The sequence below is a fragment of the Actinomadura sp. 21ATH genome (assembly GCF_041951345.1).
GTDB lineage: Bacteria > Actinomycetota > Actinomycetes > Streptosporangiales > Streptosporangiaceae > Spirillospora.
The window spans coordinates 1-55,375 of record NZ_JBGNUR010000007.1 but is presented as its reverse complement, the minus strand read 5'-3'; the positions used below and the strand labels follow the sequence as shown (position 1 = coordinate 55,375).

Here is a 55,375-nt window from a genome sequence, read left to right as displayed (position 1 = left end):
CCGTACGGCGTCCCGCTGGCCGCCGAGGCGAAGGCGACCGGGGCCGAGGGCCGCAAGTCCTGGTGCGAGGGCCGCGTCCTCGACCCCGAGGGCAGGACGACCGTCGAGGCCACCGCCATGTTCGTGATGCCCCGCTTCTGACCGGCCGGGCCGCGGTCAGGCGTACGACTCCTCCTTGGTGATGTCCGCGCGGGAGCGGTCGGGCAGCAGCGCCAGCGCGGTCAGCGTCAGCAGCGAGCTGACGATCATCGCGATGGCGATCGCCTCCCAGCCGAAGTCGTGCAGCAGCCAGGTGGCCAGCAGCGGCGCCGGCCCGCCGGCGATCACCGAGGCCAGCTGGTAGCCGATCCCGGCGCCGCCGTACCGGAGCCGGGTCGGGAAGCTCTCGGCGATCAGCGCGGCCTGCGGGCCGTACTGGACGGCGTGTGGGATCTGGGCCAGCACCACCGCGCCGAACACGAGCGCGGCCGTCCCGGTGTTGAGCAGCCCGAAGTACGGGAACGCGATCACCGCGATCAGCAGCGACCCGGTGGCGTACACCCGTTTCCGGCCGATCCGGTCGGCCAGGTGCCCCGCCGCCGGGATCGTGAACAGCTCCAGCACCGCCGCCGCCGTGACCGCGCCCAGCGCGAGGCCCTGCGCCAGGCCGAGGTCCTCATGGATGTAGGTGAGGGCGAACGAGGTGAAGATGTAGAACGGCATCTGCTCCGAGCACCGCAGCAGCGCGCTGAGCACGATCTCCTTCGGATGCCGCCGGATCACCTCGGCGACCGGGACCTTCGCGACCTCGGCCTTCTCGACCACCTCGGCGAACAGCGGGGTCTCCAGCACCTGGAGCCGCACCCACAGCCCGATCGCGACCAGCACCAGGCTGAGCAGGAACGGGATCCGCCACGCCCAGGCGGTGAACGCGTCCTCGGCCGACAGCGCGATCGCCGTCATCGCGCCGGTGCCGAGGATGAGCCCGATCGGCACCCCGATCTGCGGCAGGCTCGCCATGAGCCCGCGCCTGCGCTGGTCGCCCCACTCCATCGACAGCAGCACCGAGCCGCTCCACTCGCCGCCGACCGCGATGCCCTGGAGGATCCGCAGCAGGACGAGCAGGACGGGCGCCGCGACCCCGATCGACTCGGTGCCGGGCAGCACGCCGATCAGCGCGCTGGACACGCCCATCAGCAGCAGCGTGATGATCAGCGTGGCCTTGCGGCCGAGCCGGTCGCCCCAGTGCCCGAAGATCGCCGCGCCCACCGGGCGGGCCGCGAACCCCACCGCGTACGTGGCGAACGCCGACAGCGTCCCCGCGTAGTCCGACGACTCGGGGAAGAAGACGTCCTTGAAGACGATCGCGGCCGCGGTGTTGTAGAGGAAGAAGTCGTACCACTCGATGGAGGTGCCGACGACGCTGGCGAGCGCCGCCTTGCGCACCTGCTCTCTGCGTCCGGCCGCGTCGAGTTCGCGGGCCCGGCCCGCCTCACCGGGATCGAGGACCATGGGGAGCCGTCCTTCCCGACCGCCCCCGCCGATCAAGCCGAATACCTGCTGGACCCGATACCCACCCGGTGTCGCCCGGAACCCCCCGAAGACAGATACCCCCGGTTGGTAAAACATGCGCGTTTTGCGCATGAAGTGTGTTTACATGCGCAAAACGCGCAGTAGCATGACCTCACTCGGGGGAAACGAGGGAGGCGGGCCGCGCCGCGGGCGCGGCCGACGGGTACGGAGAGTGCGATGCAGATCCCCATCAAAGCGACCGTGGAGCGGGTCCCCGGCGGCATGATGATCGTTCCGCTGCTGCTGGGCGCCGTGGTGTACACGCTGTTCCCCGGCGCGGGCGAGTACTTCGGCTCGTTCACCGGGGCGCTGTTCAGCGGCTCGTTGACGATCCTCGCGGTCTTCTACGTGTGCATGGGCGCGAGCATCGACATCCGCTCGACGCCGTACATCCTGAAGAAGGGCGGCGCCCTCTTCGGCGCGAAGGTCGTCGCGTCCATCGTGGTCGGGCTGGTCCTCGGCCGGCTGCTCGGCGAGGCGCCGGTCGGGTCGGGCTTCTTCGCGGGGCTGTCCACGCTTGCCGTGGTCGCGGCCATGAACGACACCAACGGCGGCCTCTACATGGCGCTGATGGGACAGTTCGGCAAGCCCAAGGACGTCGCCGCGTACTCCATCCTGACGATCGAGTCCGGGCCGTTCCTCACCATGGTCACGCTGGGCATCGCCGGGCTGTCGGCGTTCCCCTGGCAGACCCTGGTGGGCGCGCTGCTGCCGCTGCTGGTCGGCGCGATCCTCGGCAACCTGGACCACGACCTGCGCAGGTGGCTGGGCGGCGCCACGCCGGTGCTCATCCCGTTCTTCGCGTTCGCGCTCGGCTGCAGCATCGACCTCAAGAGCGTGTGGACGGCCGGGCTGCTCGGCCTGGGCCTCGGCCTGGCGGTGGTCGCGTTCAGCGGGACGCTGCTGTTCACCGCCGACCGGCTCACCGGCGGTACGGGCGTCGCGGGCCTCGCGGCGGCCTCGACCGCGGGCAACGCGGCGGCGGTTCCGGCGATCGTGGCCGGCGCGAACCCGGCGTACAAGGAGGCGGCCGCGCACGCCACCGTGCTGGTCGCGGCGTCGGTCGTGGTGACCGCGATCGTCGTCCCGATCATCACCGCCTGGTGGGCCGACCGCGTCAAGCGCCGCGAGGAGGCCAGGGGCGAGCCGGCGGAGGCCGCGTCATGAGCGACCGGACCGAGTTCGTGATCGTGGCGGACGACCTCACGGGGGCGGCCGACAGCGCGGTGCCGTTCGCGGCGCGGATGAGCACGGCCGTCGCGCTGGAGAGCGCGTGGCCGCGGGCGCGGGCCGTGGCGGTCGACACCGACAGCCGCTACTCGCCCGAGGACGTCGCCGCCGAACGCGTCGCCGAGGCCGTGACCAGGGGGATCACGGCCGGCGCCCGGATCGTGAAGAAGATCGACTCGACCCTGCGCGGCAACGCCGGCGCCGAGATCGCGGCGGCGGTGGCCGCCGCGGGCGGGCCGCTCGCGGTGGTCGCGCCGGCCTTCCCGGCGACCGGCCGGACGGTGGCCGGCGGTGTCGTCCGGGTCGGCGGCGAGCCGCTGCCCGGGCGCCGGCACGGGGGCGACGTCGTCGCGCTGCTCGCCGGCGCGGGCCTGACCGCGCGGCGCCTCGACCTGGCCGCGGTACGGGGCGGCGACCTGAATGCGCGTTTCGCGCAAGCGCGCGCGGACGGGCTGGCGGCCGTCGTCTGCGACGGCGAGACCATGGCCGACCTGGAGGCGGTCTGCGCCGCCGCCGGGGAGGGGACGCTGCTGGTCGGGTCCGGCGGCGTCACGGCCGCGCTGGCGCGCACGGCCGGCCCGGCGGGACCGGCCGCCGTACGGGCGCCGGCCGGCCCGGCCCTCGCCGTCATCGGCAGCTACTCCGGCCTCGCCCGCGCCCAGCGGGCGACGCTGGTCGCCGAGGGCTGGACGCCGGTGACCGTCGCGCCCGCCACCGGCGGCGCCGGCGGCGCCGCGGCGGCCGCAGAGGCCGTACGGGACGGGCTCAAGGCCGGCGACGTGGTCCTGTCGGTGGACCCGGACGCCCCGGTCGACCGGGACCGCGCGTACGCGACGGCCCGCTCGCTGGCCGCCGCCGCGGTGGCCGCGGCGGACGGTGCCGGGATCCTGCTGGCGACCGGCGGCGAGACCGCGCGGGCCGTGCTGCTGGGACTGGGCGCCACCGAACTGTGGCCGGCCGGCGAGCCGGAGCCCGGGGTCGTGGCGGGGCGCGTCCAGGGGACCGGCGCGCTGTTCATCACCAAGGCGGGGGCGTTCGGCGACCCCGCCACGGCGGCGCGCGTGGTGCGCGCCGTACGCACGGCGGCCTGACGAGACTTGACGAGACCTGACGAGAACTGAGGAGAGCACGGATGGAACGCCCGATCGTCGGGATCACCATGGGGGACGCGGCGGGCGTCGGTCCCGAGATCATCGTGCGGGCGCTGGCCGCGCCGGAGGTCCGCCGGATCGCCCGGCCGCTGGTCATCGGGGACGCGGCGCGGCTGCGCCGGGCCGCCGGGATCGTCGGCGAGCCGGTCGCGATCGAGACCGTGGCCGGCCCCGAGGACGCCACGTACGCCGAGGGCGTCGTCGAGGTCGTCGACCTCGACTGCGTGCCGGCCGACCTGCCGTTCGGGGAGCTGAGCCCGGTGGCGGGGGAGGGCGCGTACCGGTTCGTCGAGCGCGCCGTCGAGCTCGCCACGGCCGGGCGCATCGACGCGATCTGCACCGCGCCGCTCAACAAGGAGGCGCTGCACGCGGCCGGGCACAGGTACCCGGGGCACACCGAGCTGCTCGCCGAGCTCACCGGCACCGAGGAGGTGTCGATGATGCTGAGCGCGCCCAAGCTGCGCGTCATCCACGTGACCACGCACATCGGGCTGGTCGACGCCGTGCGGAGGATCGAGCCGGGCCTCGTCGAGCGCACCGTGCGGCGCGGCCACGCCACCCTCGTCAAGGCCGGGATCGCCGAGCCGCGCATCGCGGTGTGCGGCATCAACCCGCACGCGGGCGAGAACGGCCTGTTCGGGCAGGGCGAGGAGGAGGAGAAGGTCGTCCCGGCGATCGAGCGGCTGCGCGCCGGCGGCGTCGACGCGCGGGGGCCGCTGCCCGCCGACACGGTGTTCTTCCGCGCCGTGCGGGGCGACTTCGACCTGGTCGTCGCGATGTACCACGACCAGGGCCACGGCCCGGTGAAGGTGATGGGCCTGGAGGCCGGCGTGAACATCACCGTCGGGCTGCCCGTGATCCGCACCAGCGTCGACCACGGCACCGCGTTCGACATCGCCGGCACCGGCCGCGCCGACCACGAGAGCATGCTGGAGGCGCTGCGCCAGGCCGTCGACCTCGCACCCGCGCGGGCGGAGGACAATGGGGGCCGTGAGAGCTGAAGAGCGCCGCGCCCGGATCGCGCGGATCCTCCGGGAGCAGCCCGTCCGGGTGGAGGAACTGGCCGAGACCTTCGCGGTGTCCCTGTCCACCATCCGGCGCGACCTGCAACTCCTCAGCGACGAGGGCGCGATCGTCCGCACGTACGGCGGCGCGCTCTCGGCCGCGCCCGGCGAGCAGTCCCTGCACGAGCGCGAGAAGCTCGCGCTCGCGCAGAAGGCCGCGATCGCCGCGGCGGCCGAGAAGCACGTGCGGCCCGGCGGCGTGCTGCTGCTGGACGCGGGCACGACGGTCGGCGCGCTCGCGTCCCGGCTGGCGTCCTGGACCGGCATCACGGTCGTCACCAACGGCCTCACGACGCTGGACGCGCTCGCCGAGAGCGCCGGCGTCGAACTCGTCGCGCTCGGCGGCGCCGTACGGCACATCAGCCTCGGCATGATCGGGCCCATCGCGGAGAGCGCGCTGCGCGGCATCACCGCCGACACGGTCTTCCTCGGCGCGGACGGCGTCGTCGCGGGCCGCGGCGTGTGCGAGGGGACGGCCGAGCAGGCGGCCCTCAAGCGCCTCATGGTCGAGCAGGCGAGCGAGGTGTGCGTGCTCGCCGACGCGAGCAAGCTCGGCCGCGCCGAGAGCCACTGGTGGACGCCGCTCGACCGGCCGTGGACGCTCATCACCGACTCCGGCGCGGACGCCGGACGGCTGGCCGCGTTCGAGGCGCGGCCCGAGGTGACGGTGACGGTCGCCGCGGGCTGACTACGCCCGGGAGCCGTACTCGTACACCTCGACGGTCGGCCGGTGGCCGTAGAAGCTCGCGATGACGGACGACGTCCGCCGGCCGGCGATGAAGTCGACCCGCAGCCAGCCCTCGTTCTCGGTCACGCGGGTCTCGTACCCGGCGTTCGGCGTGGCCGACACCAGCTGCGCCCGCCGCTCGGAGATCGCCAGCGCCGCCCGGCCGCCGCGCGTCGAGTAGCTGTGCACGTTCCCGTGCCGCCCGCTGGGGGACGGGGACGGCCTGGCGGTGCCCGAAGCGGTCTCCTGCTCCGCCGGGCTCTCCGCCGGGCTCGGCCGCGCCGCCGCGGTGCCGACGCTGCCCGGCGGCGTCGGGCTGCCGTGGATGACCGGTCCGGTGACGGGCGGCGGCGACGAGCGGTCGGAGATCGCGCCCCGCACGACATCGCGTACGCCCAGCCACGACAGCGCCACGGCCAGCGCCGTGACCATCGCCCAGGGCGCAACGTACGACATTGCGCGACGCATGGCACATGGTGGCATACGGTTCGGGCATGGCGAGTGTGCTCGTGGTGGAGGACGACGCTAACGTCCGGACGGCCCTCATCCGGGAGCTGAGTCAGCGGTCGCACGTCGTGCGCAGCGTGGGGACGGCGATGGACGCCCTGCGCGAGGTGACCCAGGCACCCCCCGACGTGGTCATACTCGACCTCGGGCTGCCCGACCTCGACGGCGCCGAAGTGCTGAAGATGCTGCGCGGCATCTCCGACGTCCCGGTCATCATCGCGACCGCGCGCGAGGACGAACCCGAGATCGTACGGCTGCTGAACGCCGGCGCCGACGACTACCTCATCAAACCGTTCTCCGCGGAGCACCTCAACGCGCGCCTCTCCGCCGTACTGCGCCGCGCCGCCCGCTCCGGCCCCACCGCCGAGATCCGCGTCGGCGGCCTCCACATCGACCTCGACCGGCGCGAGGCCGCCCTCGACGGCAACGCCCTCGAACTCACCCGCCGCGAGTTCGACCTGCTCGCCTACCTCGCCGCCCGCCCCGGCCGCGTCGTCGCCCGCCGCGAACTCCTCGCCGAGGTCTGGCGGCAGGCGTACGGCGACGACCAGACCATCGACGTGCACCTGTCCTGGCTGCGCCGGAAACTCGGCGAGACCGCCGCGAAACCGCGCTACCTGCACACCGTCCGCGGTGTCGGCGTCCGGCTGGCCGATCCCGGAAAGCCATGAGGCGCACGCTCGTCCTGGTGTCCCTCGCGGTCACCTCCATGGTCGCCCTCGCGTTCCTCATCCCGCTCGCGCTGACCGTCCGGGAGATCGCCCGCGACCGCGCCCTCACGGCCGCCGAACGCCAGGCCAGCGCGCTCGGCCCCGTCCTCGTCGTCACCGAGGACCCCGGCGCCCTCGAACGCGCCGTCGCCAGCTCGCAGGCCGGCGCCGCCCGCCGGATGGCCGTCCACATGCCCGACAACACCGTCGTCCCGCAGGCGTCCGGCGACGGCAACCGGGCCCGGCTCGACCAGGTCACCGAGGCCGCGCGCCGCGGCCGCTCGTACACCGCGCGCGTCGACGGCGGCCACGCCCTCCTTCAGCCCGTCTCCCTGGACGCCGGCCGTACCGCGGTCGTCGAGGTCTACATCCCCGACTCCGACCTCACCCGCGGCGTCTGGAACGCCTGGCTCGTCATGACCGCCGTCGCCGCCGCCCTCGTCGCCGGCTCGGTCGCCGTCGCCGACCGGCTCGGCGCCCGCATGATCCGTTCCACCCGGCGGCTGGCCGAGGCCGCGGGCGCGTTCGGCGACGGCGACCTCGGCGTCCGCATCGAGCCCGACGGCCCGCCCGAGCTCGTCGAGGCCGGCCTGGCCTTCAACGCGATGGCCGACCACGTCGTCCAGCTCCTCGCCGCCGAGCGCGAGATGGCCGCCGACCTCTCGCACCGCCTCCGCACCCCGCTCGCCGCCCTCCGCCTCAACGCCGAGGCGTTAGGCAACGGCGCCGTCGCCGACCAGACCCGCGACGCCGTCGGCCGGCTGGAGCACGAGATCGACCAGATCATCCGCACCGTCCGCCGCCCCACCGCCCGCGGCTCCTGCGACGCCGCCAAGGTCCTGCGCGAGCGCGTCGCGTTCTGGTCCGTGCTCGCCGAGGACGAGGGCCGCTCCTGCGAGCTCATCGGCGCCGACCGCCCGGCCGCCCTCCCCGTCCCCGCCACCGAACTCGCCGCCGCCGTCGACGCCCTCCTCGGCAACGTCTTCCGCCACACCACCGAAGGCACCGACTTCGCCGTCACCCTCCACGTCGGCAAGGGCCTCACCGGCATCCTCGTCGCCGACGCCGGCCCCGGCATCGCCGACCCCGACACCGCACTCCAGCGCGGCCGCAGCGGCGGCGGCTCCACCGGCCTCGGCCTCGACATCGCCCGCCGCGCCGCCGAGGCCACCGGCGGCCACCTCCGCATCCACCGCTCCGTCCTCGGCGGCGCCCAGATCCAGATGTGGTTCCGCACCAAGTGGCTCCCGCCGGCCCGCCGCTCCCGCCGCCTGGTCCGCCGCCGCCACTCGCGCTGACCTACGACGGCCCGCCGCGGGCGTGCTCGTCCAGCTCCAGCTCGATGAACGCGCCCACCATCGCCCGCCAGACGGCCTCCGCGACCGCGGGCTCCAGCCCCGCCTCCCGAGCCCGCCCCCTGGCCAGCGCCACGACCTGCTCGACCCGGCCGGGCGCCCGCACGGCCCCCTCGTCCTTCTTGAACGCCGCCGCGGCCTTCACCGCCCCCTGCCGCTCCGCCAGCAGCCGCACCAGCTCCCCATCGATCGCATCGATCCGCGCCCGCACTTCCTCGAGATCCCGCATCCCAAGATCGTCCCACCCCGGGGAAGGCCGTGCACCTCAGGCGGGCGGTCGATCGCCGCCTTCGCGCGCCCCTGCCCGGCCATGACCTGCGGAGACCTGGCAACGGCGGCGGCATCCGGAGGCCCGGCCGCCGCTTCACGGTAGCGGCGGAGCCGCAGAGCCCGCTGGACCGTTGTGCGACGTCCTCGTAGGGTTGGCCGCACCCAGCCGCCTACGCGCCGCCCTCACGACAACGCACCCATGTACATCGAGTCCGCTACAGAGGTAAGAGCCGTCCCGACTCATGGCCGAGGTGCTGATGCTCAAGCGAATGATTCCTCCGCTGATCCTCGTCCTCGGCGTGGGCGCGGCGGTCTTCTACTTCAATCAGGACACCCGGCACGATGTGATGATGCGCCATGAGGCCGAGTTCGCCACCATCCGGCAGCAGCTCGCGCGGCTCGCCTCCGTGGTGCGGCCGCCGCCTCCTCCACCCCGGACGATTCCCTCCACCGGATGCAACGGCGTACCGCCGGGCGCGCGGCCGTTCAAGTTCGACAGGGGCGACGCCGCCGGGACCAACACGGGCCTGGTGACACAGGCCCAGCTGAGAGACCCGGCCGGCCCCGCAGGGGAATGGTCGGTGATCGAGCCGGACCTCGCGAGGTACGTCGCCGCCACCGCGCCCGGCTACCGGCCGACCGAAGCCGACGAAGAGCGGGCGAGCGAGGAATTCGGCCGCTGGGTCCAGGCGATGGCGAACGTGCGCTACGTGGTCGTGGTCTGGACGGACCGTTCCGAGGGCTTCGCGCAGAACGGGCCCTGGGACGACACCCTGGGCGTGGAGGCCCATATAGCCGACCTGCGTACGGGCAAGAGCCTCTGCTTCGTCCACGCGGCCGGCGGACTGGGCGACCGCGGCCGCATCCTCTACGCCTACCCCGGGAACGGCGGCCCGGGGGCCAGGGAAGAGAGCGCGAGCGAAGCGGTGGACAGCATCCTCCGCAGCGCCGGAAAGACCGAGCTCGAGAAGAAACTGAACGGCCTGGGCCGCGGCCACTTCGACCTCGACACCGAATAGGCCTCCGCGGGCAGGGAGCCGATCGAGGGAGCCAACGCAAGCCGGCTTGCGGTGATCGCGCGAACTACACCCGGGCACCGTGTCCGGTTCTCCCCTGTTTATGCAGGTGAGCGGGTCTACGGGCGGTGCGGCGCGCGGAGGCTGAATAAGGCTGGCTCAGCGGTTCCCTAAGTGAGGCTTAAGGGTGTTCCGGTGGGGGGTGGGGGGATCTAGCGTTCCTGGTGTCACATCCAAGACACGGCGGAGGTGCACAGGCGGAGAGCAGAGCGAACGTCGGCTGAGGTTCCGACTGAGGTTCCTGATTGAGACAGGTTTTTGGCTCGTACGGCCCTGTAACCCCGCTCTTGGGCCGTGCGGGCCAAAGCCGTTTCAGGGGCGGGGCAGGGCGCCGTGGAGGAGGAGGCGGATGGCGTCGGCGGTGCCGGCGGCGGAGGTGTCGCCGGTGGCGAGGCGGCGGACGGCGAGGCCGTAGAGCATGGCGACGACGGCGGGGGCGTGGCGGTCCGGGTCGGGGATGCCCAGGGCGGTGAGCAGGGTGGTGGCGAGGCGGTCGTACGCCTCGACGGAACGGGCGGACGCGGCGGCGACGGCGGGGTCGCGGGCGGCGTGCAGGTGGAGTTCGAGGTTGGCGATCTGCTCGGGGCCGTACGCGAACGCGAGGACGGCCTTCTCCACCTCGTCGGCGGCCTGGTCGGGGCCGGTGTCGCGGAGGCCGGCGGCGTGCTCGGTGACGCGGGCGATCTCACGGTCGACGAACGAGGCCAGGGCCTCGCGGAGCAGGTCCGACTGGCTCGGGAAGTGGTAGGTGAGGGAGCCGAGCGAGACGCCGGCGGCCTTCGCCACGGCGCGGTTGGTCACGGCGCCGACGCCCTGCTCGCCGATGAGGCGGAGGGTGGCCTGCAGGATCCGGTCACGAGTCACGGGGGCAGTCTTTCGCGTTCGGGGAGTCCAGCGTATCGTTCGTTCGAACGAACGAGAGGGGTGGGCGTTGCTTCTGACCGAGCAGGTGGAGGCTCTGGGGCGGGGAGACGTCTCGTCGGAGGAACTGGTCGGGGCCTCGTTGGACGCCATCGAGCGCTCGGAGCTGGGGGCCTTCCGGGTCGTGCGGGAGGAGGCGCCGAGGGAGGCGCGGGAGGCCGACAAGCGGCTGGGGGAGGGGGAGCGGCTCCCGCTGCTGGGGGTCCCGGTCGCGATCAAGGACGATACGGATCTGGCGGGGGAGACCACTCCTTTCGCCGTCAAGGGGCGGCATCCGGTCGCCGTGCGGGACGCCGAGGTCGTGCGGAGGCTGCGGGCGGCGGGAGCCGTGGTGGTCGGGAAGACCACCACGTGCGAGATCGGGTTGTGGCCGTTCAGCGAGTCGGCGACCGGGTGCGCGCGCAACCCGTGGAACCCCGAGTACACCCCCGGCGGGTCGTCGGGCGGGAGCGCGGCGGCCGTCGCGGGGGGCATGGTCGCGGCGGCGGTGGGGTCGGATGGGGCGGGGTCCATCCGGATCCCGGCCGCGTGGACGGGCCTGGTGGGGATCAAGCCGCAGCGGGGGAGGGTGTCGGGGTTCCCGCACACCGATCCGTTCTACGGGCTGACGGTGTGGGGGCCGCTCGCGCGGAGCGTCCGGGACGCGGCGCTGATGCTGGACGTGCTGAGCGGCAGCCATCCGGATGATCTCTACCGGCTGGACGCGCCGGTTTCGAGTTTCGTGGAGGCGGCGTCCAGGGAGCCCCGGCGGTTGCGGATCGCGGTGTCGTTCCGGATGGCGCTCGGGGCCAAGGGGCCGCTGGATCCGGAGATCCGGGGCGCGGTGGAGCGGATCGCCAGGAGGCTGACCGAGCTGGGGCACAAGGTGTTCCCCGCCGATCCCGACTACGGGCTCGTCGGGCTGGGACTGGTGCCGAGGGGGACGGCGGGGGTCGCCGACTGGGTCGACGCGATGGAGGGCGGCGAGCCGGAGCCCCGGACGCTGGCCGAGGCGCGGCTGGGGCGCGTGGTGGGGCGGCGGCTGCTGCCGCTGGCGCGGAGGATGGACCCGGCGCTGCGGCGGCGGGTCGGAAGGATCTTCCGGTACGCCGACGTCGTGCTCACGCCTACGACGGCGCAGCAGGCATTGAAAGTGGGGCGGTACGAGGGCGTGGGATGGCGCAAGACGCAGTCGGGCGTCGCCGCCGCCTGCCCCTACGCGTGGCCGTGGAACGTCCTGGGATGGCCGGGCGTGAACGTGCCGGCGGGCCTGAGTAAGGAAGGTCTGCCCATTGGGGCGCAGCTGCTGGGGCATGATTCGGACGAGGCCACGCTGATAGCGCTGGCCGCGCAGCTCGAGGCCGTCGAGGGGTGGACGGAGCGGCGGCCCGGATGAACTTGCGGCGAGCCGCCGGTGCGGGGGTCCACTCGAACCGGCGGCTCGTCGCAGGCACTCTCAGAAGCCGGAGATCAGGCCGCCGTCCACGAGCATCTCGCTGGCGGTGCAGTACGAGGAGTCGTCCGAGGCCAGGAACACGACCAGGCCGGTGACCTCCTTGGTGTTGCCGAGGCGGCGCAGCGGCAGGTTCTCCATGATCTGGACGGCGCGGTCGGCGGTGGCCTCGACGACGTCGTCCTGCATCGACATCGCGGTGACGATGCCGCCGGGGTGGATGGAGTTGACGCGGATGCCGTCCTTGCCCAGCTCGCGGGCGGCGGACTTGGTGAGGCCGCGGACGCCGTGCTTGCTGGCGCTGTAGGCGGCCAGGCCGGCGGTGCCGATGAAGCCGTCGGTGGACGAGACGTTGACGATGGAGCCGCCGCCCGCCTCGCGCAGCGCGGGGATCACCGACTTGACGCCGAGCCACTGCCCGATCAGGTTGACGTCGATGATGCGGCGGCACTCCTCCAGCGTCATGTCCTCGATCGTGGTGTGCCGGATGATCCCGGCGTTGTTGACCAGGACGTTCAGCCCGCCGTACGTGTCGACCGCGGTGCGGACGGCCGCGGCCCAGTCGCCGGGTTCGGTGACGTCGAGGTGGACGAACGTGGCGCCGTCCAGGTCGGCGGCGAGCTTGGCCCCCTCCTCGTCGAGCACGTCCCCGAAGACGACCTTGGCGCCCTCCTCGACGAAGCGCCGGACGTGGGCCTTGCCCATGCCGCGCGCGCCTCCGGTGATCAGGGCGACCTTGCCGTCGAGCTGTCCCATGTACGCTCCTCTTTCTCTTGCCTACTGCCGGCTCGCGCAGAGGACGAGCGGGTTCCCGGCGGGGTCGCGCAGCACGGCGCGGACCCCGTCCGGTCCCTCCTCCGGCCCGCGGACGAGCAGCGCCCCGGCTGCGGTGAGCCGGGCGGTCATCGCGGCGACGTCGTCGACCTTGAAGGACACCGCGGGCTCGCCCCCGGTGAGGTCCTCCTCGGGCCCGGCGATGGCGAACGTGGTGCCGCCGCCGTCCAGCGTCGCGAACCGGGCGCCGTCCCGGGAGGTGACCGCCAGCCCCAGGACGTCCCGGTAGAAGCGGACCGCCTCGTCCACGTTCCTGGCCCCGTAGAGGACGTTGCCGATTCGGGTCATGGGGCAAGCCTCCGGTGGGGAACGGGCGGTCCGACGTGCGCCAACCTAGCGCACGCTTGGTAGCCGGACAATACCCCGGTCAGGAGGGGAGCGCGGCGAGCGCGTCGCGCGACAGCCGGTCCGCGCGCCGGGTCGTCTCGGGCAGCCGGAACTCCGGGCTCAGCGCCAGCGCGAGCCCGCACGCCGCGTCCAGGCCGATCGCGTTCCCGACGGAGACGAAGACCGGCCTGACCCCCGCGCGGGTCCGCAGCACCCGGCCGACGGTCTCGCCGCCGTCGCGCAGCGGCCCGGACGCGCCGCGCTCCTCGCCGACCGGCTCGTACGTCCCCACGAACGGCGTCTTCGCGATCCCGAACGACGGCAGCCCGGTCAGCACCCCCAGATGGCAGGCCAGCCCGAAGCGGCGCGGGTGGGCCACCCCGTACCCGTCGCACACCAGCACGTCCGGCACGGTCGCCAGCCCCCGCAGCGCCTCCACCAGCGCCGGCAGCTCCCGGAACGCGAACAGCCCCGGCACGTACGGGAACGCGGCCGTCCCCGTGACGACCGACTCCTCGACGACCTCCAGCGTCCGCGCGTCCAGGACGACGGCGGCGGCGGCCAGGCGCGCGGCCGCGTCCCCGCCGTCGCCCGCGTACGACACGTCCAGCCCGGCCACCGTCCGGGGCGAGTCCGGCCCGGGGGAGGCCAGGTCGAGCAGCGGCCGCAGCCGGTCCTGGAGCGCCCCGGCCTCCTCGGGGGTGGCGGGCCACGGATGCAGGTCGCGTACCTCCATGGCCCGAGAACCTACCCTCCGGCGGCTACATGGCCGCGTACGCCGCCTTCACCAGGTTGTACGCGCGCAGGTCGCCGGAGAGGTGCTGGCCCATCAGGTTGGGCAGGTACGCGACGGCGAGGCCCGCGTCCGGGTCGCCCAGGCCGATCGAGCCGCCGGCGCCGGTGTGCCCGAACGCCGACTCCTGCGCCGCGGCGGGGGTGAAGAACGTCATCGACGGCCGCATGTAGCCGAGGCCGAACGAGCTGTCCACGAGCAGCGTCCGGTCGGGGCCGCTGACGCGCGGCTTCATGGCCTCGCGCAGGGTCTCCGGCCGGAGCACGCGCCCCGCGATCAGGTCCCGGTAGAACCCGGCGAGGCCGGGCGCCGTGGTGAGCATCCCGGCCGCCGGCCAGCCCGCCCGCAGCACCACGGGGTTGTTGTAGCCGCCCTTGCCCGGGTGCGGGTTGTTGAGCGCGCGGTTGAGGCGGCTGCCGGGGTCGGTGTACGCGTCCGCGAGGAGGGTGAGCATGTCCTCGCCGCGGCCGGCGGGCGGTTCCGTGCCGCCGCTCTTGGGCGCCTCGTCCCCGCCGCCGGGGCGGCGCGCGGTCAGCTTGGCGGCCCGCGCGATGACGTCGTCCGGAGCGCCGATCCACAGGTCGAGATCGCCGCCGAACTCCGCCCGCACGAACTCGCCGACCGTGCGGCCCGAGAGCCGCCGCACGATCTCGCCGGCCAGCCAGCCGTACGTCAGCGCGTGGTAGCCGTGCCCGTCGCCGGGCGTCCACTCCGGCTCCTGCGCCGCCAGCTCCGCCGCCCGCGCGGGCGCGTCCGCCGCCTCCTCCGCCGACACCGGCCGGGCGAACGCGGGCAGTCCCGCCTGGTGCGACAGGAAGTGCGCGGCGGTCGTGCCGTCCTTGCCGTGCGTCCCGTACTCCGGCCACCAGTCCGTGACCGGCCCGTCCACCTCGTACGCGCCGCGCTCGGCCAGCAGCAGCGCGGCGGTCGCGGTCAGCGCCTTGGTGCAGGAGAAGCCGAACGCGGGGGTGTCCGCCGCCCACTCCCGCCCGGTGCGGTGGTCGGCGACGCCGCCCCACAGGTCGACGACCTTCCGGCCGCCCGCGTACACCGCCACGGCCGCGCCCAGCTCGCGCCCTTCGGCGAAGTTGCGCTCGAACGCGTCCCGCACGCCGGAGAAGGCCGGATCGCAGGTCCCCTGCACAGTGCTCATCGCCACGCTCCTCGCTCGAAGGGCTCACCCGTACGAAACCGAATGATGCTCGATATGGGCCCCGGACCGCGAGCCCCCTGCGCGGCGATCTAAGGTCGGAGGCGATGGAGAAGGCCAGGAAGAGCAAGCGGCTGCTGATCGTCCACCACACGCCGTCGCCGTCGCTGCAGGCGATGTACGAGGCGGTGCGGGCCGGCGCGACCACCGACGAGATCGAGGGCGTCGAGGTCGTGAGCCGTCCCGCGCTGACGGCGTCGCCGGTGGACGTGCTGGAGGCCGACGGCTACCTGCTGGGCACGCCCGTCAACCTCGGCTACCTGTCCGGCGCGCTCAAGCACTTCTTCGACCAGATCTACTACCCGTGCCTGGAGGAGACCGTGCGGCGGCCGTACGGGGCGTACCTGCACGGCAACAACGACGCGACGGGGGCGCTGCGGGCGCTGGAGTCGATCACCACCGGGCTGAGGTGGCGGGCGGCGCGGCCGCCGGCGGTCGTCACCGGCGAGCCGGGCCGGGCCGATCTGGAGGGCTGCTGGGAGCTGGGCGCGACCGTGGCCGCCGAGCTCGGGACGGTCTGAACGGGGGTCCGCTACCGTGACCCCATGAGCGGATTCCGGCACGTGGTGATGTTCGGGTGGGCCGAGGGGACCACCACCATGCAGCAGGAGGAGGTCGCGGCGAAGCTGCGCGAGCTGACCGCCGTGATCCCCGAGATCGGCACGCTGAGCGTGGGCCTGGACGCCGGGGTCAACCCGGGCAACTTCGACTTCGTCGTGGTGGGCGACTTCGCCGACCGGGACGCGTACGTGGCGTACCGCGACCATCCGGCGCACCGGGCCGTCGTCGACGAGTACATCAAGCCGATCGTGGACCGGCGCGCCGCCGTCCAGTACGAGCTGTAGCCCGGCAGCGGGCGCGGTTCAGCGGGCGCCGGCGGCCCTGAGGAGGCCCGCGATCTCGCGCTGCCCGCGGTCGAGGGCGTGCCGGAGCGGCGGGACGCCGGCGCGGTCCGCCCGGTTCACGTCGGCGCCGGCCCCGATGAGCAGCTCGACGATCTCGCGGTACGGGCGGGAGCCGTCCCCGGCCGTGACGGCCTCCAGCAGGCCGGTCATGCCGGCGCGGTTGGCGTGGTCGACCTCGACGCCGGTCTCCAGGAGCGCGCGCACGTAGCCGGCGTGGCCGCGCTCGCAGGCGGGGATGAGCGCGACGTCGCCGTCCCGGTTGGCCTGCGCCGGGTCGGGGCGGGCCGGGAGAAGCGCCCGCAGCATCGCCACGCCGCCCGTCATCCCGGTGACCAGGAACGGGCTGTCGCCGCGGTGGTCGCGCGCGTCGGGGTCGGCGCCGGCCTTCACGAGGACCTCGGCGGTCTCGACGTGGTCGGCCGCGGCCGCGAGCAGCAGGGCGGTGCGGCCGCGCCCGTCGCGGGCCTCCAGCGACGCCCCGGCCTGGAGGGCGTCCCGTACCGCGGCGGCGTCGCCCTTGGCCGCCGCCGTCAGCAGTTCCTCGTCGTTCACCGGGCCCCTTTCCCGCGCCTGCGCCAGAACGATCATCATTTCCGGTCCGGGCCGGGCGCGTCACCAAGATCGACGATCTTTGTCGGGCGAATACCGAGCAAGCGCTTGTGTCATCTGGTCGCCGGGGGTTAGGTTCGGCTGCGTAGGCACCGCCGGCGATCCCGCCCCCCGGGTTCGCCGGCCGCCCCGAGAGCGCCCCTCACCGGGGACGGATCGCGCCCCGTCCCCGGTGAGGGGCACGGGTCGCGGGGCAGCCCGAAGGGACCGGCAGGGCCGGAGAACAGAATTCGAGACGCGCCGGACGGGCCAAGGCCGATCCGGCGGGTTCATCCCAGCGAGCGTGCCCGCAGGATCAGATCGCGGATGTCCTGGGGCGTCGGGGCCTCCAGGAGCCGGGGGCCGTCGCGCATCGGCACCAGCGCCCACCAGGAACCGGTCGCCTCGCCGAACCAGACGCGCACGCCGGGGAACTGGCCCTGAAGATTCCGGGCCGTGGCCGCCCGCAGCTCCGCCGGCGTGGGCTCCTCGTGCCCGGCGGTGCCCCGTTGCCCCGTCATGTCGCCTCCCTCCCCCATCACACCGGTATCAGCGTCCGCGTGACGTAAAACATCACCCGGATTTGTTGAATTGTGACTAAAGACACCCGTGTCCCCCCTAAGGGGATGAGCGCGTCTTCATCAGGACGTACGGGCAGCGCGGTGATCCGGCTCGCCGGAACGGCGGGGGCGCGCTGGAGGGAGGGGCGGGGCGGTCAGCCGTGGACGTTGATCCCGTCGAACATGACCTTGAGGTAGTGCTCGCCCAGCTCGGTGGCGTCGAGCCGGCCGCCCGGCCGGAACCACCGGACCGCCACCCAGATCGTGTCGCGGATCATCCGGTACGTGAGCTTGGCGTCGATGTCGGAGCGGAACACGCCGTCGGCCTGGCCGGCCTTGATGGTGTCCACCCACATCTTCTCGACCTCGTCCTCGGACCTGGTGAGGTAGGCGAACCGGTCCATGTTCTTGAGGTAGTTCCAGTCGTTCTGCATCACCGTGATGGCGGCCCGGTGCGGCTCCAGGGTCGCGAAGGCGATGCGGACCAGCCCCGCGATGGTCTGCCGGGCGTCCTTCCCCTCGTCGATGACCTCCCGGTACGCCGCCATGATGTCGCGGAAGAACCCGGAGAGGATCTCGTCGACGATCGACTCCTTGGAGTCGAAGTGGTGGTACAGGCTGCCGGACAGGATCCCGGCCTGGTCGGCGATGTTGCGGACCGTGGTGGCCTGGAAGCCCTTCTCGGCGAAGAGTTCGGCCGCGAGCTTGACCAGGTGCTCCCGCCGCTCGGAGGCGAGCGCGGGGGAGCCCTTGCCGCGGCGGCGGGCGCCGCTCTCCCCGCCGGCCCGGGGCCGTCCTGAATTCGTGCTCGTGGTCGTCACCCCTTCATTATGCCGGGCGCGCCCCGCGGCCCAGGCCCCATCGCCCGCTCGCGCGGGGCTCGGCACCAGCGTACGCGACGTAGCAAGCGCTTGGTGTTCAGTCCTCGCTGGGCGGCAGCGCCGCGCCGCCGGCCTCGGCCGCCTCGGTGAGCCGGTCCCGCAGCCGGCGGACCAACTCGTCGCTCTGCTCGGTGAGCCGCTCGATCGCCGGCAGCGCGAGATCGTCCCGGACGGAGTCGGCGAGCAGGTCGTCGTACTCGTGCGCGCGGGCCGCCAGGGCGTCGAGATGGCGCTGCGCGCGGTACGCCTCGTCGGCCGCCCGGGTCCGCTCGGCGTACCGCTCCAGCGCCTCCACCCGGCGGACGACGGCGGCCACCGCCAGGTCCAGCTTCTCCTGGTACGGGCGCAGCGCGGCCTTCACCTCGGGGACGACCGACTCGTCGGCCGCCGCCCACACCCGGTGCTCCTTGCGCAGGTTCGACTGCCGGGCCAGCACCTGCGCGATCTCCCACTCCTGACGCGGCAGCGTCACGGCGTTGTCGACGTCGTCGAGCAGGCCCGCCCGGTTGACCTCCGAGTCCCGGACGGTGTCGGTCGCCGCCTGGACCCGGCCGAGCAGGTCGCGGGCCTCGCCGTCGAGGTCCTCGGGGGTGAGGTAGCGGTCGCGGCGGCGGGCCAGCTCGCGGGCGCGCTGGAGGTCGAGGGAGACGGCGGGGGAGCCGAGCGCGACCAGGACGGCCATCATCGCCAGCCCGAGCAGCCACAGCGAGCCCAGCACCGGGGCGCCCAGCACGCCCATGCCGAGGACGGTGAGCGGGGCCAGCCACACCAGCGGGCGGCGCCTGGCCACGATCGTGTCGAGTTCCGCCTTCAGTCCCGGGTCGGCCACCGGGCGCGGCTCCGGCGGGGCGCCGTCCTCCTGGCGCGGCGGCGCGATGCGCTGCCAGTACGTCCCGACGTGCGTCTCGAACGCGAAGTCGGTCGGCGAGATCTCGATCTCGGTCGGCCCGGCCGGCAGCGGCCAGGACCCGACCGGGTCGCCGCCGCCCGGCCCGGTGAAGCGGACCCACCAGCCGCCCTTGCCCTCCTCGCACCGGTAGCGGCCGGGCGCCACGTCGATCCCGACGAAGTACGTCCCCACACCGGGGATGGAGTTGCTCCAGGTACCACTGGTCACCGGCGACCTCCGACCCGACCTCTCCCGCCGTGTCCGTCCCCTCGGCCTCCCGATCGTTCCGCACCACGTCGAACGATCGGGAGCCGTCACTAGTTGCCCGTACCCACCGGGCCGCCGTGCCAACAGCGCCGGGCGGCCCGGCCTGGAGCGAAATGGAATACTCCTGCCGTGAGCACACCCGGTGATCCCTTCGACGACCCTCCGTGGGCGATGCAGCTGGTGGCGCGGGCCGAGAAGGCGGCGCCGCCCGCGCACTCCGCCGTGTGCGCGGCCGCCGCGACGGCCGTGGTGCGGCTGCTGACCGACCCGCGGGCGACCGATCCGGACGGCGAGTGGTTCCCGTTCGTGAGCCGCTGGGAGGCGGGGCGGATCCGCAAGGTGACGCGGCGGGCGCGCGGCGTGCGCTGGCCCGAGGTGCAGGAGCTGCCCGGCGTGACCGTCGAGCAGGACGGCGCGCAGGTGCGGGCGTTCGTGCCGGGCCCCGTCACCGAGGTGCCGCCGGAGCTGGCGAAGCTCCAGGTCGCGGGGCTCGACCTGGCCGACGTGCCCGAGGACGCGGTGCCGGAGCCGCCGAAGCCGCCGTACGCGGCGATCGCCCTCAACCCGGACGTGCCGATGACGACCGGCAAGGCGGCGGCGCAGTCGGGGCACGCCGCCCAGCTGCTCCTGCGCCAGGCGGGCGCGGCGGAGGTGGCGGCGTGGACCGAGGGCGGGCTGCGGGTGCACATCGCGCGGGGCATCCCGTGGCGGCGCTGCGTGGGGCGCGCGACGGTCGCGGTGCGCGACGCCGGGTTCACCGAGGTCCCGCCCGGGACGATGACCGCCATCGGGTGGATCGTCACCGACTGAATGGCGGCGGCGGGCCGGTCCTCCCTCCCGGAGGGCCGGCCCGCCGCCGCACCGCCTACGGCAGGGTCACCGCGATGGGGGTGATCCCGGACCTGCGGATCTCGGCCGCCAGCCGCCCCGCGAACGGGTGCCGGTCGGCCGGCAACCCGCGCGGGTTGTCGATGACGTAGTGCACGGCGTCCCCGCCGCGCCGCTCGGCCCACCTCGCGCCGACCGACCGCATCAGCGCGGCCGTGCGGGCGGCGTCGGCGGCCTTCACCGAGACCCGGATGGGCGACTCGGCCTGAGGCAGCGCCGCGGCCTTCGCGGCGGCCGCGCCGGACGGCGCCGGAGCGGCGAGCGCGGCCGCGCCCGGCCTCGGGTCCGGGCCGAGGATCGCGTTCGCCAGGAGCTTGGCCGTCCCGTCGGTGAACGCCCGGAAGTTGGGCTCGCCGCCGAACAGCACCGTGCGCCCCTCACCGACCGGCTCGTCGACGACCGCGGCCGTGCCGCCGAGCTCGGCCGCGCCGCGCTCGAACCCGGACACGAACCAGTCGGGCGAGTCCGCCGCCGGGTACCGCACCGCGACCTTCGCCGGGTCGGGCTGCCGCATCACCAGGTCGTACGAGTAGAACTGCCAGGCGGTCGCGCCCACGCCGCCGGCGAGCGGGCTCTCGCGGTCCACGTTCACGCGGAACAGCGTGCCCGGGACGTCCGAGGTGGGCTCGCTGAGCTGCGCGGTGGTCAGCCCGAGCCGCGCCGCCAGCTCGGTGCCGCCCTGCCAGCCGACGTAGCGGCCGCCGTCCCGCGTCCACTCCCGCAGCGCCGCCTGGCCGGCCGCGCCGAGCTGCCCGTACGCGGTGGCCGCCGGGCCGTTCGGCACGAGCAGCACCTCGACGCCCGCCAGCTTCCCGGCCGCGACGTCGGCGGGCTTCAGCAGGCTGAACGGAAGCCGCCACTCGCGGTCGAGCCTGTGCCGCAGCCATCCGGCCGACTGCCGCGCGGCCGACGAGGTGTCCGACAGCTGGAGCACGCCGATCTTCGGCTTCCCGCCGTGCCGGGCCACGGCGGCGCTCTCCTCGCGCAGCGCCGGCACGGACGAGGCGCGCGGCCGCAGCTCGGCGCCGGACGAGCCGCCCGACACGTTCCCCAGCAGCGGCAGGCTCCAGGCCGTCACGTCGTAGAAGTACGGGAACGGCGTGTAGGAGTCCTCGTTCAGCATCGCCTGCACCCAGTGCTTCTGCACCTGCGCCATGGGGATCCAGTAGGTGCCCGCGGGAAGCGTCGTCCGTGCCTCGGCGCGCCCGTACGCCTTGTAGTCGGGAACGGTCAGCGGCCTCGACAGCAGCTCCACGCGCACGCCCATGCGCTGGAGCCGCCGCACGATGGTGCGCACCTCGGCGCGCTTGGAGCGGTCGTCGGCGCGCAGGAAGTAGTGCCGCACCGCGCGGTCGGGGACGGGCCGGTCGACCTGGTTCGGCGGGTTGTAGATCCGGTTGGGCTCCAGCTTCCCGGCCCTGCCCTGCCGGTAGGCGTCGACGGCCATCTTGCGCCACTGGGTGAGGATCCTCTGCCGGTTGGCGGCGGCCTGCGACAGCGTCACCCACTGCGTCAGGTACTGCTCGCGGAACCGGTCCGGGTACGGGCTGTCGCCGCCCTTCTCGAACGTCATCCCGGCCGCGTGGAACGCGGTGGTCGGGACCGTGTCGCCGTACCCCTGGTAGAAGAGGTCGTAGACGTCGCGGTTGAAGAAGTCGATGCCCTGCCGGGTGAACTCCGCGGCCATCGCCGCGCCGTACAGGTCGTTGATCCACCCGACCGCCTCCTCGGGCGTCTCGTGGTAGATCGGGTCCGCGTTGGGCGGGAAGAAGTAGGAGTCGCCGCCCATCTCGTGCGCGTCGATGTAGAGCTGCGGCGGGTACTGGTTGAGCATCGCCAGCTTGCCGTCGGTCTCGGGCTGGGTGCGCGCGAACCAGTCCCGGTTCATGTCGAACCCGTACGCGTTCTGCCGGGTGTTCGCCTCGCGGCCGTCCGGGTTCTGCGTCGGCAGCACGATGACGAGCGCGTTCTCCAGCACGTTCGCCGCGGCGCAGTCGGTGCGGTCGCCGAGGTCGCGCAGCACCTGGAGGGCGGCGTCGGTGCCGCTGGGCTCGTCGCCGTGCACGTTGCCGCTCACCCACAGGATCGGCACGCCGCGCTCGGCGATCCTCCTGGCGAGGGCGTCGGGGGTGCGCGGGTCGCGCAGCCGGGCCGCGTCGGAGCGGACCTTCGCCAGCCCGGCCTTCGACAGCAGCCCGGGCTCGCCGACGATGGCGTACTTGAGGGGGCGTCCCTGCGCGCTCCTGGCCAGCGTCCCGGAGACGACGCGCTCGCTCCTGGCGGCGACGGTCTCCAGGTAGCGGTCGGACTCGGCGGCGGTGACCTGCCGCTCGCCGAGCTCGATGCCGAGGACCTGCTCGGGAGAGGGGACCTTGCCGCGGTACTCCGGCTCGGTCCGCGTCGGGTCACAGGCCGGGGCCTTGACCGGTGCGGCGGGCTGCGCCGCGGCGGAGGCCGCGAACGCCGCCGGGGCCGCCAGTGACGTGGCCATCACCACCGACCACGCGAGTTTTCGGGCTCTCATGTGCCACAAAGCTGACAGCGGCCGAATCGTCCACCAACGGCAACTGTTGACGAGATCGTTCCGGCCGGTCGGGCGGCGTCCCCCTTGACGCGGCGCCGTTCGCGGCCTCCGGAACGGCGAATGTGCCAGCGATCGGTGGCAAGGGGGTGCCGCCGCGGCCCCGGACGTGATTCGGTGCGGGAGGAAGGTTCCGCCACCCCGCCGGGAGGCCCGCATGCGCGCCGTGCTGACCAAGGACAGGACGATGGTCGTCACCGAGGTGCCCGACCCGGAGCCGCAGGAGGGCCAGCTCCTGGTCAGGACGCTGGCGTGCGGCATCTGCGGCTCCGACCTGCACGCGCTCCGGGACCCCGACGCGTTCATGGCGACCACCCGGCGGTCCGGCGGCACCCCGTACGACCCGCGCGACGGGCTGGTCTTCGGGCACGAGTTCGCCGCCGAGATCGTCGAGCACGGGCCCGGCACGCGGCGGGCGCTCCCGGCGGGCACCGCGGTGTGCGGGCCGCCGATCGCGTTCGGGCCGCAGGGCGCCGGGATCGTCGGGTACGCGCCGATGTACCCCGGCGGCTACGGCGAGTACATGGTCCTGAACGAGGGCCTGGTGTTCCCGGTCCCGCCCGGCCTGGACCCGGAGATCGCCGCGCTCACCGAGCCGTTCGCGGTCGCGACCCGCGCGGTCGACCGCAGCGGCATCGCGGCGGGGGACGTCGCGGTCGTGCTCGGCCTGGGGCCGATCGGGCTCGGCGTCGTGGCGGCGCTCAAGGCGCGCGGGATCGGGCCCGTCCTCGCCGCGGACTTCTCGCCCAAGCGACGCGCGCTGGCCGAGGGGCTGGGCGCCGACGAGCTGTTCGACCCGGCCGTGTCCACGCCGTACGGCCGCTGGGCCGACCTCGGCGTCCCCACCGGCGTGGGGGAGCGGATCGCCGCCGGGCTGCTGGGCACCACCGTCCGGGAGGCGGTGGTCTTCGAGTGCGTGGGCGTCCCCGGCGTGCTCGGGCAGGTCATCGAGAACGCGCCGGCCGGCTCCACGGTCATGCTCGTCGGGGTCTGCATGCGGGCCGACACGCTCGAACCCGGCCTGGCGGTGAACAAGGAGCTGACCCTGCGGGGGACGTTCGGCGCCCACCCCGCCGAGTACGGCGCCACGCTGGAGGCCATCGCGGACGGCCGGATCGACGCGGGCTCCATCGTCACCGGGACGGTCGGGCTGGACGGCGTCGCGCAGGCGTTCACCGATCTGGCCGCCCCGGACGCGCACGCGAAGATCGTGGTCGTTCCCTGAGCGGCGGCCGGGCGCGCTACTTCTCCGGCTCGTCCGGCAGCTCCATCGGCCGGGTGGCGTTCGCGGGCACGTCCCCGGAGTCGCGCGGCTCGCGCGGCTCCGGCGGCTCGAACGCCTGCGTCGCCTCGGAGTCCCGCGGGGAGCCGGTGTCCGCGACGGTCGCGGCGTCGTCCTCGGACACCGTGTCCTCGTCGGCGTCCGGAGCCGTCGCCGGCTCGGCGTGCCCGGGCGGCGCGGGCGGCTTGGGCAGGGGGAGCCCCTCGGCTCGCGTCACCTCGGACCCCGACGCCGGCGGGGCGGCGGGAGCGGGGCCGGGCGCCGGGGCGGGAGTGGGCGCGGCGGCGGGCTCGGGCGAGGGCGTGGCGGGCGCGGGGCGCTGGCCGTGCTGCCACGGCAGCGCGTTGCCGCCGGTGGCCGACTTGGCCGCCTCCTGCCAGCGGTTGAGCGTGGCGAGCGCGAACTCCTGCGTACGGGTCAGCGGCTTGCCGGGAGCGGCGGCCGGGGCCGGGGCCGGGGCGGGTGCGGCCGCGGGGGCCGGGGCCTCGCCGCCGGCGGGGACGGGCTGCGGCACCTGCGCCTGCTGCTGGGGCTTGGCCGCCCGGCCCACCCGCGCCTTCACGCTCAGCCCGTACGAGACGAACAGCAGCAGCGCGAAGACCGCCAGGTAGACGGCGTGCTCCAGCAGGCCGCCCCACTTGCCCTTGACGACGTCCAGGACGGCGAAGGCGGCGAACCCCGCGAACCAGCCGGCCAGCGCGGGCAGGAACCAGATGTCGCGTCGTCGCACGACTCCGGCGAGCGCGAGCGCCACCAGCGCCAGCTCGACCATCTTGACCGCCGCCAGGACGGGCGTGGCCGGGCCCGAGCCGATGTACCCGGCCAGCTCCTCGCGCCGGTCGCCCCAGCCGATCAGCGCGGTGGCGAACCCGGTCACCCCGTACGCGACGAGGAAGATCCCGATCGGGTAGTGGTACCGGTGCCAGTTCCGGCCGCCGCCCGCGCTCGGCGGCGCGGCGGGCGCGGGCCCGGCCGCCGGGGGCTCGGGCGGGCGGGGCAGCGGCGGGGGCGCCGGGGCGGTGCCGGGCGCCTCGGGGAGCGGCAGATCGGGCCGGGTCAGATCCCGGGGTGTCTCCGGGCTCGGTCCCGCGTGCGCCGTCATGCAAAGCCCCCATCTGGACGACCGTCTGGTACGCGCAAGATATCCCGGATCGCGGTAGCGCATTCACGGGTCCGCGCGCCTCCCTCCGAGGTTTTCCGCGCGCACCCGCTCTGACCTGGCCGAAGTGCTTGCGGACGGGGCGGGGAGGGAGGAGGCTGATTCCGCGCCGGGCCGCCCGGCCAGACGACGTCCCGATGGAGCGACGATGACGCCAGGGGAGACGGGCACGGGAACGGCCGCCGCGTCGGAGCGGACGCGCGTCCGCCTGCTGGAGGAGCTCGGCGACGAGCTGGTGCCGCTGGGGTTCACGGTGCGGCTGTCCCGCCCGCGCGGCCAGTCGCCGTACCTGCACGTGGTCAACCCGGACGCGGCCGCGCTCGCGGAGAACGTCCTGGCCGAGGAGTCCGCCGACGGCTGGTGGTACCGCTGGTCGTGGTCGGAGCGCATCGCGCCCGCCGCCGACGTCGCCGCGGTCGCGGCCCGGATCGCGCGGGTGCTCGCCGCCCGCTGACCTCTCCCCGCCGGGAATGTTGAGGCGCCGAACATTCGCGCCCGTTCCGGCGTGCCCGCGCGGCCGCCCGTCCAAGATCACATATCCGCACGTTGATCGCGTGTTACTTGATTGTTACGGCGGACAACAAATCGGGGGTCGACTTATCGGGCGACCGGGACATAAGTTGCGAGGCACAACATTCGTCCGTGTGACCACCGTCACCGGCGGATCCCACCCCCCAGAAAGGACCCGGGCCCATGCGCAAGGGGATCCTCAGCCTCACCGCCGTGTCGGCGGCCGCGGTGCTCACGCTCGCGGCCTGCGGGGACGGCGAAGAGGGCGGCGGCGAGAGCCGGCAGGGCAAGATCGGCGTGATCCTGCCCGACACCAAGTCCTCCGTCCGGTACGAGAGCTTCGACCGCCCCTTCCTGGAGCAGTCGTTCAAGGCGGCGGGCGTCCAGTACGACATCCAGAACGCCGAGGGTTCGACGCAGCGCTTCCAGACCATCGCCGACCAGATGATCACCAGTGGCGTCACCGTGCTGGTGGTGGACGGCATCGACTCCAACTCGGCCGCGGCCGTGCAGCGCAAGGCGCAGCAGCAGGGCGTCAAGACGATCGACTACGACCGGCTCACGCTCGGCGGCGTCTCCGACTACTACGTGTCGTTCGACAACGTGAAGGTCGGCGAGGAGCTCGGCCGGGGCCTGCAGAAGTGCCTGGGCGACAAGAACGCCAACATCGCGTACCTGAACGGCGCCCCCACCGACAACAACGCCACGCTCTTCGCGCAGGGCGCGCACAGCGTGCTCGACAAGGTGACCAAGTACAAGAAGGTCGCCGAGCAGGCCGTGCCCGAGTGGGACAACCAGCAGGCCGCCACCATCTTCGAGCAGATGTGGACCCAGCAGGACGGGAAGATCGACGGCGTGCTGGCCGCCAACGACGGCGTCGGCAACTCGGCGATCTCGATCCTGAAGAAGAACAACCAGGGCGGCAAGGTCCCGGTCACCGGCCAGGACGCCAGCGTCCAGGGGCTGCAGAACATCCTCGACGGCACCCAGTGCATGACCGTGTACAAGCCGGTCAAGCAGGAGGCCGACGCGGCCGCCAAGCTGGCGCTCGCCGTCCTCAAGGGACAGAAGGCCGAGACCAACGGGACCGCGGACGACCCGCAGGGCAAGCGCAAGGTGCCCTCGGTGCTGCTGACGCCCATCCCGGTGGACAAGAGCAACATCAAGCGGGTCGTGGACGACGGCTTCGTGAAGAAGGAAGAGCTCTGCGCCGGGTCCTACGCGGACAAGTGCGCCGACGCCGGCATCAAGTAGACCTCTCGCGGCGGGTCCCGCCGCTGGGACGCGCCGCAGGGTCTGTCCCCGCTGGGGCAGCACGAAGGGAAGCACGTGGCAGAAAACGGTGACCCCGTCCTCCGCCTGACCGGGCTCAACAAGAGCTTCGGCGCCGTCCACGTCCTGCACGACGTGGACTTCACGGCGCGGGCCGGCGAGGTGATGGCCCTGGTCGGTGACAACGGCGCGGGCAAGTCCACCCTCATCAAGTGCATCGCCGGGATCCACCCGATGGATTCCGGCACGGTCGAGTTCGACGGCCGGCAGGTCTCGATCGGCGGGCCGCGCGACGCCGCGGCGCTCGGGATCGAGGTGGTCTACCAGGATCTCGCGCTGGCCGACAATCTGGACATCGTGCAGAACATGTTCCTGGGCCGCGAGCGCCGCCGCGGCATCGTGCTCGACGAGGACGCGATGGAGGAGGCGGCCCGCGAGACCCTCGCCCGCCTCTCGGTCCGTACCGTCAAGTCGGTCCGCCAGCAGGTGGCGAGCCTGTCGGGCGGGCAGCGGCAGACCGTCGCGATCGCCAAGGCCGCGCTCTGGGAGTCCAAGGTGGTGATCCTGGACGAGCCCACGGCCGCGCTCGGCGTGGCCCAGACCCGGCAGGTGCTGGACCTGGTCCGGCGGCTCGCCGACACCGGCCACGCGGTGGTGCTCATCTCGCACAACATGGTCGACGTGTTCGAGGTGGCCGACCGCATCACGGCGCTCTACCTGGGCCGGGTGGCGGCGGACGTGGCGCGCGCCGACGTCACCACCGGGCAGGTCGTGGAGCTCATCACCGCCGGCCGTTCCGGCGATCTCGGCCTCGCGCCGGCGACCGCCGCCGAGAACATCTGAAAGGGCTTCGATGTCCATCGACAAGGGTGCCGCCATGAAGCTGGCGGACTCGGACTTCGCCGCCGACCGGCGCGCGCGCGACGTGCGGTCGGCGCTCGGCGACTACTGGATCCGGGTGCGGTCCGGCGACCTCGGCGCGCTGCCGGCGATCCTCGGGCTGGCCGGGCTCGTCGTGCTCTTCACCGCGCTGCGGCCCGAGACGTTCCTGAGCGAGCGCAACATCGCCAACCTGTTCACGCAGGCGATGCCGGTGACGATCCTGGCCCTCGGCCTGGTCTTCGTGCTGCTGCTCGGCGAGATCGACCTGTCGGCCGGCGTGGCCAGCGGGGTGTGCGGCGGCGTGATGGCCTCGCTGATGGTCGACGCGGGCCAGCCCTGGTACGTGGCGGTGCTGTCGGCGGTCGCGGCCGGCGTCGTCATCGGGACCGCGATCGGCTGGCTGGTCGCGGTCGTGCGGATCCCGTCGTTCGTGGTCACGCTCGCGCTGTTCCTCGGCCTCCAGGGCATCACGCTGCGGCTGATCGGGCAGGGCGGCACCGTCCCGGTGCACGACGACGTCATCGTGGCGCTCGCCAACAAGAACATGCCGGTGTGGCTCGGCTGGCTGCTGGCCGTCGTGACCGCGGCGGGCTACTCGGCGATCCAGCTGTGGCGCTGGCGGAGCCAGCACCGGCGCGGGCTGGCGAGCAAGCCGGTCCAGCTGGTGGTCGCGCAGGCCGGGGTGGTGTCGCTGGCCATCCTGTTCGGCACGTACGTGCTGAGCATCGACCGGGCGCCGAGCCCGCTCATCACGCTGGCCGGGGTGCCGTGGGGCGTCCCGCTCGTCGGCGTGCTGGTCATCGTGGCGACGTTCGTGCTGGGCCGGACGGCCTACGGGCGGCACCTGTACGCGATCGGCGGCAACGCCGAGGCCGCCCGCCGCGCCGGGATCAACGTGACCCGGCTGCGGATGTCGGTCTTCATGATCTGCTCCGGGCTGGCCGCGGTCTCCGGCATCTTCGCCGCCTCCCGCCTCAACTCGGTCACCCCCGACGCGGGCGCGGGCAACACGCTGCTGTTCGCCGTCGGCGCCGCCGTCATCGGCGGGACGAGCCTGTTCGGCGGGCGCGGCAAGGCGCGCGACGCGATCCTCGGCGGGCTGGTGGTGTCGATCATCGCCAACGGCCTGGGGCTGCTGGGCGCCAAGGCGTACGTCAACTTCCTCATCACCGGCGCCGTGCTGCTGCTCGCCGCCAGCATCGACGCGCTCGCGCGGCGCCGCAGGGCGTCGACGGGCCGATGAACCCGGGCACGGGAACGGGAGAGCCGGAGGCCCTGGCCACCGGCCTCCCGTCCCCGTTCGAGGGGCGCGGGACCGCCTTTCAGACGCGGGACGCTGCTGCTACGCTCGCCAGGCGTGACCGTCTTTCGCGCGATGACGGTGCGGCACGGTGGGAGCCCCTCGGCATGTCAGTGACACCCGTTCTCGACCTGCGCGGCATCGACAAGAGCTTCGGTCCCGTCAAGGTCCTCCAGGACGTCTCGTTCACCGCCTACCCCGGCGAGGTCACCGCGCTCGTCGGCGACAACGGCGCGGGCAAGACGACGCTGGTCAAGTGCATCGGCGGCATCCACCCGTTCGACTCGGGCAGCTACCTGTGGAACGGCCGCCCGGTCCGCGTCGGCAGCCCCCGCGAGGCGGCCGACCTCGGCATCGAGGTCGTCCACCAGGATCTCGCGCTGTGCGAGAACCTCGACATCGTCCAGAACATGTTCCTCGGCCGCGAGCGGCGCCGCGGGCCCGTCCTGGACGAGTCCGCGATGGAGGAGCTGGCGGTCACCACGCTGGCGTCGCTGTCGGTCCGCACGATGCGGTCGGTGCGGCAGCGCGTCTCGGCCCTGTCGGGCGGGCAGCGGCAGACCGTCGCGATCGCCCGCGCCGTGCTGTGGGACAGCAGGCTCGTCGTCCTGGACGAGCCCGCCGCCGCGCTCGGCGTCGCGCAGACCCAGCAGGTGCTGGAGCTGGTGCGGCGGCTGGCCGACAAGGGGCTGGCGGTGGTGCTGATCTCGCACAACATGAACGACGTGTTCGCGGTGTCGGACCGCATCGCCGCGCTCTACCTGGGCCGGATGGTCGCCCAGGTCAGGACCGCCGACGTCACCCACGCGCAGGTCGTCGAGCTGATCACCTCCGGGCGCAGCGGCGACCTCGGCCTCGTCCGCGAGGCGGACGCACCGGCGGCGGGACCGCCCGCATGATGAAGGCGGGCCCGTCACAAGAGGAGATCCGGCGCCACAACCTCGGCACCCTGCTGCGCTTCGTGCACCTGCGCGGCCCGGCCTCGCGCGCGACGCTGGCCGGGTCGCTCGGCCTCAACCGCAGCACGATCATGGCGCTGACCGCCGACCTCACCGCCGCCGGGCTGGTGCGCGAGGAGCTGCCGCGCAGCCCCGGCCGCCGGGCCGGCCGCCCCTCGCTGGTGGTGCGGCCGGAGTCGACCCGGGTGTACGTGCTGGCGTTCGACGTCGGCGTGGACCGGCTCGGCGTGGCCCGGGTCGGGCTCGGCGGCGAGATCCTCGAACGGCGCGAAGCGGCCCGCGACCGCGGCTCGTCCGACCCGGCCGAGATGGTCGGCGCGCTGGCGGCGGCGGCGCGCTCGCTGGTGCGCAAGGCCGGGCGCGACTCGGTGTGCGTGGGCGCGGGGCTGGCGTTCCCCGGGACGGTCCGCCGCGCCGACGACCAGATCATGTTCGGCCCGAACCTCGACATCGGCGACCTGGCCCTGGGCGAGGCGCTGTCGCGCCGGCTTGGCCTGGGCATCCCGGTCTCGGTGTGCAACGACGCCAACCTCGGCGCGCTGGCCGAGCACGAGCGCGGCGCGGGCGTCGGCTGCGACAACCTCATCTACCTGCACGGCGACGTCGGCGTCGGCGGCGGCATCATCGTCGGCGGCCGGCTGCTGGGCGGCGAGGAGGGGTTCGGCGGGGAGATCGGCCACATGGTGGTCAACCCGGGCGGCCGGGGCTGCGCCTGCGGGTCGCGCGGCTGCCTGGAGGCGGAGGTGGGGGAGCGGACCCTGCTGGCCCACGCCGGCCGCGCGGAGGTCCCCGGGCTGGCCGGCCGCGACGCCGTCCGCGCGGTCGTCGACGCCGCCGACCGGGGCGACATCGTGGCGCGCGACGCGCTGCACCGGGTCGGCACCTGGCTGGGCTGGGGCGTGGCCAACCTGGTCAACATCTTCAACCCGGGACTGATCGTGTTCGGCGGCACGCTCCGCGACGTCTACCTGGGGTCGGCGGCGCAGGTGCGCAGCGTGCTGGCGACGGGGGCGCTGGCCGCGCCCCGGGAGAAGGTCCGCCTGCGCACGGCCGCGCTGGGGGACGACACGACGCTGGTGGGGGCGGCGGAGTTCGCGTTCGCCGAGGTGCTGGCCGACCCGGTCCAGGTGCTGGCGCGGCTGCGCGCGCCCGAGGACGCGCCCGTCACCTCCAAGTAGAGGCCGCGAGCAGGAGCCGTGAGCGGAGGCGGCGGGTGCGGGGCTAGGCGTCGAGGCGGCCGTACTCGCCCTTGTAGAACAGCAGCGGCTCGCCGTCCCGGTTCCGGGCGAGGTGCCGGACGCGGGCCACGACGATCACGTGGTCGCCGGCGACGTGCTCGGCCTCGACCTCGCACTCGATCCAGGCCAGGCCGCCGTCGATCACCGGGGCGCCCGCGGGCGACTCCGTCCAGCCGATGCCGGCGAACTTGTCGCCGCCCCTGGTCGCGAGCCGTTCGCAGACGTCCGCCTGCGACTCGCCGAGGATGTTGACGCACAGCCGCCCGGCGGCGCGCAGCCGCGGCCACGTCGTGCTGGTGTGCGCCACGCAGAACGAGACCAGCGGAGGATCGAGCGAGACCGAGGTGAACGAGTTGGCGGCCAGGCCCGTCGGGCGCCCGGCCGCGGGATCGACGGCGGTGATCGCGACCACCCCGGTCGCGAACCGGCCGAGCACCGAGCGGAAGCGGGCGGTGTCGATGTCGGCGACCGCGGCCGCCCTGGCCGAGGGCTGCGGAGCCGGTACCGCGCCGGCGGGACTCTGCGCGGAACTCTGCACGGAACTCTGCACGGACGCCCTGGCTGCGGTCGCTCCGTCGGCCATGAAACCCGAACCCTCCTGTAGCCGTGCGTTGCAGTCGCCTCTCGTACAACCGGCGCGGGACCGAAAGATTCCCGTTCGCGTGGAAGCTTCTATGGGCGACGGGTGCCGGGCGGCATCAGGTTCTGCGCCGCCGCGTACGGGGACATCGCCATGGCGGTCGCCGACAGGCCGGCGAACACCAGCCGCCCGGCCGCCGCGAGATGCGCTCCGGCCCGCGCCGGGAGCCGGGCGCCCTCGCGCAGGCCGAGCCAGGCGAGCCAGCCGACCGCGACCACGACGACGTACGAGACCAGCCGGTAGAGGCCGACGGCCGCGCCCGCGGGGGCCAGCGCCGCGCCGAGCGCGACCAGCGCGGCGGCCATGCTGCTCTCGATGGCGCCGAGCCCGCCCGGCAGCAGCGGCAGCACGCTGCCCGCGGCCTGCGCCGCGAAGTAGGCCAGCGCCACCACGTGCGGCGCGATGCCGATCCCGACCGCCTGCGCCGCCGCGAAGAGGGCGAGGATGTCGAACACCCAGTTGACCAGGGCCAGCGCCGCCAGCGCGGCCCAGTCGCGGCGGCACGGCCGCAGCACCCGGCGGCCGTCCCGCAGCCCCTGCACGTGCGGCGCGATCCGCGGCCGGGCCAGGACCGCCCGCAGCGCCCGGCCCGCCACCGCGGCCGCGCGGGCGCGCGGGCCGCGCCGGGCCAGCACCAGCGCCGCGGCCGCCGCCGGGACGGCCGGGACGAGCAGTGCCGCCAGCGCCGTCTCCCGCGCCTGCGGCGCGGCCAGCAGGGCCGCCAGCGCGACCGCCGAGTACGCGGCCGTCGTGATCACGCCGCCCGCCAGGATCACCGCCGTGGCCAGCTGCGCCGTCGCGCCGCTGTGCCGGAACTGCCGGAACGTGTAGACCACGCTCACCGCGGGGCCGGCGGGGAGGGTGGTGGACAGCGCGTTCCCCGCGTACGTCACCGCGATCGCCCGGCGCAGCGTCATCCGGACCCCGCCGATGCGCAGCAGCCGCCGCTGGAGCCGCGCGAACGCGCCCATCGAGATCGCCGAGGCCATCACGACCAGCAGGATCCACGCCGGATGGGCCCGCGCGGCCGCGTCCCGCATGGCGCCGAAGTCGGGGAGGCGGTCCCGGAACGCGACCAGCAGCGCGACCGCCGAGATCCCGAGGCCCCACTGCACCAGCGTCTTCGGGCCGGGACGGCGGCGTGCGGACGCCGCGACTGAGTCGCTCATGTCCCGGTCACCTCGCAAGCTAGCCCCGCTCGGCGCAACCTCTCATTTCGTACCGACATTCCCCCTTGCCCATAACGAAAATCGTGATGTGGCGGTCATCACGCGGCCCCTTCGGGACACGCGCTCAGGGGCGGTCGCGCACCGCCGCCAGGCCGCCCACGACGCCGACGTACGCCGTCCCGTCCGGGCCGAGCGTCACCGGCGCCCAGTTGTTGTCGAACCACTTGCCCGTGCCCGTCAGGACCTTGTAGACGGTCCTTCCCGTGTGGACGTCGACGGCCGTCAGGTACCAGGCGTCGATCAGGTCCCTCCTGGGCTCCTTGGTGTAGAGGTACAGCAGGCCCGCCGTCACCGAGACCTTGGGAACGGCGGAGAGCGAGCGCTCCTTGCTCTCCCACACCGTGCGGCAGCCCTGCCCGTCCGCGTCGATGTCGATCCGGCTCACCCCGCCGACCGACGAGCCGCCCGGCGGCAGCTCGAAGAAGTTCCGGTAGCCGTAGTTGTTCTCGACGAACAGGCTGCGGCCGTACCCGACCAGCGAGTTGTCCGTGGCGCTCGCCCCGCTGCCGAACACCGGCACCTGGCAGACCCGGCTCCCGTCCTCCCGGCGGTGCACCAGCACGTTCATGCGGTCGTCGGCGTTGTCGGTGATCGCCACGTACTCCGTGCCGAGCAGGGTGGGCGTGGTGCCCGAGCCCTGGTCGATCTGGCCGGGCTTGCGGCCGCTGCCCCGGTCGTACGCCTTCCGCCAGCGGATCTCCGGGGTCCCGTCCGCGCCCGCGCGCAGCTTGTAGAGCGCGTGGTCGGAGACGATCGAGACGCCGTCGGCCCCGGCGGCGAACGAGTTCTGGATGCCCTCGCCCGGGAGCCTGATCTGGCGTACGGCGCCGTTCTCGGGGTTCACGGTGCCGATCCGCCCGTTCCGGGTGATCCACCAGATCAGCCCGCCCCAGTCCGGGCCGACCGCCGTGATCGGGTCGCACTCGCCCTTCGGCCAGGGATCGGTCCAGGTCGCGCAGTCGTGCGGCAGGTGCCCGCTCAGGTCCCAGTCGTCGGTGACGGTGAAGCGCCACTTCCCGTCCGGGCCCTTCTCGTGCGCGAACCGCCGCAGGTGGAACGCCGAGTCGGCGAGCACGGCCCGGTCCTGCGGATCGAGGTAGTAGTACGCGCCGCCCGAGGTGTCGGTGAGGATCTTGTCGAAGTCGAGGGACACGGCGGCCGTCACCGTGGACGAGCGCGGCGGCAGCTCGTACGCCGCCAGGTCCCGCAGGGTGCCCGGATCGATCAGCCGCAGCGTGAACGTCGCGCCCCGCGTGCACTGCGCCACGATCAGCCCGCTCTTCCTGGCGAACGTCACCGTCGAGCACAGCCCCGGCAGGCCGCCCGCCTTCGCCTCCGACCGGGCCTCGGGCCGCTTCCCGAGCGGGCCGTGGAACGGGTAGGTGTCGGAGGCGTGGCTGTCGGCGTGCATCGACGACAGCCCCACCGCTCCCTGGTACGGGTTGGCGGGCACCGGCTCGCCCGGCAGCGGGCGCGGCGTGTGGGGGCCGCCGGTGAAGGCGGGCACCCAGCCCCTCCCCGGGCCGTCGGGCACCGGCGCGGCGGCCGCCCCCGCGCCGGTCCCGAGGACCGCGGCCAGCACGGTTCCGGCGGCCGCCGCGGCCGCCACGTGTCTCCGGATGCGCGACATCTCCCTCACCGCTTCGCTCGTGTTCGCCAGTGGTGGCTCGTGAACCGCTGGTGCGCGGACGGACGGGACCCGGTCGCGCCTCCGGGCCGCCTCAAATCATGATCGGCGCGGGTGTCGGAATGGTTACGATCCGGGCATGGCGGTATCTGCGGTGATCTTCGACTGGGGCGGCACGCTCACCCCGTGGCACGACATCGAACTGGGCGAGATGTGGCGGCGGATCTGCGCCGCCCACCACGACCCCGACGAGGTGGAGGCGGTGGCCGCGGCCCTGCTCGACGCCGAGCTGGAGCTGTGGCGGCGGGGCCGGGACGAGCACCGCAGCGCGACGCTCGACGACCTCTTCGCCCTGGCCGGCGTCGAGCCCACCGAGGCGCTGCTGGCCACCCAGTTCGAGGTCTGGACCCCGCACACGATCATCGACCCGGCCGCGCCCGCCCTGCTCCAGGGCCTGCGCGAGCGCGGGATCAAGGTCGGCGTGCTGTCCAACACCATGTGGTCGCGCGAGTGGCATGAGCGGATCTTCGCCCGCGACGGCGTCCTGGACCTGCTGGACGGCGCCGTCTACTCCAGCGAGATCCCCTGGACCAAGCCACACGCCGAAGCGTTCCGCGCCGCCATGGACGCCGTGGGCGCCGACGACCCGGCGGGCTGCGTGTTCGTCGGGGACCGGCCGTACGACGACATCCACGGCGCCAAGTCGGCCGGGCTCCGCGGCGTGCTCGTCCCCAACAGCACCGTCCCCGCGTACGACTCGGTGCGGCCGGACGCGACGATCGACCGCCTGGACGGGCTCCTGGCCCACATCGACCGCTGGGCGGCGGCCTAGCGGCGCCCGGCCCGGCTCACTCGCCGGGACGCGGCTCCGGGGCCAGCGCCGTGCCGGGCAGGCCCGGGAAGGCCGAGGCGGGTCCGGCGGCCCGCGGCGGGCCGGACCGGGCCCGCCAGCGCACGGCCCGTTCCATGGCCTCCTGCATGGCCCGCGCCGCGAAGCCGCGCAGCGCGGCGTCGCCCGAGCCCGCCAGCCCCGCGTACGCGGTGACGGCGTCGTCCTCCAGCGCGGCGGCCACCTGCGCCGCGGAACGCGCCGAGCCGACCGCCCGGGGCAGCTTGTAGGCGGGCGCGGCGGCGTCCGGCTTCGCGCCCATGGCCGTGATCCGGGCGGCCAGGTCGTCCCGGCGGGCGCGGTGCAGGTTCCACGCCGTCCGGGCGTCCTGGCGGAGGGCCCCGCGCAGGCGCGCGCCCACGACGCCGTACCCGTACACGGCGGCGTGCTCGGAGCGCAGCGCCCGCTGGAGCGCGTCGACGGTGGTCATGCCCCCGCCGTCCCTTCCAGAGCGGCGGCGTGGCCGGCCTCGCAGGCGCCGATGCTGGCGAGCAGCTGCGCGAGACCCGGCCCGGCCCTGCCCGCCTCCGCCGCCCGCGCGGCCGCGGCCCGTTCCTCCGCCTGGCGGAGGGCCGCCAGGGCGCGCGCCTGCCCGTCCGGCGCCCGCTGCGCGCGCGGCGCCGGCAGCGGGGCCTCGTCCGCCCGGTCGCCCGACCCCGGGCGGTAGTGCCGCTTCAGCACGGCCAGGTGCTCGCGGTGGTGGGCCAGCGCCGGATCGATCCGCGCGGCCAGGGACGCGTGGGCGCCGCGGACGGCCTCGTACAGGGCGACCAGGTCCTGCTCGGCCCCGATCGCGCCGATGAGGACGGCGAGCTCGGCCCGCGCCGCGGCCGTCCCGGCGTCCCGGCCGGCGCCGCCGCAGCCGCCCAGGAGAGGCAGGCCCAGCGCCGCCCCGGCCCCCAGGACCGCGCGCCGGCGCAGGGCCGCCGCGGGCACCCGTTCAGGCAAGCGCGTCTCCTCACCGAGTGGCGTGGTGATCCCGGCCCGCTGCGAGTGAACCGCCCATCAGGCCAGCTCAAGCATTCCATATCCGGCGCGCCGGTGAGCCGTCCGAAAGGCCGCTGGGGTGCCCGGCTGTCGATAGTCTTGAAGGGCAACGGACACACGGCGGTATCCGCACAACTCAGAGGAGGTCCCATGAGCGTCGAGTCCGGCCGTGGACGCGCTCACCGGGGCCGCGACGACGGCCCGGCACCGAGCGCCCGCACGGAGGCGGTGGCCGCGCTGACCCGGCTGCTCGCGCCGGCGGTCGCCGAGGCGGGCTTCGACCTGGAAGAGGTCGACGTGCGGCCCGCGGGCCGGCGCCGGCTGGTGAAGATCGTGGTGGACGCCGACGGCGGGGTGAGCCTCGACGACGTCGCGCTGCTCAGCCAGACCGCCTCCGGTCTCCTCGACGGCTCCGACGTCATGGGCGCGGGGCCGTACGTGCTGGAGGTGACCTCGCCCGGCGTCGACCGCCCCCTCACCGAGCCCCGGCACTGGCGCCGTGCCGCGGGCCGGCTGGTCGTCGCCCCGCTGGCCGAGGGCGGCCAGATCGAGGGCCGGGTGGTGTCCGCGGACGACGAGGCGGTCGTCATCGACGTCGCCGCGCCCGCCAAGGGCCCCAAGGGGGGCAAGGGCGGCAAGGCGCCCAAGGGGGCGCCGCGGAAGACGACCAGGCGCCGGTTCGCCCTCGGCGAGCTGGGCCGCGGCCGGGTCCAGGTGGAGTTCCGCCGGGACGGCGATCCCGGCGAGCCCGCCGGTGAGGCCGAATCGCGTTCTCCGGCTGAGCCGGACTAGAGGGGGAGACTCGTGGACATCGACATGACCGCCTTGCGGAGCCTGGAGAGCGAGAAGGACATCTCGCTCGACGTGGCCGTCAAGGCCATCGAAGACGCCCTGCTGATCGCGTACAACCGCACGGAGGGCGCGGCGTCCCGCGCGCGCGTCGAGCTCGACCGCAAGACCGGGCACGTGACCGTGTGGGCGACCGAGACCGACGAGGAGGGCGAGGCCGTCCGGGAATACGACGACACCCCCACGGGTTTCGGACGTATCGCGGCGACCACCGCCAAGCAGGTCATCCTGCAGCGGCTGCGGGACGCCGAGGACGAGCTCACGTTCGGGGAGTACGCCGGCCGCGAGGGCGACATCGTGTCCGGCATCATCCAGCAGGGCAAGGACCCGCGGAACGTGCTGGTCGACCTCGGCAAGATCGAGGCGGTGCTGCCCCCGCAGGAGCAGGTGCCCGGCGAGTCCTACGACCACGGCGAGCGGCTGCGGGCGTACGTCGTCCAGGTGCGCAAGGGCCACCGCGGCCCCTCGGTGCAGCTGTCGCGGACGCATCCCAACCTGGTGCGCAAGCTGTTCGCGCTGGAGGTCCCGGAGATCGCCGACGGCACGGTGGAGATCGCCGCCATCGCCCGCGAGGCCGGCCACCGCACCAAGATCGCGGTACGGTCCCGCAAGACCGGCGTGAACGCCAAGGGCGCCTGCATCGGCCCGCTCGGCAGCCGCGTCCGCAACGTGATGCACGAGCTGCACGGCGAGAAGATCGACATCGTGGACTGGTCGGACGACCCGGCCGAGTTCGTGGGGAACGCGCTGTCGCCGGCGCGGGTCTCGGCGGTCGAGGTCGTCGACGCCGAGGCGCGGGTGGCCCGGGTGATCGTGCCCGACTACCAGCTGTCGCTGGCGATCGGCAAGGAGGGGCAGAACGCCCGGCTGGCCGCGCGGCTCACCGGCTGGCGGATCGACATCCGGTCCGACACCGAGCAGCCGGCCGCCCCGGCCGAGGCGCCGGCCGCCGAGCCGGCCGCCGAGGACGGCGGGGCCGCCCCGACTCCGGGAGGCACCGCCCCATAGACGCCTGGAAACGGGCGAATATGGACCAACTACGTGAGGAGAGCATGCGACAGGTAGCGCCGAACGCTCGGCGCGGTAGACTTCCCTCACGTGGCCGGTCGGTCCCGCTGCGCACTTGCGTGGGCTGCAGGGTCCGTACGGCCAAGACCGACTTGCTGCGCCTGGTGGCGGTCGAGGGCGTCATCGTCCCCGACCACGCGGGGCGGCTGCCGGGCCGGGGCGCTCATCTGCACCCCGACCTGGGATGTCTCGAGCTCGCCGAGCGACGTCGGGCGTTCCCCCGGGCCTTCCGCCTGGCGGGGCCGCTCGACACCAGCGTGCTGCGAGACGGGCTTGCGGCGGCGACGCCGCGGCAGCAGGATGGCGAAACGGTAAGCGACGTCTAGTCGGAAGCAGGTCGAGATTGCTATGAGCGCTCGATGAGCACGCCGCGATGAGTACGGCAAGTTAGCGACGGTCCGGAGGCCGCACCCCCGGACCGAGTAGGGAGTGCAGTGGCGAAGGTCCGGGTTTACGAACTCGCCAAGGAGTTCGGTGTAGAGAGCAAGGTCGTCATGGCCAAGCTCAACGAGATGGGCGAGTTCGTACGTTCGGCGTCCTCCACGATCGAGGCGCCGGTCGTCCGCAGGCTCACAGAAGCTTTTTCCAATTCCTCCTCCGCCAAGCAGGCGGGGGGCAAGGGCGGCGCCAAGCGCCCCGGCCCGCGCCCGTCGGCGCCGCGGCCCGGGCCCGGCCCGTCCGGTTCGCCGTCTCCGGGCGGCGCTCAGGGCGCCCAGGGAGCACGGCCGGCCGCGCCGAAGCCGGGGCCCCGACCGCCCGCGCCCAAGCCGGGCCCGGCGGGTCCCGCCGGCGGCGGCGCGCCCAAGCCCGGCCCGCGGCCGGGTCCGGTCCCGCCCGCGCCCGGCACGCCGGCCGCTCCGGCGCCCGCGCAGGCGTCCGCTCCGGCCGCTCCGTCCACCCCGGCTCCGCCGGTGCCCAAGGCTCCGGGCGGCGCGCCGGCCGGCGGCCAGCGCGACGCTGGCCCGCGTGACGCCGGCCCGCGCGACGGTGGTCCGCGTGACGGCGCGCCCAAGCCCGGTCCGCGCGCGCCCAAGCCGGGCCCGCGTCCCGGCCCGCGCCGTGACGGCGGCGGTGGCGGCGGCCGCGGTCCCGGTGGACCGCGTCCCGGCAACAACCCGTTCAGCTCGACCAACACCGGCATGGGGCAGGCGCCCAAGCCGGGGCCGCGTCCCGGCCCCCGGCCCGGCGGCGACCGGCCCGGCGGCGGCGACCGTCCGGGCGGCCCGCGGCCGGCCGGCGGTCCGCGTCCCGGCGGCGCTCCCGGCGCGGGCGGTCCCCGCCCCAGCCCGGGCAACATGCCGCCGCGGCCGTCCGCGGGCGGCGGCCCGCGGCCGAGCCCGATGAACATGCCGTCCTCGCGGCCGTCGTCCGCCCCCGGGCGGGGCGGTCCCGGCGGCGGTGGCCGTCCCGGTGGCGGCGGTGGCCGCCCGGGTGGCGGCGGCCGTCCCGGCGGCGGTGGCCGTCCCGGTGGCGGCGGCGGCTTCGGCGGTCCCCGTCCCGGTGGCGGTGGCGGCGGTCGTCCCGGCGGTGGCTTCGGTCCCCGCCCGGGTGGCGGCGGCCGTGGCCGCGGCGGTACGCAGGGCGCGTTCGGCCGTCCCGGCGGGCGTCCGGCCCGCGGGCGCAAGTCGAAGAAGCAGCGGCGTCAAGAGTTCGACCAGATGCAGGCGCCGGCGATCGGCGGCGTCCAGGCGCCGCGCGGCAACGGCAAGGCGATCCGGCTTCCGCAGGGCGCCACGCTGACCGACTTCGCCGAGCGGATCGGGGCCAACCCGGCCTCGCTGGTGCAGATCATGATGCACCTCGGCAAGATGGTCACCGCCACCCAGTCGGTGGAGGAGAGCGACCTGCAGGAGCTCGGCCTGGAGCTCGACTTCGAGGTTCACGTCGTGAGCCCCGAGGAAGAGGACCGCGAGCTGCTCGAGTCGTTCGACATCGAGTACGGCGAGGACGAGGGCGGCGAGGAGAACCTCCAGGTCCGCCCGCCCGTGGTGACCGTCATGGGTCACGTCGACCACGGTAAGACCAAGCTGCTGGACGCGGTGCGCAACGCCGACGTGCAGGCCGGCGAGGCCGGCGGCATCACCCAGCACATCGGCGCCTACCAGGTGCAGACCGTGGTGGACGGCGAGGACCGCAAGATCACCTTCATCGACACCCCGGGTCACGAGGCGTTCACCGCCATGCGTGCCCGCGGTGCCGACACCACCGACCTGGTGGTGCTGGTGGTCGCCGCCGACGACGGCGTCAAGCCGCAGACGACGGAGGCGATCGACCACGCCACCGCGGCCGGGGTGCCGATCGTGGTCGCGGTCAACAAGATCGACGTCGAGGGCGCGGACCCGCAGCGGGTGCGGGCCCAGCTCACCGAGTACGGCCTGATCGCCGAGGAGTTCGGCGGCCAGACCCAGTTCGTCGACGTGTCGGCCAAGCAGGGCCTCAACATCGACGGGCTGCTCGAGGCGATCGTGCTGACCGCGGACGCCGAGCTGGAGCTCAGGGCCAACCCGGACATGCCCGCGCAGGGCTCGGCCATCGAGGCCCACCTGGACAAGGGCCGCGGTGCCGTGGCGACCGTGCTGGTGCAGCGCGGCACGCTGCGGGTCGGCGACTCGATCGTCTGCGGCGTGGCCCACGGCCGCGTCCGGGCGATGCTCGACGAGAACTTCAAGCCCGTAGACGAGGCGCCGCCGTCGCGTCCGGTGCAGGTGCTCGGCCTCACCGCCGTGCCGGGTGCCGGGGACAACTTCCTGGTCGTCGAGGACGACCGGGTCGCCCGGCAGATCGCCGACAAGCGGGTCGCCCGCAAGCGCAACGCCGAGCTGCTCAAGAGCCGCAAGAGCCTGTCCCTCGAGGACGCGTTCGAGGACCTGCGGCGCGGCGAGCGGGACGAGCTGCTGCTCATCCTCAAGGGCGACGTGTCCGGTTCGGTGGAGGCCCTGGAGGACTCGCTCTCGAAGATCGACGTCGGCGACGAGGTCAACCTGCGCGTCATCCGCCGCGGTGTCGGCGCGATCACGCAGGACGACGTCAACCTGTCGCTGGCCTCCGAGGGCGCGGTGATCATCGGCTTCAACGTGCGGCCCGAGCGCAACGCGCAGGACCTGGCCGACCGCGAGGGCGTGGACATCCGCTACTACTCGGTCATCTACCAGGCGATCGAGGAGGTCGAGGCCGCCCTCAAGGGCATGCTGAAGCCGGAGTTCGAGGAGGTCCAGCTCGGTACCGCGGAGATCCGCGAGATCTTCAAGGTGCCGCGGATCGGCAACGTCGGCGGTTCGATGGTCACCTCGGGTGTCATCCAGCGCAACGCCAAGGCCCGCCTCGTCCGCGACGGCACGGTGGTGGCCGACAACCTCACGGTGTCGTCCCTGCGCCGCTTCAAGGACGACGCCACCGAGGTCCGCGAGGGCTTCGAGTGCGGTATCGGCGTCGGGTTCAACGACATCAAGCTCGGTGACGTCATCGAGTGCTTCGAGATGCGGGAGAAGCCCCGCGTCTGAGGCCCTCGCGACGGCCCCGGACACGAGGTCGCGCACGTAACGGCACGGCGCCAGGTCGCACCCGCGGCCTGGCGCCGTGGCGCGCCGTCCATCGGGGACGCGGCCCGGGAACACCCGGGCCGCCGCCCGTCGTTCCACTCGATACGAAGATCCACGAGGTGATCCATCAGGTGTACGTGGGTGCGCTGACACTCGATCTGCTGCTGGGGGACGTCCGCTCGCTGAAGGAGAAGCGCGCGGTCGTGCGCCCCATCGTCGCGGAGGTCCGCAAGAGGTTCCCGGGCGTGGCCGTGGCCGAGACCGGAGACAACGACCTGTACCGCCGGGCGGAGATCGGGGTGGCGGTGGTCTCCGGTACCGCCGCCAACTGCACCGAGGTGCTGGACAAGTGCGAGCGGCTGGTGCACGGCCGCCCGGAGATCGAGCTGCTGTCGGCGCGGCGGCGGCTCTACAACGGCGAGGACTAGCGAGCTCCTCGCGGAACTACGGAAAGGGAGTGCGATCATGGTGGACGCAGCTCGCGCGCGCAAGCTCGCCGACCGCATCCAGCAGATCGTGGCGGAGATGCTGGAGCGGCGGATCAAGGATCCGCGGCTCGGCTTCGTGACCGTGACGGACACCCGCATCACCAACGACCTGCGCGACGCCACCGTCTACTACACGGTGTACGGGTCGGAGGGCGAGCGGGCCGAGACCGCCGCCGCCCTGGAGAGCGCGAAGGGCGTCATCCGCTCGGAGGTGGGGCGGCAGACCGGCGTCCGGCACACCCCGAGCCTGACCTTCGTCGCCGACTCCCTGATGGAGGACGCCGCCCACATCAACGACCTGCTGGCCAAGGCGCGGGCGCGGGACGCCGAGGTCGCGAAGGCGGCGCAGGGCGCCACCCACGCGGGCGAGGCGGACCCGTACCGGGCGCCCGGCGGCGACGGTGACATGGATGAGACCGGCGGGACCGCCGAAAGCGCTGAGGACGAGGGCGGCCGAGAGGGACACTCGTCATCGTGAGCGAACCGGTGGCGGGCGGCCCGCGGACACCGGGGACCGTCTGGACCAGCGACCACGACGCTCCCGGGCTGGCCTGGGGCGGGGCCGTCGACCACGTCGACCACTCGCCCCGCGCGGCCCGGCCGGCCGCGGCCGCCGCGGCACCGGCCGCCGGGTGGGACGGGCTGGACTGGGACCACGCCGTCCGGATCATCCGGGAGGCCGGCGAGATCTCGCTGGCCTGCCACATCGCCCCCGACGGCGACGCCCTCGGGTCGATGCTGGCGCTGGCGCAGGCGCTGCGGGCGCTGGGCAAGGACGTCGCGGCCTCGTTCGGGGAGCCGTTCAAGGTCCCGGACATCCTGCGGTTCCTGCCCGGCCAGGAGCTGCTGGTCGAGCCGTCCCGGCTGCCCGCCGCCCCGGAGGTCATGATCACGCTGGACGCGGCGGGCGTGGAGCGGCTGGGCTCGCTGGCCGGCCGCGCCGGCGCCGCCGGGGCGCTGATCGTCGTCGACCACCACGCGTCCAACACCGGCTTCGGCGCCGTCCGGCTGGTCGATCCCGACGCGGCGGCGACCGCCGTGCTGGTCGACGAGCTGATCCGCCGGCTGGGCGCGCCGCTCACCCCGGACATCGCGGAGGGCCTCTACGCGGGGGTCGCCAGCGACACCGGATCGTTCAAGTACCCCTGCACCACCCCGGAGGTGCACGACCTGGCGGGCAGACTCCTGGCCGCGGGCGTGCGGCCGGAGGCGGTGAGCCGGGAGCTGTGGGACCGCGCCCCGTTCGGTTATCTGATGGTGCTGGCGGGCGCGCTGAACCGGGCCCGGCTCGAACGCGACGCCGCGGGCGGCCTCGGCCTGGTCTGGACGACGATCGGCCGCGCCGAACGCGACTCCCGGGGCGTCCCGTACGACCAGCTGGAGGGCGTCATCGACCAGCTGCGCCGCACCGACGAGGCCGAGGTCGCGGTGGTCCTGAAGGAGAACGACCAGGGCGGCTGGTACGTCTCGACCCGTTCCAAGGGGCGGGTGGACGTGGGCCGCGCCTGCGTCGAGCTCGGCGGCGGCGGGCACCGCACCGCGGCCGCGTTCACCATCACCGGCGAGCCGGCCGACATCATCGACCGGCTGCGGGCCTCGCTCGGCGCGGCCTGACCGCCGCCGCACCGACGAAGGGAACACCATGAGCACGGCCGCCTCGGGGCTGGTCATCGTCGACAAGCCCGCGGAGTGGACCTCCCACGACGTGGTGGGCAAGATGCGGCGGCTGGCGCGCACCCGGCGGGTCGGGCACGCCGGCACGCTGGACCCCATGGCCACCGGCGTGCTGGTGATCGGCGTGGAGAAGGCGACCCGGCTGCTCGGCCATCTGGCGCTGACCGAGAAGGAGTACGCGGCCACGATCCGGCTCGGCCAGTCCACCAACACCGACGACGCCGAGGGCGAGATCACCGCGACGGCGTCCGCCCGCGAGGTGGCCGGCGAGGCGCTGCGGGCCGGGATCGCGTCGCTGACCGGGCCGATCGAGCAGGTGCCGCCGCAGGTCAGCGCGATCAAGGTGAACGGCGAGCGGGCGTACAAGATGGCCCGCAAGGGCGAGGAGGTCGCCCTGAAGGCGCGGCCGGTGACCGTGCACGCGTTCACCGTGACGGACGTCCGCCGCGAGGGCGACCTGATCGACGTGGACGCGGTGATCGGCTGCTCGTCGGGCACCTACATCCGGGCGCTGGCCCGGGACCTGGGCGCCATGCTCGGCACCGGCGGGCACCTGACGGCGCTGCGCCGCACCCGGGTGGGCCCGTACGACCTGAGCACGGCCCACACGATCGAGCAGCTCACCGAGAGCATGGCGGTCCTGCCGATCGGGGACGCGGTCGCGGCGGCGTTCCCGCGCCGCGAGGTGACCGCGGAGGACGCCCGCAAGGTCGCGCACGGCGGCCGGCTGCCCGCGCTCGGCATGGGGCCCGGCCCGGTCGGCGTCTTCGGGCCGGACGGGACGCTGCTTGCGCTGGTGGAGGAGCAGGGGAGGGCGGCGAAGCCGCTGGCGGTCTTCGTCCCCTGAGTCTTCCGATCCCCGACGTGGCGAGGCTCACGCCCCGAGTTGCGCGGCGGCCCCTCCCGAAACAACCTACGGTCACGTAACCTACGTAACCGTAGGTTGTTGAGCGAGGAGGTCGCCGTGGCCACGATGAGCCGGCCGTCAACGTCCCTTCCCGAAGCGCCGTCCCCGACACGCCCCCGGTTGCGCGGCTGGCTGCACCTGGGCGCGTTCCCGGCCGTGCTCGTCGCCGGGCTGGTGCTGGTGGCGCTCGGGCCGACGCTGGAGGCGCGGCTGGCCTCCGCCGTGTACGTGCTGGCGTCCGGCCTGCTGTTCGGGATCTCGGGCACCTACCACCGGCAGCGCTCGACCCGGCTGGTGGAGCTGCTGCGGCGCTTCGACCACGCCAACATCTACCTGATCATCGCGGGGACGTACACGCCGTTCGCCGTCGTGGCCCTGGACGGCGGCACCCGCCTGGCGGTGCTCGCGGTCGTCTGGACCGGCGCCGTCGCCGGCGTGGTGTTCCGCACGGCCTGGGTCGGCGCGCCGCGCTGGCTCTACGTGAGCCTCTACATCGCGCTCGGCTGGGTCGCGGTGTTCTTCATGCCGCAGTTCCTGGAGGGCGCCGGGCTCGCCGCGTGCCTCCTGGTGGCGCTGGGCGGCATCGCGTACAGCGTCGGCGGCGTCGTGTACGGCCTGCGCCGGCCCGACCCGTCGCCGCGCTGGTTCGGCTTCCACGAGGTCTTCCACGCCTGCACGCTCGCCGCGTACGTCATGCAGTACATCGCCGTCTCGCTGGTGGTCTACCAGTCCGCGTGACCTCCTGCTACCCGCGGGTAGAATCGCCACGGGCAGCCCCTCCGGTCACCCCGCGACCGGCCGCATGGCAGTCTTGAGGGCGACAACTGGACCGGCAGGCAGGTTTCACGCAGGGAGTGCATGGTGCGGCGCTGGCACGGCCTCGAAGAGGTTCCCGCCGATTGGGGCAGGTCGGTCGTGACGATCGGCGTGTTCGACGGCGTGCACCGCGGTCATCAGCGGATCGTCCGCGCCGCCGCCGATCTGGCCCGCGAGCGCGGCGTCCGGTCGGTCGTGATCACGTTCGATCCGCATCCCGACGAGGTGGTCCGGCCGGGCACCCATCCGCCGCTGCTGGCCTCGACCCGGCGCCGGATCGAGCTGCTGGAGGGCCTGGGCACGGACGCGGTGGCGGTGGTCCCGTTCACGCTGGAGCTGTCCAAGGTGCCGCCGGACGAGTTCGTCCAGTCGGTGCTGGTCGACCGGCTGCACGCGTCCCACGTGATCGTGGGGGAGGACTTCCGCTTCGGCCACAAGGCCAAGGGCGACGTCCCGCTGCTGCGCGAGCTGGGCGAGAAGTACGACTTCACCGTCGACGGCATGCCGCTGGTGGCCAACGGCGGCACGATCTCCTCCACCTACATCCGCGAGCGGCTGGACGCCGGCGCGGTCGAGGACGCCGCCGACGCGCTGGGCCGCCCGCACCGCGTCGAGGGCGTGGTCGTGCGCGGCCACCAGCGCGGCCGGGCGCTCGGCTTCCCGACCGCCAACCTGGAGAGCCTGCCGCACACCGCCATCCCCGCCGACGGGGTCTACGCCGGGCGGCTGGTCTGCGACTCCGACCGCTACCCCGCGTTCAGCTGGCCCGCCGCGATCTCCATCGGCACCAACCCGACGTTCGAGGGCGGGGAGCGCACCGTCGAGGCGTACGCGCTGGACCGCGACGACCTCGACCTGTACGGCGAGCACATGGCGGTCGACTTCGAGGCCCGCATCCGCGACACGCTCAAGTTCGACTCGATCGAGGCGCTGATCGAGGAGATGCACCGCGACGTGGCGCGCGCCCGGGAGCTCACCTCCTCCTGAGCCGCCGGCCCCGGAACGATCACAAAACACCTGATCACGCACGGTGCCCGGATCGGGACGGGGTATCGGGGCGGGCATGGTACGGTGAAGAATCGCCGGGAAGGACCCCGGCCGGTGAGCTGCACCCTCATGCGGCTCGCCACGTTTCCTGCGCACCATGCGGACCGCCGGGCCGAACGGCCGGGATCTGCGGGTGACGATCTCATCGAAGGAGCCACGTGTCGCTCGACACCGCCACGAAGAACAAGATCATCTCTGAGTATGCGACCACTGAGGGTGACACCGGTTCTCCGGAGGTCCAGGTCGCGCTGCTGACCCGGCGGATCAACGATCTGACCGAGCACCTCAAGGAGCACAAGCACGACCACCACAGCCGCCGCGGCCTCCTGCTGCTGGTCGGCCGGCGTCGTCGGCTCCTGAAGTACCTGAGCAACAAGGACATCAACCGCTACCGGCAGCTGATCGAACGACTCGGTCTGCGTCGCTAGCAAGGCGAGGGAGTGGCTCACACGGGCCGCTCCCTCCTCTGTATCGGCCCGGGACCGCGGCCCGCACGGGCCCGCCGCCCCCACCGCGCGTCCGCCGCGAGGCGTAGAACCGCCGCGGAACGGGAACGCGAGTCCGCGGACGCGGAGCCGCTCCCGGCGGCCGGTACGGAGACCCCGGGAGCCCCGGGCTCCCGGATGCGGCTGGCGGCCGTGACCGGTCATCGGACGGCGCGTCCGCCCGGCCCGCCGTACAACTGGAAAGAACAAGCCCCGCGGACACCGCCCTGGTGCGGCCGGTCCTCGGTAGTGGCTTCCGGATCGCTCCGCGCGAGCGCCCGCCGACGGCGGGCCCCGTCCGATCCGGACGCTTCGATCGAAGACCGGCACTGCGCGAAGCCACGGGAGAAGACCGCGGGAACGACCGAAACCTAGGAGGTTTCCCGTGAGCGATGCCGTGCGCATCGACGGCGCGCAGAGCGCCGAAGCCGTGATCGACAACGGCTCCTTCGGTACCCGGACCATCCGGTTCGAGACCGGCCGGCTGGCCCGGCAGGCGGCCGGCTCGGCCGTCGTGTACCTGGACGACGAGACGATGGTGCTCTCGGCGACCACCGCGTCCAAGAAGCCCAAGGACAACCTGGACTTCTTCCCGCTGACCGTGGACGTCGAGGAGCGGATGTACGCCGCGGGCCGGATCCCCGGCTCGTTCTTCCGCCGCGAGGGCCGGCCCTCCGAGGACGCGATCCTCACCTGCCGGCTGATCGACCGGCCGCTGCGCCCGTCCTTCGTCAAGGGCCTGCGCAACGAGATCCAGGTCGTCGAGACGATCCTGGCGCTGCACCCCGAGCACCTGTACGACGTCGTGGCGATCAACGCCGCGTCGCTGTCCACGCAGCTGGCCGGGCTGCCCTTCTCCGGCCCGATCGGCGGCGTCCGCGTCGCGCTGATCGAGGGGCAGTGGGTCGGCTTCCCGACCCACCCCGAGCTGGAGCGCGCCACCTTCGACATGGTCGTGGCCGGCCGGGTGCTGGAGGACGGCGACGTCGCGATCATGATGGTCGAGGCCGAGTCCACCCGCGACACCCTCAAGCTGATCGGCGAGGGCGCCACCGCGCCGACCGAGGAGACGGTGGCCGAGGGCCTGGAGGCCGCCAAACCGTTCATCAAGGTGCTGTGCCAGGCGCAGAGCGAGATCGCGGCCGCGGCCGCCAAGCCGACCGCCGAGTACCCGCTGTTCCCCGACTACCAGGACGACGTCCTGGAGGCGGTCACCGCCGCGGTCTCCGAGGAGCTCGCGCAGGCGCTGACGATCGCCGGCAAGCAGGAGCGCGAGGCCCGGCTGGACGAGATCAAGGCGTCCGCCGCCGAGAAGCTCGGCGCCGACTTCGAGGGCCGGGAGAAGGAGATCTCCGCCGCGTACCGCGCCCTCACCAAGAAGCTGGTGCGCGCCCGGGTCGTCAGCGAGGGGCTGCGGATCGACGGCCGCGGTGTCAAGGACATCCGGCAGCTGACCGCCGAGGCGCACGTGATCCCGCGGGTGCACGGCTCGGCGATCTTCGAGCGCGGCGAGACGCAGATCATGGGCGTCACCACGCTCAACATGCTCCGGATGGAGCAGATGATCGACACGCTCAACCCCGAGCGCACCAAGCGCTACATGCACAACTACAACTTCCCGCCCTACTCGACCGGTGAGACCGGCCGGGTGGGCTCGCCCAAGCGGCGCGAGATCGGGCACGGCGCGCTGGCCGAGCGGGCGCTGATCCCGGTGCTGCCGACGCGCGAGGAGTTCCCGTACGCGATCCGGCAGGTGTCGGAGGCGCTCGGCTCCAACGGCTCCACCTCGATGGGCTCGGTCTGCGCGTCCACCATGTCGCTGCTGGACGCGGGCGTCCCGCTGAAGCAGATGGTGGCCGGCATCGCCATGGGCCTGATCCACGAGGGCGGCGAGTACGTCACGCTGACCGACATCCTCGGCGCCGAGGACGCGTTCGGCGACATGGACTTCAAGGTCGCCGGCACCCGTGACGTGATCACCGCGCTCCAGCTCGACACCAAGCTGGACGGCATCCCCGCCTCGGTGCTGGCCGCCGCGCTCAAGCAGGCCAAGGGCGCCCGGCTGGCGATCCTGGACGTGATGGCCGAGGCCATCGAGGCGCCCGCCGAGATGAGCGAGTTCGCGCCGCGGATCATCACGATCAAGGTCCCGGTCGACAAGATCGGCGAGGTCATCGGCCCGAAGGGCAAGATGATCAACTCGATCCAGGACGACACCGGCGCCGACATCACGATCGAGGACGACGGCACCATCTACGTCGGGGCCACCGACGGCCCGTCCGCCGAGGCCGCGCGGCAGGCGATCAACGCGATCGCCAACCCGCACATGCCGGAGGTCGGCGAGCGCTACCTCGGCACCGTCGTCAAGACCACGACGTTCGGCGCGTTCGTGTCGCTGCTGCCCGGCAAGGACGGCCTGCTGCACGTCTCGCAGATCCGCAAGCTGCACGGCGGCGCCCGGATCGAGAACGTCGACGACGTGATCTCGGTCGGCGAGAAGATCCAGGTCGAGGTCACCGAGATCGACCAGCGCGGCAAGCTGTCGCTGGTCCCGGTCGAGGTGGTCGAGAAGGAGGCCGAGGCCAAGGAGGCCGGCGGCGACGCGCCCGCCGCCGCCAACGGCTCGGCCGACCGCGGCGACCGCGGTGGCGACGACGAGGGCGGCGAGCGCCGCGCGCCGCGCCGCCGCCGCACCCGCCGCGGCGGCGACGAGGGCTCGCAGCACAACTCCTGAGCCCGCGCGGCGTTGACGGCCGACCGGTCTGCCCGACCCACCGGGCAGACCGGTCGTCCGGTTTCCGAACCCCCACCTTCCGACCCGATGGAGAGTCCGCCCGTGACGCTGCCGGCCAGGGCGCAGGAGCCCGGCACCACCCACACGATCCACCCCGGCGCGGACGGCGGCGGCGCGGTCCGCCGCACGGTGCTGCCCGGCGGGCTGCGCGTGATCACCGAGTCGATGCCGACGGTCCGCTCCGCGGCGTTCGGCGTCTGGGCCGGGATCGGCTCCCGGGACGAGTCGCCCGCCGACGCCGGCGCCAGCCACTACCTGGAGCACGTGCTGTTCAAGGGCACGAAGCGGCGGTCCGCGCTGGAGATCTCGGCCGCGATCGACGCGGTCGGCGGCGACCTCAACGCGTTCACCGCCAAGGAGTACACCTGCTACTACGCGCGGGTGCTGGACGCCGACCTGCCGCTGGCCGTGGACGTCGTCTCCGACATGGTCGCGTCCTCGCTCAACCGGCCCGACGACGTCGAGGCCGAGCGCGGGGTGATCCTCGAAGAGATCCACATGCGCGACGACGACCCGGGCGACCTCATCCACGACGAGTTCTCCACCGCGCTGTACGGCGACGCCCCGCTCGGCCGCCCGATCCTCGGCACGGTCGACTCCATCAACGCCCTGACCCGCGACCGCATCCACGGCTACTACCGGGAGCACTACGTGCCCCGGAACCTCGTGGTCGCGGTCGCCGGCAACGTGGACCACGACCAGGTCGTCCGGCTGGTCTCGGACGCGTGGGCGGACCGCCTCACCGGCGACGACCGTCCCGCCGCCCCGCGCATCGACGGCGAGGCCGCGCCCGCGTCCCCGCGGGTCCGGGTGATCGACAAGGACACCGAGCAGGCGCACGTGATCGTGGGCGGCACCGGCGTGTCCCGCACCGACGACCGCCGCTTCGCGCTCGGCGTCCTCAACGCGGCCCTGGGCGGCGGGATGTCGTCCCGGCTGTTCCAGGAGATCCGCGAGCGGCGCGGGCTGGCGTACTCGGTGTACAGCTACACCTCGCAGTACGCCGACACGGGCGTCTTCGGCGTCTACGCGGGCTGCCAGCCCGCCAAGATCGACGAGGTGCTGTCCATCTGCCGCGACGAGATCGCCAGGATCGCCGAGGAGGGCATCGAGGGCGAGGAGCTGGACCGCGGCAAGGGCCAGCTGCGCGGCGCGATGGTCCTCGGCCTGGAGGACAGCGGCTCCCGGATGAGCCGGATCGGCAAGAGCGAGCTGGTGTACGAGTCGCTGCTCCCGGTCGACGAGGTCCTCGCCCGGATCGACGCCGTCACCCCCGACGACATCCGCGAGGTCGGCCGCGCCGTCCTCGCCGAGCCGCAGGCCCTCACCGTCATCGGCCCCTTCGGCGACCGCGACTTCAGCCTGCGTTGATCGCGGTCATCTCTCACCTTCCTGAGCCCTCCTCGATGCGGGCGGCCGGGGCTCGACGGCCGAGCTGAGGAGGCCGGTCAGCCAGTGCTTGCTCGGGTCCGCGTCCACCAGCAGGGCGCGGACCAGCGTGCTCAGGGGGACGGCCAGGATGGCGCCCAGGGGGCCGAGGACCCAGGACCACAGGATCAGCGAGATGTTGACCAGGGTGAACGACAGTCCCACGGCGTCGCCCAGGAACTTGGGCTGGATCAGGGACTGCAGGACGAAGTTGATGGCGCAGTAGGCGACGACGACCCAGACCATCGTGCCGACGCCGCCGTCGAGGAGGCCGAGGACGGCCGGGGGCGCCAGGCCGACCACGAAGCCGATGTTGGGGATGTAGTTGGTGAGGAAGGACAGCAGGCCCCACAGCAGCGGCAGCGGGACGGCGAGGACGTAGAGGGCCACGACGTCCAGGGCGGCGACCAGCAGGCCGAAGACCGTGGTGACGACGAGGAAGCGGCCGGTGTCGCGGGCGAAGGCGCGCAGGGCGCGGACGAGGTCGGCTCGGGGACCTTCCTGATCGGCGAGCTTCGCCAGCTGGCGGACGGTGCCGGTGGCGTCGATGCACATGCCGAACAGCAGCAGCACGATCAGGACGAGGGCCGAGGACGCGCTCAGCAGGCCGTTCAGGAACGCCTGGACGTAGGCGAACAGCTGGCTCGGGTCCAGCCGCGACACCGCGTCCTGGAGCTTGCGCTGGTCGATGCCGTACTCGGCGAGCGTGTGCGTCGCCGAGGTGACCAGGGCGTCGAACTGGCTGGTGTAGTCGGGCAGCATCAGGGCCAGCTGGGCGACCGAGACGGCCAGCGCCGCGCCGAGGGCCAGCAGGACGAGGATCACCGTGGCCAGCGGCACGGCCACGCAGACCCAGAACGGGGCGCCGTGCCGGTCCAGCCATCCCCGCAGCGGGTTGACCGAGATCGTCAGCACCAGGGCCAGGAAGGCGGGGCCGGCGAGCGAGCCGACCGCCTTGATGCCGGCCACCGTGACGACCGCGGCGGCCGTGCCCGCCAGGACCCGCAGCGCGGGCGAGCGCGCCGGCTCCATCCGCCACCTCCCCAGGTTCGCGACGTGTCGTAACAGTATCGTTACCCACTGTCATTTCGGTTCGCTGACCGGCGGCGGGCGGCCGCGGCCGCCGCGATAGGCTGCGGGCCGCAGTCGTATCTGGAGGAGCTTGTGATCAAGGTTGGGGTGCTGGGCGCGCGGGGCCGGATGGGCGCCGAGGTGTGCCGTGCCGTCGAGGGTGCCGCGGACATGGAGCTGGCCGCGGCCGTGGACCAGGGCGACGAGCGCGACGCCCTGACGGCCGCGGAGGTCGTGGTCGACTTCACGCATCCCGGCGTGGTCATGGAAAACCTCCGCTGGTGCGTCGAGCACGGGCTGCACTCCGTCGTGGGCACCAGCGGCTTCGACCCGGCCCGGCTGGACGAGGTGCGCGGCTGGCAGGCCGGGCGCCCGGACGGGAACGTCCTCATCGCCCCGAACTTCGGGATCGGCGCGGTGCTGATGATGCACTTCGCGGAGAAGGCGGCGCCGTTCTTCGAGTCGGTCGAGGTCGTCGAGCTGCACCACCCCAAGAAGGTGGACGCGCCGAGCGGCACCGCGTACCGCACCGCCGAGCTGATCGCGGCGGCGCGCGCCGCGGCCGGCGTGCCCGCCTCGCCGGACGCCACCACGTCCGAGCTGGACGGCGCGCGCGGCACCGACGTGGAGGGCGTGCGGGTGCACGCGGTGCGGCTGTCCGGGGCGATCGCCCACCAGGAGGTCCTGCTGGGCGGGCACGGCGAGCTGTTCACGATCCGGCACGACTCGATGAACCGCGAGTCGTTCATGCCGGGCGTGCTGCTGGCCGTCCGCAAGGTCGGCGGCCTGGACGAGCGGCTGACCGTGGGCATCGAATCGCTGCTGGGCCTGTGAGCCCGCCGCTGTTCGACGGGGAGCCGTGGGACTACCTCGGCGCCCACGAGGCGGTGGACCTGGAGCACGAGATCGTGCAGTCCACCGCCGCGGCCCTGCGCACGGGCGACGACATCGCGTTCGCGCGCGCCGCGTTCGACCTGGTGCGCGACGACGTCGCGCACTCGATGGACGCCCGCGACAGGCGCGTCACGTGGCGCGCGTCGGACGTGCTGCGCGAGCGCACCGGGCTCTGCTACGCCAAGTCGCACGCGTTCGTCGCGCTGCTGCGGGCGGGCGGCATCCAGGCGGGGTTCTGCTACCAGCGGCTGCTGCTGGGCGACGACCCCGCCGAAGGGTTCGCGCTGCACGGGTTCGCGGCGGCGCTGATCGACGACCGCTGGGTGCGGCTCGATCCGCGCGGCGACCGGCCGGGCGTCGACGTGCGGTTCTCGGCGGACGAGGACCGGCTGGCGTACGCGGCGCGCCCCGAGCTGGGGGAGGCCGACTACCCGACGGTGTACGCCGCGCCGCACCCGGCGGTGCTGGACGTCCTGAAGGCGGCCGACGACTGCGTCCGCATGTGCGAGACCGGGGGGCTGCCTTCCGCGGAGCTGTGACCGGTGTGCAGAATGCCCGGCATGGACGACTCGTACGCACGCACGCTCTGGTCGGTCATCGAGCCCCTGCACATCGTGACGTACTTCTCCCCGGAGTGCGTTCAAGGGCACAAGGACGTGGGCCTGAAGGGCTTCTGGATGGGGTACTTCGGCGCCCGCGCCGCCCCGATGGGCCCGGTGCCCGCCGGCGTCGTCGAGGCGACGTTCTACGGCTTCCATCCGGACCGGGTGCGCCGGGCGGTGCCGGACGCGTGGTCGTTCGCGTCGCCCGGGGACATCCTGCGCTCGCGCGAGGCGAGCGCGGCCAGGGCGCTGCGGCGGCTCGCGCCCGGGATCGACGCGGCCGCGGAGAAGGCGAACCCGCTGCTGGCCGCGGCGGTGGAGGCCGCGGACGGCGCGGGCCGCGCCCTGTTCGCCGCCAACCGTGACGTGCCGGTGCCGGACGACCCGGTCGCGGCGCTGTGGCAGCACGCGGCGTCCCTCCGCGAGCACCGCGGCGACGGCCATCTCGCCGTGCTCGCCGCCGAGGGCCTGGACGGGCTCCGGTCGAACCTGCTCGCCGCCGCCGTCAACGGGGTCGCGTTCGACATGCTGACCCTCACCCGCGGCTTCTCCGCCGAGGAGATCGCGGCGGGCGCCGCGGACCTCGCCGGCCGGGGCCTGCTGGCCGCGGACGGCGCGGTCACCGGGGAGGGCCGGGCGCTGCGGGCGCGGATCGAGGACCGCACCGACGCGCTCGCGGCGCCCGCGTACCGCGCCGTGGCCGACCCCGAGGGGCTGCACGCGCTGCTGGAACCGGCCGCGCGCCTGGTGATGGAGTCGGGCGAGGTGCCGTTCCCCAACCCGATCGGCCTGAAGAAGCGCTAGATCGTTGATGGGGGTTGCTGAGGGCGCGGTCAGTGGTCGTAGGCGGTCAGTGATCGCTTGGTCGGGGCGTCGATGAGCCAGTTGTGCCAGTTCGCGGCGTTGAGGGCGCAGATGCGCTGGCACAGGCGTGTCCATAGGCCTTCGGTGGTGCGGGCGGCGTGGCGTTCGAGCCCGAGTTGGTTCTTCAGGGTCCAGATGACCGCTTCGATGCGCTGGCG

At 73.8% G+C, this 55,375-nt stretch carries 56 protein-coding genes and 1 pseudogene (1 of these 57 cut by a window edge); 36 read left to right on the top strand and 21 right to left on the bottom strand.

Features of this window, described 5'->3' with window-relative positions; all coding sequences use genetic code 11:
- Positions 1–141, top strand: partial view of a PaaI family thioesterase gene (locus tag ACA361_RS21665; RefSeq protein WP_375014351.1) — the 3' end only. 504 nt of this gene lie to the left of the window's left edge; the window shows 141 of its 645 coding nt (coding positions 505–645); the start codon falls outside the window, past its left edge; the stop codon is at positions 139–141.
- Between the two features lie 15 nt (positions 142–156).
- Here ACA361_RS21665 and ACA361_RS21660 read toward each other — a convergent pair whose 3' ends face one another.
- Positions 157–1,491 carry an MFS transporter gene (locus tag ACA361_RS21660; RefSeq protein ID WP_375014349.1) on the bottom strand — a complete coding sequence of 445 codons (1,335 nt, stop codon included), beginning with the start codon at positions 1,489–1,491 and terminating at the stop codon, positions 157–159.
- A gap of 237 nt (positions 1,492–1,728) precedes the next feature.
- Here ACA361_RS21660 and ACA361_RS21655 point away from each other — a divergent pair, with 237 nt between their 5' ends.
- Genes ACA361_RS21655 through ACA361_RS21640 form a run of 4 tightly spaced genes read left to right on the top strand, consistent with a single transcriptional unit; the run spans position 1,729 to position 5,684 of the window.
- Positions 1,729–2,718 carry a 2-keto-3-deoxygluconate permease gene (locus ACA361_RS21655; protein ID WP_375014347.1) on the top strand — a complete coding sequence of 330 codons (990 nt, stop codon included), beginning with the start codon at positions 1,729–1,731 and terminating at the stop codon, positions 2,716–2,718.
- Positions 2,715–3,872, top strand: a complete 1,158-nt coding sequence (locus ACA361_RS21650) for a four-carbon acid sugar kinase family protein (protein ID WP_375014345.1) — start codon at positions 2,715–2,717, stop codon at positions 3,870–3,872. Before ACA361_RS21655 ends, ACA361_RS21650 begins: the two co-directional genes overlap by 4 nt.
- Before the next feature lie 41 nt (positions 3,873–3,913).
- Positions 3,914–4,933, top strand: a complete 1,020-nt coding sequence (gene pdxA / locus ACA361_RS21645) for a 4-hydroxythreonine-4-phosphate dehydrogenase PdxA (RefSeq protein ID WP_375014343.1) — start codon at positions 3,914–3,916, stop codon at positions 4,931–4,933.
- Positions 4,923–5,684 (top strand): DeoR/GlpR family DNA-binding transcription regulator, encoded by a 762-nt coding sequence (locus tag ACA361_RS21640; RefSeq protein WP_375014341.1) that lies wholly within the window; start codon positions 4,923–4,925, stop codon positions 5,682–5,684. Before pdxA ends, ACA361_RS21640 begins: the two co-directional genes overlap by 11 nt.
- Here the strand turns inward: ACA361_RS21640 and ACA361_RS21635 are convergent, their stop codons facing one another.
- Positions 5,685–6,179 carry a hypothetical protein gene (locus ACA361_RS21635; RefSeq protein WP_375014339.1) on the bottom strand — a complete coding sequence of 165 codons (495 nt, stop codon included), beginning with the start codon at positions 6,177–6,179 and terminating at the stop codon, positions 5,685–5,687.
- 38 nt (positions 6,180–6,217) lie between these two features.
- On the opposite strand from ACA361_RS21635, the gene ACA361_RS21630 reads away from it, so the two are divergent.
- Positions 6,218–6,901, top strand: coding sequence for a response regulator transcription factor (locus tag ACA361_RS21630; protein ID WP_366622646.1), 684 nt, complete (start codon positions 6,218–6,220; stop codon positions 6,899–6,901).
- A complete protein-coding gene (locus ACA361_RS21625) occupies positions 6,898–8,238 on the top strand; it encodes an ATP-binding protein (RefSeq protein ID WP_375014337.1) in 1,341 nt (446 codons plus the stop codon). Before ACA361_RS21630 ends, ACA361_RS21625 begins: the two co-directional genes overlap by 4 nt.
- 1 nt (position 8,239) lies before the next feature.
- Here the strand turns inward: ACA361_RS21625 and ACA361_RS21620 are convergent, their stop codons facing one another.
- Positions 8,240–8,524: a chorismate mutase gene (locus ACA361_RS21620; RefSeq protein WP_375014335.1), complete on the bottom strand. Its 285-nt coding sequence runs from the start codon at positions 8,522–8,524 to the stop codon at positions 8,240–8,242.
- Between the two features lie 283 nt (positions 8,525–8,807).
- Here ACA361_RS21620 and ACA361_RS21615 point away from each other — a divergent pair, with 283 nt between their 5' ends.
- Entirely contained in the window at positions 8,808–9,584 is a 777-nt protein-coding gene (locus ACA361_RS21615; RefSeq protein ID WP_375014333.1) for a hypothetical protein, read from the top strand.
- Between the two features lie 369 nt (positions 9,585–9,953).
- Here the strand turns inward: ACA361_RS21615 and ACA361_RS21610 are convergent, their stop codons facing one another.
- Positions 9,954–10,505, bottom strand: a complete 552-nt coding sequence (locus ACA361_RS21610; protein WP_375014331.1) for a TetR/AcrR family transcriptional regulator — start codon at positions 10,503–10,505, stop codon at positions 9,954–9,956.
- Between ACA361_RS21610 and ACA361_RS21605 the strand changes: the two genes are divergently transcribed.
- Positions 10,465–11,937, top strand: coding sequence for an amidase (locus ACA361_RS21605; RefSeq protein ID WP_375014329.1), 1,473 nt, complete (start codon positions 10,465–10,467; stop codon positions 11,935–11,937). The genes ACA361_RS21610 and ACA361_RS21605 overlap by 41 nt on opposite strands.
- Before the next feature lie 60 nt (positions 11,938–11,997).
- On the opposite strand, the gene ACA361_RS21600 is transcribed toward ACA361_RS21605, so the two are convergent.
- From ACA361_RS21600 to ACA361_RS21585, 4 genes are all read right to left on the bottom strand, one after another.
- Positions 11,998–12,750 carry a glucose 1-dehydrogenase gene (locus ACA361_RS21600; protein ID WP_375014327.1) on the bottom strand — a complete coding sequence of 251 codons (753 nt, stop codon included), beginning with the start codon at positions 12,748–12,750 and terminating at the stop codon, positions 11,998–12,000.
- 21 nt (positions 12,751–12,771) lie between these two features.
- A complete protein-coding gene (locus ACA361_RS21595; protein ID WP_375014325.1) occupies positions 12,772–13,116 on the bottom strand; it encodes a VOC family protein in 345 nt (114 codons plus the stop codon).
- Between the two features lie 79 nt (positions 13,117–13,195).
- Positions 13,196–13,891, bottom strand: a complete 696-nt coding sequence (locus ACA361_RS21590; RefSeq protein ID WP_375014323.1) for an endonuclease V — start codon at positions 13,889–13,891, stop codon at positions 13,196–13,198.
- 25 nt (positions 13,892–13,916) lie between these two features.
- Positions 13,917–15,101 (bottom strand): serine hydrolase domain-containing protein, encoded by a 1,185-nt coding sequence (locus ACA361_RS21585; RefSeq protein ID WP_375014321.1) that lies wholly within the window; start codon positions 15,099–15,101, stop codon positions 13,917–13,919.
- A gap of 104 nt (positions 15,102–15,205) precedes the next feature.
- Between ACA361_RS21585 and ACA361_RS21580 the strand changes: the two genes are divergently transcribed.
- A complete protein-coding gene (locus ACA361_RS21580; RefSeq protein ID WP_375014319.1) occupies positions 15,206–15,679 on the top strand; it encodes a flavodoxin family protein in 474 nt (157 codons plus the stop codon).
- Between the two features lie 24 nt (positions 15,680–15,703).
- A complete protein-coding gene (locus ACA361_RS21575; protein WP_375014317.1) occupies positions 15,704–16,003 on the top strand; it encodes a Dabb family protein in 300 nt (99 codons plus the stop codon).
- Positions 16,004–16,021: 18 nt separating this feature from the next.
- Here the strand turns inward: ACA361_RS21575 and ACA361_RS21570 are convergent, their stop codons facing one another.
- The 4 genes from ACA361_RS21570 to ACA361_RS21555 all read right to left on the bottom strand — a co-directional run bounded on the left by ACA361_RS21570 (position 16,022) and on the right by ACA361_RS21555 (position 19,209).
- Entirely contained in the window at positions 16,022–16,615 is a 594-nt protein-coding gene (locus ACA361_RS21570) for an ankyrin repeat domain-containing protein (protein ID WP_375014315.1), read from the bottom strand.
- Positions 16,616–16,941: 326 nt separating this feature from the next.
- Entirely contained in the window at positions 16,942–17,172 is a 231-nt protein-coding gene (locus tag ACA361_RS21565) for a hypothetical protein (RefSeq protein WP_375014313.1), read from the bottom strand.
- Positions 17,173–17,366: 194 nt separating this feature from the next.
- On the bottom strand, positions 17,367–18,032 hold the full coding sequence (locus tag ACA361_RS21560; RefSeq protein WP_375014311.1) for a TetR/AcrR family transcriptional regulator: 666 nt from the start codon (positions 18,030–18,032) through the stop codon (positions 17,367–17,369).
- 97 nt (positions 18,033–18,129) lie between these two features.
- Complete coding sequence (locus tag ACA361_RS21555) at positions 18,130–19,209, bottom strand: hypothetical protein (RefSeq protein WP_375014309.1); 1,080 nt, start codon at positions 19,207–19,209, stop codon at positions 18,130–18,132.
- A gap of 168 nt (positions 19,210–19,377) precedes the next feature.
- On the opposite strand from ACA361_RS21555, the gene ACA361_RS21550 reads away from it, so the two are divergent.
- A complete protein-coding gene (locus ACA361_RS21550; RefSeq protein WP_375014308.1) occupies positions 19,378–20,058 on the top strand; it encodes a hypothetical protein in 681 nt (226 codons plus the stop codon).
- A gap of 55 nt (positions 20,059–20,113) precedes the next feature.
- On the opposite strand, the gene ACA361_RS21545 is transcribed toward ACA361_RS21550, so the two are convergent.
- The gene (locus tag ACA361_RS21545; protein ID WP_375014305.1) at positions 20,114–22,660 is read right to left on the bottom strand and encodes a M14 family zinc carboxypeptidase; all 2,547 of its coding nucleotides are present in this window, start codon (positions 22,658–22,660) and stop codon (positions 20,114–20,116) included.
- A 214-nt stretch (positions 22,661–22,874) separates the two neighbouring features.
- Here ACA361_RS21545 and ACA361_RS21540 point away from each other — a divergent pair, with 214 nt between their 5' ends.
- Positions 22,875–23,942: a zinc-binding dehydrogenase gene (locus tag ACA361_RS21540; RefSeq protein WP_375014303.1), complete on the top strand. Its 1,068-nt coding sequence runs from the start codon at positions 22,875–22,877 to the stop codon at positions 23,940–23,942.
- 16 nt (positions 23,943–23,958) lie between these two features.
- Here ACA361_RS21540 and ACA361_RS21535 read toward each other — a convergent pair whose 3' ends face one another.
- Positions 23,959–25,101 carry a hypothetical protein gene (locus ACA361_RS21535; protein WP_375014301.1) on the bottom strand — a complete coding sequence of 381 codons (1,143 nt, stop codon included), beginning with the start codon at positions 25,099–25,101 and terminating at the stop codon, positions 23,959–23,961.
- A gap of 205 nt (positions 25,102–25,306) precedes the next feature.
- On the opposite strand from ACA361_RS21535, the gene ACA361_RS21530 reads away from it, so the two are divergent.
- The 6 genes from ACA361_RS21530 (at position 25,307) to ACA361_RS21505 (ending at position 31,259) form a co-directional block, all read left to right on the top strand.
- The gene (locus ACA361_RS21530; RefSeq protein ID WP_375014299.1) at positions 25,307–25,612 is read left to right on the top strand and encodes a hypothetical protein; all 306 of its coding nucleotides are present in this window, start codon (positions 25,307–25,309) and stop codon (positions 25,610–25,612) included.
- 239 nt (positions 25,613–25,851) lie between these two features.
- Positions 25,852–26,922: a sugar ABC transporter substrate-binding protein gene (locus ACA361_RS21525; RefSeq protein ID WP_375014297.1), complete on the top strand. Its 1,071-nt coding sequence runs from the start codon at positions 25,852–25,854 to the stop codon at positions 26,920–26,922.
- A gap of 75 nt (positions 26,923–26,997) precedes the next feature.
- Complete coding sequence (locus ACA361_RS21520) at positions 26,998–27,783, top strand: ATP-binding cassette domain-containing protein (RefSeq protein ID WP_375014295.1); 786 nt, start codon at positions 26,998–27,000, stop codon at positions 27,781–27,783.
- A 10-nt stretch (positions 27,784–27,793) separates the two neighbouring features.
- Positions 27,794–29,065 carry a sugar ABC transporter permease gene (locus ACA361_RS21515; RefSeq protein ID WP_375014292.1) on the top strand — a complete coding sequence of 424 codons (1,272 nt, stop codon included), beginning with the start codon at positions 27,794–27,796 and terminating at the stop codon, positions 29,063–29,065.
- A 164-nt stretch (positions 29,066–29,229) separates the two neighbouring features.
- Positions 29,230–30,021, top strand: coding sequence for an ATP-binding cassette domain-containing protein (locus tag ACA361_RS21510; protein WP_366622712.1), 792 nt, complete (start codon positions 29,230–29,232; stop codon positions 30,019–30,021).
- Positions 30,021–31,259, top strand: a complete 1,239-nt coding sequence (locus ACA361_RS21505; RefSeq protein ID WP_375014884.1) for an ROK family protein — start codon at positions 30,021–30,023, stop codon at positions 31,257–31,259. Before ACA361_RS21510 ends, ACA361_RS21505 begins: the two co-directional genes overlap by 1 nt.
- A gap of 43 nt (positions 31,260–31,302) precedes the next feature.
- Here ACA361_RS21505 and ACA361_RS21500 read toward each other — a convergent pair whose 3' ends face one another.
- From ACA361_RS21500 to ACA361_RS21490, 3 genes are all read right to left on the bottom strand, one after another.
- Positions 31,303–31,902 carry a flavin reductase family protein gene (locus ACA361_RS21500; RefSeq protein ID WP_375014289.1) on the bottom strand — a complete coding sequence of 200 codons (600 nt, stop codon included), beginning with the start codon at positions 31,900–31,902 and terminating at the stop codon, positions 31,303–31,305.
- Positions 31,903–31,991: 89 nt separating this feature from the next.
- On the bottom strand, positions 31,992–33,128 hold the full coding sequence (locus ACA361_RS21495) for a YbhN family protein (RefSeq protein WP_375014287.1): 1,137 nt from the start codon (positions 33,126–33,128) through the stop codon (positions 31,992–31,994).
- Positions 33,129–33,252: 124 nt separating this feature from the next.
- Complete coding sequence (locus ACA361_RS21490) at positions 33,253–34,818, bottom strand: hypothetical protein (protein ID WP_375014285.1); 1,566 nt, start codon at positions 34,816–34,818, stop codon at positions 33,253–33,255.
- 136 nt (positions 34,819–34,954) lie between these two features.
- Between ACA361_RS21490 and ACA361_RS21485 the strand changes: the two genes are divergently transcribed.
- On the top strand, positions 34,955–35,647 hold the full coding sequence (locus ACA361_RS21485; RefSeq protein ID WP_375014283.1) for an HAD family hydrolase: 693 nt from the start codon (positions 34,955–34,957) through the stop codon (positions 35,645–35,647).
- A 16-nt stretch (positions 35,648–35,663) separates the two neighbouring features.
- Here ACA361_RS21485 and ACA361_RS21480 read toward each other — a convergent pair whose 3' ends face one another.
- Positions 35,664–36,134, bottom strand: coding sequence for a ferritin-like domain-containing protein (locus ACA361_RS21480; RefSeq protein WP_375014281.1), 471 nt, complete (start codon positions 36,132–36,134; stop codon positions 35,664–35,666).
- The gene (locus tag ACA361_RS21475) at positions 36,131–36,652 is read right to left on the bottom strand and encodes a hypothetical protein (RefSeq protein ID WP_375014279.1); all 522 of its coding nucleotides are present in this window, start codon (positions 36,650–36,652) and stop codon (positions 36,131–36,133) included. The genes ACA361_RS21480 and ACA361_RS21475 overlap by 4 nt, the downstream gene beginning before the upstream one ends.
- Positions 36,653–36,841: 189 nt before the next feature.
- Between ACA361_RS21475 and rimP the strand changes: the two genes are divergently transcribed.
- The 13 genes from rimP (at position 36,842) to ACA361_RS21410 (ending at position 51,729) form a co-directional block, all read left to right on the top strand.
- Entirely contained in the window at positions 36,842–37,483 is a 642-nt protein-coding gene (gene rimP / locus ACA361_RS21470) for a ribosome maturation factor RimP (RefSeq protein WP_375014277.1), read from the top strand.
- Between the two features lie 24 nt (positions 37,484–37,507).
- Positions 37,508–38,548 carry a transcription termination factor NusA gene (nusA, locus tag ACA361_RS21465; RefSeq protein WP_375014276.1) on the top strand — a complete coding sequence of 347 codons (1,041 nt, stop codon included), beginning with the start codon at positions 37,508–37,510 and terminating at the stop codon, positions 38,546–38,548.
- A gap of 20 nt (positions 38,549–38,568) precedes the next feature.
- Positions 38,569–38,934, top strand: coding sequence for a YlxR family protein (locus tag ACA361_RS21460; protein ID WP_375014274.1), 366 nt, complete (start codon positions 38,569–38,571; stop codon positions 38,932–38,934).
- Positions 38,935–39,042: 108 nt separating this feature from the next.
- Positions 39,043–42,108: a translation initiation factor IF-2 gene (infB, locus tag ACA361_RS21455; RefSeq protein WP_375014272.1), complete on the top strand. Its 3,066-nt coding sequence runs from the start codon at positions 39,043–39,045 to the stop codon at positions 42,106–42,108.
- A gap of 158 nt (positions 42,109–42,266) precedes the next feature.
- Positions 42,267–42,575 (top strand): DUF503 domain-containing protein, encoded by a 309-nt coding sequence (locus ACA361_RS21450; protein ID WP_366613723.1) that lies wholly within the window; start codon positions 42,267–42,269, stop codon positions 42,573–42,575.
- 37 nt (positions 42,576–42,612) lie between these two features.
- A complete protein-coding gene (gene rbfA / locus ACA361_RS21445; protein WP_375014270.1) occupies positions 42,613–43,113 on the top strand; it encodes a 30S ribosome-binding factor RbfA in 501 nt (166 codons plus the stop codon).
- Positions 43,110–44,249, top strand: coding sequence for a bifunctional oligoribonuclease/PAP phosphatase NrnA (locus ACA361_RS21440; protein WP_375014268.1), 1,140 nt, complete (start codon positions 43,110–43,112; stop codon positions 44,247–44,249). Before rbfA ends, ACA361_RS21440 begins: the two co-directional genes overlap by 4 nt.
- Positions 44,250–44,277: 28 nt before the next feature.
- Entirely contained in the window at positions 44,278–45,156 is an 879-nt protein-coding gene (gene truB / locus ACA361_RS21435; protein WP_375014266.1) for a tRNA pseudouridine(55) synthase TruB, read from the top strand.
- Positions 45,157–45,282: 126 nt separating this feature from the next.
- Positions 45,283–45,954 (top strand): hemolysin III family protein, encoded by a 672-nt coding sequence (locus ACA361_RS21430; RefSeq protein ID WP_375014882.1) that lies wholly within the window; start codon positions 45,283–45,285, stop codon positions 45,952–45,954.
- 123 nt (positions 45,955–46,077) lie between these two features.
- Positions 46,078–47,019: a bifunctional riboflavin kinase/FAD synthetase gene (locus ACA361_RS21425; protein WP_375014880.1), complete on the top strand. Its 942-nt coding sequence runs from the start codon at positions 46,078–46,080 to the stop codon at positions 47,017–47,019.
- Positions 47,020–47,237: 218 nt separating this feature from the next.
- Positions 47,238–47,507: a 30S ribosomal protein S15 gene (rpsO, locus tag ACA361_RS21420; RefSeq protein ID WP_067884254.1), complete on the top strand. Its 270-nt coding sequence runs from the start codon at positions 47,238–47,240 to the stop codon at positions 47,505–47,507.
- Between the two features lie 460 nt (positions 47,508–47,967).
- Positions 47,968–50,298 (top strand): polyribonucleotide nucleotidyltransferase, encoded by a 2,331-nt coding sequence (locus ACA361_RS21415; RefSeq protein ID WP_375014878.1) that lies wholly within the window; start codon positions 47,968–47,970, stop codon positions 50,296–50,298.
- Between the two features lie 87 nt (positions 50,299–50,385).
- Complete coding sequence (locus ACA361_RS21410) at positions 50,386–51,729, top strand: M16 family metallopeptidase (RefSeq protein ID WP_375014263.1); 1,344 nt, start codon at positions 50,386–50,388, stop codon at positions 51,727–51,729.
- Positions 51,730–51,735: 6 nt separating this feature from the next.
- Here ACA361_RS21410 and ACA361_RS21405 read toward each other — a convergent pair whose 3' ends face one another.
- Positions 51,736–52,818: an AI-2E family transporter gene (locus ACA361_RS21405; RefSeq protein ID WP_375014261.1), complete on the bottom strand. Its 1,083-nt coding sequence runs from the start codon at positions 52,816–52,818 to the stop codon at positions 51,736–51,738.
- 132 nt (positions 52,819–52,950) lie between these two features.
- Here ACA361_RS21405 and dapB point away from each other — a divergent pair, with 132 nt between their 5' ends.
- Genes dapB through ACA361_RS21390 form a run of 3 tightly spaced genes read left to right on the top strand, consistent with a single transcriptional unit; the run spans position 52,951 to position 55,157 of the window.
- The gene (dapB, locus tag ACA361_RS21400) at positions 52,951–53,691 is read left to right on the top strand and encodes a 4-hydroxy-tetrahydrodipicolinate reductase (protein WP_375014259.1); all 741 of its coding nucleotides are present in this window, start codon (positions 52,951–52,953) and stop codon (positions 53,689–53,691) included.
- Positions 53,688–54,290: a transglutaminase family protein gene (locus tag ACA361_RS21395; protein WP_375014257.1), complete on the top strand. Its 603-nt coding sequence runs from the start codon at positions 53,688–53,690 to the stop codon at positions 54,288–54,290. The genes dapB and ACA361_RS21395 overlap by 4 nt, the downstream gene beginning before the upstream one ends.
- A gap of 21 nt (positions 54,291–54,311) precedes the next feature.
- Complete coding sequence (locus ACA361_RS21390; protein ID WP_375014255.1) at positions 54,312–55,157, top strand: hypothetical protein; 846 nt, start codon at positions 54,312–54,314, stop codon at positions 55,155–55,157.
- A gap of 29 nt (positions 55,158–55,186) precedes the next feature.
- Here the strand turns inward: ACA361_RS21390 and ACA361_RS21385 are convergent.
- Positions 55,187–55,375, bottom strand: a pseudogene (locus ACA361_RS21385) (hypothetical protein); the annotation flags it as partial.

Bases quoted from the DNA above. Each gene is read 5' to 3' on its own strand.
- ACA361_RS21405 (WP_375014261.1), bottom strand. From the start codon at position 52,818: ATGGAGCCGGCGCGCTCGCCCGCGCTGCGGGTCCTGGCGGGCACGGCC.
- ACA361_RS21620 (WP_375014335.1), bottom strand. From the start codon at position 8,524: ATGCGGGATCTCGAGGAAGTGCGGGCGCGGATCGATGCGATCGATGGG.
- ACA361_RS21565 (WP_375014313.1), bottom strand. From the start codon at position 17,172: ATGACGGGGCAACGGGGCACCGCCGGGCACGAGGAGCCCACGCCGGCG.
- ACA361_RS21525 (WP_375014297.1), top strand. From the start codon at position 25,852: ATGCGCAAGGGGATCCTCAGCCTCACCGCCGTGTCGGCGGCCGCGGTG.
- ACA361_RS21580 (WP_375014319.1), top strand. From the start codon at position 15,206: ATGGAGAAGGCCAGGAAGAGCAAGCGGCTGCTGATCGTCCACCACACG.
- pdxA (WP_375014343.1), top strand. From the start codon at position 3,914: ATGGAACGCCCGATCGTCGGGATCACCATGGGGGACGCGGCGGGCGTC.
- ACA361_RS21615 (WP_375014333.1), top strand. From the start codon at position 8,808: ATGGCCGAGGTGCTGATGCTCAAGCGAATGATTCCTCCGCTGATCCTC.
- ACA361_RS21460 (WP_375014274.1), top strand. From the start codon at position 38,569: ATGGACCAACTACGTGAGGAGAGCATGCGACAGGTAGCGCCGAACGCT.
- ACA361_RS21530 (WP_375014299.1), top strand. From the start codon at position 25,307: ATGACGCCAGGGGAGACGGGCACGGGAACGGCCGCCGCGTCGGAGCGG.
- rimP (WP_375014277.1), top strand. From the start codon at position 36,842: ATGAGCGTCGAGTCCGGCCGTGGACGCGCTCACCGGGGCCGCGACGAC.
- ACA361_RS21585 (WP_375014321.1), bottom strand. From the start codon at position 15,101: ATGAGCACTGTGCAGGGGACCTGCGATCCGGCCTTCTCCGGCGTGCGG.
- ACA361_RS21490 (WP_375014285.1), bottom strand. From the start codon at position 34,818: ATGTCGCGCATCCGGAGACACGTGGCGGCCGCGGCGGCCGCCGGAACC.
- ACA361_RS21535 (WP_375014301.1), bottom strand. From the start codon at position 25,101: ATGACGGCGCACGCGGGACCGAGCCCGGAGACACCCCGGGATCTGACC.
- ACA361_RS21600 (WP_375014327.1), bottom strand. From the start codon at position 12,750: ATGGGACAGCTCGACGGCAAGGTCGCCCTGATCACCGGAGGCGCGCGC.
- ACA361_RS21575 (WP_375014317.1), top strand. From the start codon at position 15,704: ATGAGCGGATTCCGGCACGTGGTGATGTTCGGGTGGGCCGAGGGGACC.
- ACA361_RS21495 (WP_375014287.1), bottom strand. From the start codon at position 33,128: ATGAGCGACTCAGTCGCGGCGTCCGCACGCCGCCGTCCCGGCCCGAAG.
- rbfA (WP_375014270.1), top strand. From the start codon at position 42,613: ATGGTGGACGCAGCTCGCGCGCGCAAGCTCGCCGACCGCATCCAGCAG.
- ACA361_RS21510 (WP_366622712.1), top strand. From the start codon at position 29,230: ATGTCAGTGACACCCGTTCTCGACCTGCGCGGCATCGACAAGAGCTTC.
- ACA361_RS21485 (WP_375014283.1), top strand. From the start codon at position 34,955: ATGGCGGTATCTGCGGTGATCTTCGACTGGGGCGGCACGCTCACCCCG.
- ACA361_RS21515 (WP_375014292.1), top strand. From the start codon at position 27,794: ATGTCCATCGACAAGGGTGCCGCCATGAAGCTGGCGGACTCGGACTTC.
- ACA361_RS21430 (WP_375014882.1), top strand. From the start codon at position 45,283: ATGAGCCGGCCGTCAACGTCCCTTCCCGAAGCGCCGTCCCCGACACGC.
- ACA361_RS21660 (WP_375014349.1), bottom strand. From the start codon at position 1,491: ATGGTCCTCGATCCCGGTGAGGCGGGCCGGGCCCGCGAACTCGACGCG.
- truB (WP_375014266.1), top strand. From the start codon at position 44,278: ATGAGCACGGCCGCCTCGGGGCTGGTCATCGTCGACAAGCCCGCGGAG.
- ACA361_RS21605 (WP_375014329.1), top strand. From the start codon at position 10,465: ATGAGGCGGAGGGTGGCCTGCAGGATCCGGTCACGAGTCACGGGGGCA.
- ACA361_RS21590 (WP_375014323.1), bottom strand. From the start codon at position 13,891: ATGGAGGTACGCGACCTGCATCCGTGGCCCGCCACCCCCGAGGAGGCC.
- ACA361_RS21500 (WP_375014289.1), bottom strand. From the start codon at position 31,902: ATGGCCGACGGAGCGACCGCAGCCAGGGCGTCCGTGCAGAGTTCCGTG.
- ACA361_RS21480 (WP_375014281.1), bottom strand. From the start codon at position 36,134: ATGACCACCGTCGACGCGCTCCAGCGGGCGCTGCGCTCCGAGCACGCC.
- ACA361_RS21595 (WP_375014325.1), bottom strand. From the start codon at position 13,116: ATGACCCGAATCGGCAACGTCCTCTACGGGGCCAGGAACGTGGACGAG.
- ACA361_RS21390 (WP_375014255.1), top strand. From the start codon at position 54,312: ATGGACGACTCGTACGCACGCACGCTCTGGTCGGTCATCGAGCCCCTG.
- ACA361_RS21540 (WP_375014303.1), top strand. From the start codon at position 22,875: ATGCGCGCCGTGCTGACCAAGGACAGGACGATGGTCGTCACCGAGGTG.
- ACA361_RS21635 (WP_375014339.1), bottom strand. From the start codon at position 6,179: ATGTCGTACGTTGCGCCCTGGGCGATGGTCACGGCGCTGGCCGTGGCG.
- ACA361_RS21505 (WP_375014884.1), top strand. From the start codon at position 30,021: ATGAAGGCGGGCCCGTCACAAGAGGAGATCCGGCGCCACAACCTCGGC.
- ACA361_RS21625 (WP_375014337.1), top strand. From the start codon at position 6,898: ATGAGGCGCACGCTCGTCCTGGTGTCCCTCGCGGTCACCTCCATGGTC.
- ACA361_RS21650 (WP_375014345.1), top strand. From the start codon at position 2,715: ATGAGCGACCGGACCGAGTTCGTGATCGTGGCGGACGACCTCACGGGG.
- nusA (WP_375014276.1), top strand. From the start codon at position 37,508: ATGACCGCCTTGCGGAGCCTGGAGAGCGAGAAGGACATCTCGCTCGAC.
- ACA361_RS21630 (WP_366622646.1), top strand. From the start codon at position 6,218: ATGGCGAGTGTGCTCGTGGTGGAGGACGACGCTAACGTCCGGACGGCC.
- ACA361_RS21410 (WP_375014263.1), top strand. From the start codon at position 50,386: ATGGAGAGTCCGCCCGTGACGCTGCCGGCCAGGGCGCAGGAGCCCGGC.
- ACA361_RS21545 (WP_375014305.1), bottom strand. From the start codon at position 22,660: ATGAGAGCCCGAAAACTCGCGTGGTCGGTGGTGATGGCCACGTCACTG.
- ACA361_RS21655 (WP_375014347.1), top strand. From the start codon at position 1,729: ATGCAGATCCCCATCAAAGCGACCGTGGAGCGGGTCCCCGGCGGCATG.